Origin of the sequence: Catellatospora methionotrophica, assembly GCF_011297335.1 — a bacterium.
GTDB lineage: Bacteria > Actinomycetota > Actinomycetes > Mycobacteriales > Micromonosporaceae > Catellatospora > Catellatospora methionotrophica.
In genome coordinates this window covers 1-56,533 of sequence record NZ_JAAOTJ010000020.1, presented here as the reverse complement: position 1 = coordinate 56,533, position 56,533 = coordinate 1, and the positions used below count along the sequence as shown (strand labels likewise).

50 protein-coding genes and 2 pseudogenes (1 of these 52 cut by a window edge) are annotated in these 56,533 nt (G+C 71.8%); 18 read left to right on the top strand and 34 right to left on the bottom strand.

The annotated features are described in order from the left end of the window. The 3 genes in view from HAV40_RS31295 to HAV40_RS31285 are tightly spaced (each overlapping or abutting the next) and all read left to right on the top strand, a layout consistent with a single transcriptional unit that may run on beyond the window. Nucleotides 1-130, top strand: the final stretch of a protein-coding gene (locus HAV40_RS31295) for a hypothetical protein (protein ID WP_166387671.1). Its footprint begins 290 nt before the window's first position; only the last 130 of its 420 coding nucleotides appear in the window; its start codon lies beyond the left edge, outside the window; the stop codon is at nt 128-130. After that, on the top strand, nt 127-678 hold the full coding sequence (locus HAV40_RS31290) for a DUF6036 family nucleotidyltransferase (RefSeq protein ID WP_166387669.1): 552 nt from the start codon (nt 127-129) through the stop codon (nt 676-678). Before HAV40_RS31295 ends, HAV40_RS31290 begins: the two co-directional genes overlap by 4 nt. Further along, nucleotides 675-899 carry a helix-turn-helix domain-containing protein gene (locus tag HAV40_RS31285; RefSeq protein WP_166387667.1) on the top strand — a complete coding sequence of 75 codons (225 nt, stop codon included), beginning with the start codon at nt 675-677 and terminating at the stop codon, nt 897-899. The genes HAV40_RS31290 and HAV40_RS31285 overlap by 4 nt, the downstream gene beginning before the upstream one ends. Nucleotides 900-920: 21 nt before the next feature. Here the strand turns inward: HAV40_RS31285 and HAV40_RS31280 are convergent, their stop codons facing one another. Next, nucleotides 921-1,574, bottom strand: a complete 654-nt coding sequence (locus HAV40_RS31280; protein ID WP_166387665.1) for an MBL fold metallo-hydrolase — start codon at nt 1,572-1,574, stop codon at nt 921-923. Nucleotides 1,575-1,601: 27 nt separating this feature from the next. Further along, nucleotides 1,602-2,264: a GntR family transcriptional regulator gene (locus HAV40_RS31275; protein WP_166387663.1), complete on the bottom strand. Its 663-nt coding sequence runs from the start codon at nt 2,262-2,264 to the stop codon at nt 1,602-1,604. Between the two features lie 369 nt (nt 2,265-2,633). On the opposite strand from HAV40_RS31275, the gene HAV40_RS31270 reads away from it, so the two are divergent. From HAV40_RS31270 to HAV40_RS31260, 3 genes are all read left to right on the top strand, one after another. Beyond that, nucleotides 2,634-3,692, top strand: coding sequence for a 3-deoxy-7-phosphoheptulonate synthase (locus HAV40_RS31270; protein WP_166387661.1), 1,059 nt, complete (start codon nt 2,634-2,636; stop codon nt 3,690-3,692). A gap of 164 nt (nt 3,693-3,856) precedes the next feature. Beyond that, nucleotides 3,857-4,711 carry an alpha/beta fold hydrolase gene (locus tag HAV40_RS31265; RefSeq protein ID WP_166387659.1) on the top strand — a complete coding sequence of 285 codons (855 nt, stop codon included), beginning with the start codon at nt 3,857-3,859 and terminating at the stop codon, nt 4,709-4,711. 41 nt (nt 4,712-4,752) lie between these two features. Then, nucleotides 4,753-5,121 (top strand): VOC family protein, encoded by a 369-nt coding sequence (locus tag HAV40_RS31260; RefSeq protein ID WP_166387657.1) that lies wholly within the window; start codon nt 4,753-4,755, stop codon nt 5,119-5,121. Between the two features lie 67 nt (nt 5,122-5,188). Here HAV40_RS31260 and HAV40_RS31255 read toward each other — a convergent pair whose 3' ends face one another. The 4 genes from HAV40_RS31255 to HAV40_RS31240 all read right to left on the bottom strand — a co-directional run bounded on the left by HAV40_RS31255 (nt 5,189) and on the right by HAV40_RS31240 (nt 8,849). Next, the gene (locus tag HAV40_RS31255; RefSeq protein ID WP_166387655.1) at nt 5,189-5,437 is read right to left on the bottom strand and encodes an SCO4848 family membrane protein; all 249 of its coding nucleotides are present in this window, start codon (nt 5,435-5,437) and stop codon (nt 5,189-5,191) included. Beyond that, the gene (locus tag HAV40_RS31250; RefSeq protein ID WP_166387653.1) at nt 5,434-6,057 is read right to left on the bottom strand and encodes a TetR/AcrR family transcriptional regulator; all 624 of its coding nucleotides are present in this window, start codon (nt 6,055-6,057) and stop codon (nt 5,434-5,436) included. The genes HAV40_RS31255 and HAV40_RS31250 overlap by 4 nt, the downstream gene beginning before the upstream one ends. A 99-nt stretch (nt 6,058-6,156) precedes the next feature. Then, on the bottom strand, nt 6,157-8,304 hold the full coding sequence (locus HAV40_RS31245; RefSeq protein WP_166387651.1) for a YhgE/Pip family protein: 2,148 nt from the start codon (nt 8,302-8,304) through the stop codon (nt 6,157-6,159). Next, a complete protein-coding gene (locus HAV40_RS31240; RefSeq protein WP_166387650.1) occupies nt 8,301-8,849 on the bottom strand; it encodes an ATP-binding cassette domain-containing protein in 549 nt (182 codons plus the stop codon). Before HAV40_RS31240 ends, HAV40_RS31245 begins: the two co-directional genes overlap by 4 nt. A 124-nt stretch (nt 8,850-8,973) precedes the next feature. Between HAV40_RS31240 and HAV40_RS31235 the strand changes: the two genes are divergently transcribed. Next, the gene (locus HAV40_RS31235; protein WP_166387825.1) at nt 8,974-9,411 is read left to right on the top strand and encodes a GNAT family N-acetyltransferase; all 438 of its coding nucleotides are present in this window, start codon (nt 8,974-8,976) and stop codon (nt 9,409-9,411) included. A 179-nt stretch (nt 9,412-9,590) separates the two neighbouring features. Here HAV40_RS31235 and HAV40_RS31230 read toward each other — a convergent pair whose 3' ends face one another. The 10 genes from HAV40_RS31230 to hemE all read right to left on the bottom strand — a co-directional run bounded on the left by HAV40_RS31230 (nt 9,591) and on the right by hemE (nt 24,489). Further along, on the bottom strand, nt 9,591-10,589 hold the full coding sequence (locus tag HAV40_RS31230; protein WP_166387648.1) for a LacI family DNA-binding transcriptional regulator: 999 nt from the start codon (nt 10,587-10,589) through the stop codon (nt 9,591-9,593). A gap of 197 nt (nt 10,590-10,786) precedes the next feature. Next, the gene (locus HAV40_RS31225; protein WP_166387646.1) at nt 10,787-14,248 is read right to left on the bottom strand and encodes a galactose-binding domain-containing protein; all 3,462 of its coding nucleotides are present in this window, start codon (nt 14,246-14,248) and stop codon (nt 10,787-10,789) included. A gap of 130 nt (nt 14,249-14,378) precedes the next feature. Next, on the bottom strand, nt 14,379-16,028 hold the full coding sequence (locus HAV40_RS31220; protein WP_166387644.1) for a glycoside hydrolase family 13 protein: 1,650 nt from the start codon (nt 16,026-16,028) through the stop codon (nt 14,379-14,381). Between the two features lie 76 nt (nt 16,029-16,104). Next, nucleotides 16,105-16,992 (bottom strand): carbohydrate ABC transporter permease, encoded by an 888-nt coding sequence (locus tag HAV40_RS31215; RefSeq protein ID WP_166387642.1) that lies wholly within the window; start codon nt 16,990-16,992, stop codon nt 16,105-16,107. 11 nt (nt 16,993-17,003) lie between these two features. Further along, nucleotides 17,004-17,957, bottom strand: coding sequence for a carbohydrate ABC transporter permease (locus HAV40_RS31210; protein ID WP_166387640.1), 954 nt, complete (start codon nt 17,955-17,957; stop codon nt 17,004-17,006). Between the two features lie 83 nt (nt 17,958-18,040). After that, nucleotides 18,041-19,420 (bottom strand): ABC transporter substrate-binding protein, encoded by a 1,380-nt coding sequence (locus HAV40_RS31205; RefSeq protein ID WP_166387638.1) that lies wholly within the window; start codon nt 19,418-19,420, stop codon nt 18,041-18,043. A gap of 714 nt (nt 19,421-20,134) precedes the next feature. Further along, on the bottom strand, nt 20,135-21,154 hold the full coding sequence (locus tag HAV40_RS31200; RefSeq protein ID WP_166387636.1) for a LacI family DNA-binding transcriptional regulator: 1,020 nt from the start codon (nt 21,152-21,154) through the stop codon (nt 20,135-20,137). Nucleotides 21,155-21,264: 110 nt separating this feature from the next. Continuing rightward, on the bottom strand, nt 21,265-21,966 hold the full coding sequence (gene hemQ / locus HAV40_RS31195; protein WP_166387634.1) for a hydrogen peroxide-dependent heme synthase: 702 nt from the start codon (nt 21,964-21,966) through the stop codon (nt 21,265-21,267). 5 nt (nt 21,967-21,971) lie between these two features. Next, the gene (hemG, locus tag HAV40_RS31190) at nt 21,972-23,363 is read right to left on the bottom strand and encodes a protoporphyrinogen oxidase (RefSeq protein ID WP_166387632.1); all 1,392 of its coding nucleotides are present in this window, start codon (nt 23,361-23,363) and stop codon (nt 21,972-21,974) included. 55 nt (nt 23,364-23,418) lie between these two features. Continuing rightward, a complete protein-coding gene (hemE, locus tag HAV40_RS31185; protein ID WP_166387630.1) occupies nt 23,419-24,489 on the bottom strand; it encodes a uroporphyrinogen decarboxylase in 1,071 nt (356 codons plus the stop codon). Nucleotides 24,490-24,593: 104 nt separating this feature from the next. Here hemE and HAV40_RS31180 point away from each other — a divergent pair, with 104 nt between their 5' ends. Beyond that, nucleotides 24,594-25,166, top strand: a complete 573-nt coding sequence (locus tag HAV40_RS31180) for a DUF3000 domain-containing protein (RefSeq protein WP_166387628.1) — start codon at nt 24,594-24,596, stop codon at nt 25,164-25,166. Nucleotides 25,167-25,357: 191 nt separating this feature from the next. Here the strand turns inward: HAV40_RS31180 and HAV40_RS31175 are convergent, their stop codons facing one another. Next, on the bottom strand, nt 25,358-26,299 hold the full coding sequence (locus HAV40_RS31175; protein WP_166387626.1) for a hypothetical protein: 942 nt from the start codon (nt 26,297-26,299) through the stop codon (nt 25,358-25,360). A 48-nt stretch (nt 26,300-26,347) separates the two neighbouring features. Next, a complete protein-coding gene (locus tag HAV40_RS31170; protein WP_166387624.1) occupies nt 26,348-27,607 on the bottom strand; it encodes a S1C family serine protease in 1,260 nt (419 codons plus the stop codon). A 194-nt stretch (nt 27,608-27,801) separates the two neighbouring features. Here HAV40_RS31170 and HAV40_RS31165 point away from each other — a divergent pair. The 3 genes and pseudogenes from HAV40_RS31165 to HAV40_RS31155 all read left to right on the top strand — a co-directional run. Beyond that, nucleotides 27,802-29,088, top strand: a pseudogene (locus tag HAV40_RS31165) (ribonuclease D); the annotation flags it as partial. Between the two features lie 230 nt (nt 29,089-29,318). After that, nucleotides 29,319-30,515: a thiolase family protein gene (locus HAV40_RS31160; RefSeq protein WP_166387620.1), complete on the top strand. Its 1,197-nt coding sequence runs from the start codon at nt 29,319-29,321 to the stop codon at nt 30,513-30,515. Beyond that, nucleotides 30,512-32,539, top strand: a complete 2,028-nt coding sequence (locus tag HAV40_RS31155; RefSeq protein WP_166387618.1) for a 3-hydroxyacyl-CoA dehydrogenase NAD-binding domain-containing protein — start codon at nt 30,512-30,514, stop codon at nt 32,537-32,539. Before HAV40_RS31160 ends, HAV40_RS31155 begins: the two co-directional genes overlap by 4 nt. A 105-nt stretch (nt 32,540-32,644) precedes the next feature. On the opposite strand, the gene HAV40_RS31150 is transcribed toward HAV40_RS31155, so the two are convergent. Genes HAV40_RS31150 through HAV40_RS31140 form a run of 3 tightly spaced genes read right to left on the bottom strand, consistent with a single transcriptional unit; the run spans nt 32,645 to nt 34,868 of the window. Next, the gene (locus HAV40_RS31150) at nt 32,645-33,034 is read right to left on the bottom strand and encodes a VOC family protein (RefSeq protein WP_166387616.1); all 390 of its coding nucleotides are present in this window, start codon (nt 33,032-33,034) and stop codon (nt 32,645-32,647) included. Beyond that, nucleotides 33,031-34,188 carry a sensor histidine kinase gene (locus tag HAV40_RS31145; protein ID WP_166387614.1) on the bottom strand — a complete coding sequence of 386 codons (1,158 nt, stop codon included), beginning with the start codon at nt 34,186-34,188 and terminating at the stop codon, nt 33,031-33,033. Before HAV40_RS31145 ends, HAV40_RS31150 begins: the two co-directional genes overlap by 4 nt. Further along, a complete protein-coding gene (locus HAV40_RS31140; RefSeq protein WP_120318659.1) occupies nt 34,188-34,868 on the bottom strand; it encodes a response regulator transcription factor in 681 nt (226 codons plus the stop codon). Before HAV40_RS31140 ends, HAV40_RS31145 begins: the two co-directional genes overlap by 1 nt. A gap of 152 nt (nt 34,869-35,020) precedes the next feature. On the opposite strand from HAV40_RS31140, the gene HAV40_RS31135 reads away from it, so the two are divergent. Next, on the top strand, nt 35,021-36,277 hold the full coding sequence (locus HAV40_RS31135; protein ID WP_166387612.1) for a C39 family peptidase: 1,257 nt from the start codon (nt 35,021-35,023) through the stop codon (nt 36,275-36,277). Nucleotides 36,278-36,284: 7 nt separating this feature from the next. On the opposite strand, the gene HAV40_RS31130 is transcribed toward HAV40_RS31135, so the two are convergent. The 6 genes from HAV40_RS31130 to HAV40_RS31105 all read right to left on the bottom strand — a co-directional run bounded on the left by HAV40_RS31130 (nt 36,285) and on the right by HAV40_RS31105 (nt 45,834). After that, nucleotides 36,285-37,562 (bottom strand): outer membrane protein assembly factor BamB family protein, encoded by a 1,278-nt coding sequence (locus tag HAV40_RS31130; RefSeq protein WP_166387610.1) that lies wholly within the window; start codon nt 37,560-37,562, stop codon nt 36,285-36,287. A 169-nt stretch (nt 37,563-37,731) separates the two neighbouring features. Beyond that, the gene (locus HAV40_RS31125; protein ID WP_166387608.1) at nt 37,732-39,021 is read right to left on the bottom strand and encodes a hypothetical protein; all 1,290 of its coding nucleotides are present in this window, start codon (nt 39,019-39,021) and stop codon (nt 37,732-37,734) included. Further along, entirely contained in the window at nt 39,018-40,316 is a 1,299-nt protein-coding gene (locus HAV40_RS31120; protein ID WP_166387606.1) for a hypothetical protein, read from the bottom strand. Before HAV40_RS31120 ends, HAV40_RS31125 begins: the two co-directional genes overlap by 4 nt. Nucleotides 40,317-40,460: 144 nt before the next feature. Next, nucleotides 40,461-42,398 carry a 1-deoxy-D-xylulose-5-phosphate synthase gene (dxs, locus tag HAV40_RS31115; RefSeq protein WP_166387604.1) on the bottom strand — a complete coding sequence of 646 codons (1,938 nt, stop codon included), beginning with the start codon at nt 42,396-42,398 and terminating at the stop codon, nt 40,461-40,463. Nucleotides 42,399-42,622: 224 nt separating this feature from the next. Beyond that, nucleotides 42,623-43,828, bottom strand: a complete 1,206-nt coding sequence (locus HAV40_RS31110; protein WP_166387602.1) for a class I SAM-dependent RNA methyltransferase — start codon at nt 43,826-43,828, stop codon at nt 42,623-42,625. Beyond that, the gene (locus tag HAV40_RS31105; protein WP_166387600.1) at nt 43,828-45,834 is read right to left on the bottom strand and encodes an APC family permease; all 2,007 of its coding nucleotides are present in this window, start codon (nt 45,832-45,834) and stop codon (nt 43,828-43,830) included. The genes HAV40_RS31110 and HAV40_RS31105 overlap by 1 nt, the downstream gene beginning before the upstream one ends. A 182-nt stretch (nt 45,835-46,016) precedes the next feature. On the opposite strand from HAV40_RS31105, the gene HAV40_RS31100 reads away from it, so the two are divergent. Both HAV40_RS31100 and HAV40_RS31095 read left to right on the top strand, forming a co-directional pair. Beyond that, nucleotides 46,017-46,679 (top strand): potassium channel family protein, encoded by a 663-nt coding sequence (locus tag HAV40_RS31100; RefSeq protein WP_166387598.1) that lies wholly within the window; start codon nt 46,017-46,019, stop codon nt 46,677-46,679. A gap of 11 nt (nt 46,680-46,690) precedes the next feature. After that, complete coding sequence (locus HAV40_RS31095) at nt 46,691-47,383, top strand: potassium channel family protein (RefSeq protein WP_166387596.1); 693 nt, start codon at nt 46,691-46,693, stop codon at nt 47,381-47,383. A 20-nt stretch (nt 47,384-47,403) separates the two neighbouring features. On the opposite strand, the gene HAV40_RS31090 is transcribed toward HAV40_RS31095, so the two are convergent. The 4 genes and pseudogenes from HAV40_RS31090 to dut form a co-directional block, all read right to left on the bottom strand. Next, the gene (locus HAV40_RS31090) at nt 47,404-48,132 is read right to left on the bottom strand and encodes a DUF3159 domain-containing protein (RefSeq protein ID WP_166387594.1); all 729 of its coding nucleotides are present in this window, start codon (nt 48,130-48,132) and stop codon (nt 47,404-47,406) included. Nucleotides 48,133-48,164: 32 nt separating this feature from the next. Then, nucleotides 48,165-48,554, bottom strand: coding sequence for an OB-fold nucleic acid binding domain-containing protein (locus HAV40_RS31085; protein ID WP_166387592.1), 390 nt, complete (start codon nt 48,552-48,554; stop codon nt 48,165-48,167). A 372-nt stretch (nt 48,555-48,926) separates the two neighbouring features. Continuing rightward, nucleotides 48,927-49,682 (bottom strand): annotated as a pseudogene (locus HAV40_RS31080) (DUF3710 domain-containing protein); the annotation flags it as partial. A gap of 9 nt (nt 49,683-49,691) precedes the next feature. Beyond that, the gene (dut, locus tag HAV40_RS31075; protein WP_166387590.1) at nt 49,692-50,147 is read right to left on the bottom strand and encodes a dUTP diphosphatase; all 456 of its coding nucleotides are present in this window, start codon (nt 50,145-50,147) and stop codon (nt 49,692-49,694) included. Nucleotides 50,148-50,323: 176 nt separating this feature from the next. Between dut and HAV40_RS31070 the strand changes: the two genes are divergently transcribed. Beyond that, complete coding sequence (locus HAV40_RS31070; protein WP_239086597.1) at nt 50,324-50,767, top strand: DUF3093 domain-containing protein; 444 nt, start codon at nt 50,324-50,326, stop codon at nt 50,765-50,767. On the opposite strand, the gene HAV40_RS31065 is transcribed toward HAV40_RS31070, so the two are convergent. Both HAV40_RS31065 and HAV40_RS31060 read right to left on the bottom strand, forming a co-directional pair. Then, nucleotides 50,750-51,571 (bottom strand): hypothetical protein, encoded by an 822-nt coding sequence (locus HAV40_RS31065; RefSeq protein ID WP_166387586.1) that lies wholly within the window; start codon nt 51,569-51,571, stop codon nt 50,750-50,752. The genes HAV40_RS31070 and HAV40_RS31065 overlap by 18 nt on opposite strands. 183 nt (nt 51,572-51,754) lie before the next feature. Beyond that, nucleotides 51,755-52,051 (bottom strand): DUF4193 domain-containing protein, encoded by a 297-nt coding sequence (locus HAV40_RS31060; protein WP_166387584.1) that lies wholly within the window; start codon nt 52,049-52,051, stop codon nt 51,755-51,757. Between the two features lie 343 nt (nt 52,052-52,394). On the opposite strand from HAV40_RS31060, the gene HAV40_RS31055 reads away from it, so the two are divergent. Next, nucleotides 52,395-52,925, top strand: coding sequence for a LytR C-terminal domain-containing protein (locus HAV40_RS31055; protein WP_239086595.1), 531 nt, complete (start codon nt 52,395-52,397; stop codon nt 52,923-52,925). Nucleotides 52,926-53,030: 105 nt separating this feature from the next. Here HAV40_RS31055 and HAV40_RS31050 read toward each other — a convergent pair whose 3' ends face one another. Beyond that, nucleotides 53,031-53,831 carry an inositol monophosphatase family protein gene (locus tag HAV40_RS31050; RefSeq protein ID WP_239086594.1) on the bottom strand — a complete coding sequence of 267 codons (801 nt, stop codon included), beginning with the start codon at nt 53,829-53,831 and terminating at the stop codon, nt 53,031-53,033. Between the two features lie 235 nt (nt 53,832-54,066). On the opposite strand from HAV40_RS31050, the gene HAV40_RS31045 reads away from it, so the two are divergent. Further along, entirely contained in the window at nt 54,067-55,746 is a 1,680-nt protein-coding gene (locus HAV40_RS31045; RefSeq protein WP_166387580.1) for an RNA polymerase sigma factor, read from the top strand. 380 nt (nt 55,747-56,126) lie between these two features. After that, a complete protein-coding gene (locus HAV40_RS31040) occupies nt 56,127-56,360 on the top strand; it encodes a DUF7455 domain-containing protein (RefSeq protein ID WP_120321755.1) in 234 nt (77 codons plus the stop codon). Nucleotides 56,361-56,533: the final 173 nt, after the last annotated feature.

Genomic DNA, 56,533 nt, shown 5'->3' with positions numbered 1-56,533 from the left:
ACGGGAGGCGCTGCCCTGGTGGTTCGTCACCGATCTTCAGGGCCTGCGGCCACGCGCGCTGGTCGAGTCCCCCTCGTCGTTTCGGCGTCGGGGCGTGTTCATCACCCTCGGCGCCCTGGAGCGAGCGTGAGTGTCGGGCTCGGGCGCGCCGACATCCGTGCGCTGCTCGACGATCTCAGCGCTGAACTGGCTTCCCGTGGCGCGCGTGCTGATCTGTTCCTGGTAGGTGGTGCGGCCATCGCCGTCGCCTATGACGAGGCTCGGTCGACAAGGGATCTCGACGCGGTCTTCCTGCCCACCGACGTCGTCCGGGAGGCCGCCGCTGCCGTCGCCGAGCGCAGAGGCCTGGTCGCCGACTGGCTCAACGACGCGGTGAAGGGTTTCCTGCCCGGACCCGACCCTGAGTCCTTACGTTTCTACGCCAGTGCTTCGCTGAACGTGGATGTGGCATCCGCGCGCTATCTGCTCGCGATGAAACTCTTCTCGGCCCGCGTCGAGAACGACGCTGACGACATCATGTTTCTGTACCGTCAGCTGGGATTCACCACGGTCGAAGAAGGACTGGACCTGGTCGAGAGCGTCTATCTGGGACGGCCCGTCGAACCTAAGACGCAGTTCCTGCTCGGCGAGATCGTCGAGGCGCTGCGTGAGGCCGATGCCGGGGAACCCGGCCGATGACCGGCGATCGGGCGACCGATGCGCTGGTCGCCGCGCGGCGGCATGCCGACCTCGCCGAGGAGGCCAGGATTTCGATGCTTGAGCACGCCAGGGCCCGGCGAGGCGCGATCATGGCAGCCCACCAAGCGGGTATGTCGATCCGGCGCATCGCCGAGCAGCTGGGATGCAGCGCCGCCGTGGTGCAGACGGCGCTGCGCCTCGCTCGCGTGGAAACGTCCTGACGCTGGCCCCGGGGCACGACCTCACCAGCCGCGGGCGTGCCACTCCGGCACGGAGGGGCGCTCGCGGCCCAGGGTGCTGTCCTTGCCGTGGCCGGGGTAGAACCACGTCTCGTCCGGCAGCCGGGCGAACAGCTTCGTCTCGACGTCGTGCAGCAGGGACGCGAACGCCTGCGGGTCGCCCCAGGTGTTGCCGACCCCGCCCGGGAACAGCGAGTCCCCGGTGAACAGGTGCGGGTGGCCGTGCGGGTCGCGATACAGCAGCGCGATCGAGCCCGGGGTGTGCCCGACCAGGTGGATTACCTCCAGCTCGGCCTGACCGACCCGGACCGTCTGTCCTTCCGCGACGGTCTGCGCCTTGACCGGCAGTTCCTCGGCGTCGTCGGGGTGCGCGAACGCGACGGCCCCGGTCCGCTCGACGACCTCGGCAAGCGCCTGCCAGTGGTCGCCGTGCCGGTGCGTGGTCACGACGGTGGCCAGGCCCCCGTCGCCGATGAGCGCCAGCAGGGTGTCCGCGTCGTTGGCGGCGTCGATCAGCAGCTGCTCGCCGGTGCTCCGGCAGCGCAGCAGGTAGGCGTTGTTGTCGTGCGGACCGACGGACACCTTGCTGATGACCAGTTCGTCGAGTTCACGGACCTCGGCTGCCGCGCCGCGGCTCACTTCTCCGGTGTAGACCACCCTCGCACCCTAACCCCGGAACGGGGGTCAGAAGAGGCGGGTCAGGATCAGACCGAGCGCTTCCTCGGCGTGACGGCGGGAGAGGTCGGCGGCGCGGTCGGCGTCGCGGGCGCGCAGCGCGGTGACGAGGTCCTGGTGCTCGGACTGGGAGGCGGTGATCTCGTCGGGACGGTACTGGGCGGCGACCTGCTCGTTGAAGGAGTACAGGTGGTTCTGCTCGATGACGCGGGCCAGGCGGGGGTTGTGGGCGGCCTCGACGATCAGGTGGTGGAAGCGGTCGTTGAAGACCACGAACGCGTCCGGCGGCCCACCGGTGGACCAGCTGTCGCAGTGGGCGGCGATCGCGGCGAGTTCGGCGTCGGTGGCGCGCTGGCAGGCGAAGCGGGCGGCGAACGACTCCAGCGCCATGCGTACCTCGTAGATGGCCACGATCTCGTCGCGGTCGTGCTGGCGCACGATCCAGCGGCGGCGGTGCGACACGATCAGGCCGTCGGCGGCCAGCCGCTGCAGGCTCTCCCGGATGGGCGTACGGCTGACCTGGAGCTTCTCCGCGATCACCGCCTCGACCAGCGGCTCGTTGGGGCCGATCTTGCCGAGCACGATCTGGTCGCGCAGCCACCGGTACACGTTGTCGGACAGCGTCCGGGTGGCGTGCATGGGTTCGGCGGGCAGATCCTGCGCTGCGGGCACCGGCCGCCTCCCCTCGTCGTGTCCGTTCCGAGCGCCCACAGTAAACGTATCGACGTGACGGCTGCCATGAGTCCATCACCACAGCCACGCTCCCAGGTGCGGCGCTCTCCGCCCCCGTGTCCGATTTTCGGATACAGCGGTCTGGATCGATACGAGCACATGGGGTAAGCTTCGTGCTGTGGTTCGCATGTATTGGCGCTTTACGCTGGCTCTGGGTGGAGCCGGCGGTTCATTGCGCTGACCGCGAGTCCACCCAGAGCCAGCAGGGCGAAGACGTCTCGTCTTCGCCCTTTGCCATGTCATGGACGGGCTGGCCTGGGACTTTCCGAGGTGCGGGGCCCGTCCCCCCACGGAACGGGAGACGCTCCGATGACCCAGACCAACGACGTCCACGTCCTGTCCTTCGAGCCGCTGCGCCCGCCGCGCGAATTGCTCACCGAACTGCCGCTCGGTGATCATCGCGCCGCGCTGGTGGAACGGTCCCGCCAGGAGGTGCGCGACGTGCTCACCGGTCGCGACGACCGGCTGCTGGTGGTGGTCGGCCCGTGTTCGGTGCACGACACCGAGGCGGCCATGGACTACGCCCGGCGGCTGGCCGAGGCGGCCAAGCAGCACTCCCGTGAGCTGTGCGTGGTGATGCGCGTCTACTTCGAGAAGCCGCGCACCACGATCGGCTGGAAGGGCCTCATCAACGACCCGGGCCTGGACGGGACCTACGACGTGCACCGCGGGCTGCGTACCGCGCGGGCGCTGCTGCTCGACATCCTGGACCTGGGGGTGCCGGTGGGCTGCGAGTTCCTCGACCCGACCAGCCCGCAGTACATCGCCGACGCGGTGACCTGGGGCGCGATCGGCGCGCGGACCATCGAGAGCCAGGTGCACCGCCAGCTGGCGTCGGGCCTGTCCATGCCGGTCGGGTTCAAGAACACCACCGACGGCGGCGTACAGGGTGCGATCGACGCCTGCGAGGTGGGCCGCAACAGCCATGTCTTCTTCGGCGTGGACCACGACGGCCGGGCCGCGATCGTCACCACCACCGGCAACGACGACTGCCACGTGATCCTGCGCGGCGGCCGCAGCGGCCCGAACTACGGCCCCGAGTCGGTGGCCTCGACGCTGGGCATGACGGAGAAGGCGGGACTGAAGCACCGCCTGGTCATCGACGCCAGCCACGGCAACAGCGGCAAGAGCCACGAGCGTCAGGCCGTCGTCTCCGACGAGATCGCGGCGCAGATCGCGGGCGGCCAGTCCGGCATCGCCGGCGTCATGCTGGAGTCCTTCATCGTCGCGGGCCGCCAGGACCTCGACACCGGCCACCCCCTCACCTACGGCCAGTCCGTCACCGACGCCTGCATGAGCTGGGAAACCACCGAGCAGACCCTGGCCACCCTGGCCCGCTCCGTCACCGCCCGCCGCGCCACCGTCTGACGCCCCGCGCCCCGCGCCCCGCGGTGGCGCGCGCCTCGCGGCAAGATCGCCGTTTGTGGTCAGAACCTCGGGTCACACCGCATGTTCTGACCGCAAACGGCGATCTTCACGTCCGGCGTGGCCGTGTCCCGAGCGGCAGGCGGGGAGTTCGGCAGGGTGTGGAGATGCCGAGGGTGGCGCACCGGTCCGTCGACGTCGACGGGGTGCGCGTGTTCTATCGCGAGGCCGGGGAGACCGGTGCGCCGACGGTGTTGCTGCTGCACGGGTTTCCGAGTTCGTCGGCGCAGTTCCGCAGGCTGATCGACGCGCTCGGCGGGCGCTGGCACGTCGTCGCGCCGGACTTTCCCGGGTTCGGGCAGACCGAGGCTCCGGCGGGGTTCGCGTACACGTTCGAGCGGCTGGCCGACGTCGTCGAGGCCTTCGCCGAGCGGCTCGGGCTGGCCCCGTTCACGCTGTACGTCTTCGACTACGGCGGGCCGGTCGGCATGCGGCTGGCCACCCGGCGTCCGGAGTGGATCGCGGGGCTGATCGTGCAGAACGCCAACGCGTACGACGAAGGCCTGTCCGACCTCGCCCGTGGCCTGACCGGGCACCGGCCCGGCCTGCCCGGCGCACGGGAGGCGGCCGCCGAGATCCTGGTGCTGCCGGTGACCCGTGGCCAGTACGAGGGCGGCACCGGCGACCCGGCACTCGTCGCGCCCGACGGCTGGACCCTGGACCAGCACTACCTGGACCTGCCCGGCCGCAAGGACGCCCAGGTCGACCTGATGCTGGACTACCACACCAACGTCGCGCTGTATCCGGCCTGGCAGCGCTGGCTGCGCGAACACCGGCCGCCGGCCCTGGTCCTGTGGGGCACCGGCGACGCGTTCTTCCTGCCCGCAGGCGCGCACGCCTACCTGCGCGACCTGCCGGACGCCGAACTGCACCTCTTCCCGACCGGCCACTTCGCTCTGGAGGAGTGCCTGCCCGAGATCGCCCCGCTGATCGCCGGATTCCTGGACCGGACGCGCCGGTAGGGCGAGGGTCCGCGGCGGCGGCCGCCGCTAGATTGGCAGGCATGCTCGATCACCTGTCGATCCAGGTCGCCGACGTCGCGTCGGCCGCCCAGTTCTACGACACCGCGCTGGCCCCGCTCGGCGGGCGGCGCATCCTGGAGTTCGGCGACGTCGTCGGCTACGGCGTCGACCGGCCGGTGTTCTGGCTCGGCCCGGTCACCACCGACGGGGTCGCGCGTGAGGCGCACATCGCCTTCGTGGCCGCCGACCGGGCCGCGGTCACCGCGTTCTTCGAGGCCGCCGTCGGCTCCGGAGCGGAGGTGCTGCACGAGCCGCGGATCTGGCCGGAGTACCACGAGCACTACTTCGGTGCGTTCGTCCGCGACCGCGACGGCAACAACGTCGAGGCGGTCTGCCACCTGCCCGGCTGACCGGGCGCGGGTGTGCCCGTCCCGCCCGCGAGGTCCTGTCGCCGGTCGCGGCTGCGGAGGGGGCGGCTCAGTCCTGGCGGCGCGAGGCCAGCACGCCCCGGATGCCGAGCACGCCGACGGTGGTCCCGATGGCCAGCGAGGCCCCGATCAGCAGCGCGTGCACCCAGAGGAAGGCGGTCGGCGAGCCGTCGCCGGACACGCCGCTCGCCCAGGCGCGCGGGTCGTCCCAGATCGCCAGGGCGAACCGCGGCCAGATCAGCCAGGTCCACACGCCGACCCCGATCAGGAACAGCGACCAGCCGCGCGACAACCTCATAACCGGCGAGTATGCCAGTCAGCGGGCGCGTTGACGGCGGCGCGGCTGCGCACGATGGCCAGCACCGCCGCCTCGACCTGCGCGATCGGCTGCTCGGGGGTGAACACCAGCCAGTCCAGCGCCACCACCAGGCACACCCCGAACAGCGCCGAGGCGGACAGGCGTACGTCGAGGTCCGGGGCGAAGTCGCCGCTGTCCACGCCGGCCCGCAGCGTCGCGGCGATGACGGCGACCGCCTCCTCGCGCAGCAGGCGCAGCGTCTGCTGCCAGTCACGGTTCGTCCGCCACATCTCCGACAGCAGCAGCTGCGCGAACGACCGGTAGCGCTGGATGAACGCCAGCTCCGCACGGACCAGCGCCTCGACGGCCGCCTTCGGCTCCCGCCCGTCGACCGCGGCCTGGAAGTCGGCCGTGAGCAGGCCGACCCCGTAGCGCAGCAGCTCCTCGAACAGCACGCTCTTGGAGGCGAAGTTGTAGTAGACGGTCCCCTTGGCCACCCCGGCCCGCTCGGCGATCTGGTCCACCGTCGTATCCGAGAACCCCTGCTCCGCGATCAGCGCCATGGTCGCCTCGAACAGCTTCTGCCGCGTCACATCCCGCCTGGCAACCCGCCCGTCCATCCCGCCCCCTCCCCTCACTCGATCATGGCTCACGGCCTGCAGCGTCGGGGAAGCCGCCGCCATCGGCGCACCGATTCAAGCACTTTCCCCGAAACTGCGTCACATGGTCAGGGCGGGGTGGAGTCTGTCGGGGGTGAGGCGGCGGGAGCGGGCGGCGGTGAGGGTGGTGAGGGTCAGGGCGAGAGCCGTGACGCTCAGCAGGACTGTCATGCCGGTGAGGACGGTGGTGGTGGAGCCGCCGAGGATGAGGCGGCGCAGGCCGTCCACGACGTAGGTCATCGGCAGGTACGGGTGGATCGCCTGGAAGAAGGCGGGGCTGGTGGCCACGGGGTAGGTGCCGCCCGAGCCGGTGAGCTGGAGCATCAGCATGATCAGGGCGACCAGGCGGCCCGCCGGGCCCAGGGCGGCGCCGAGCAGTTGCAGCACGGCGGTGAAGGCGAGCGTGGTGGCCAGCAGGTAGCCGTACATACCCCAGGGGTGGGCGGGAGCCAGGCCGAGGGCGAGCAGGAGCACCGCGTACAGCACGGTGGCCTGGGCGAAGCCGACCGCGACGGCGGGCCGCCAGCCGGCCAGCGCCACCCGCCAGGCGGGCGCGCCGGTCATCAGGTGCCGCCGGGTCACCGGCCGCAGCAGCATGTACGTCAGCATCGCGCCCACCCACATCGCCAGCGCCAGGAAGTACGGCGCGAACCCGGCCCCGTAGCTCGCGGCGGCGTGCCACACGTCGCGTTCCAGGGTCACCGGCGCGGCCAGCACCCCGGCCCGCTGCGCCCGGCTGTCCGCGTCGTAGCCGGGCACCCGCGCGGCCCCGTCGGTGAGGCCGTCGGCGAGCTGGTGCGCGCCGTCGTCGAGCCGGGCCAGCCCGGCGGCCAGGTCACCCGCGCCCCCGGAGAGCCGGACCAGGCCGCCGTCGAGCTGCCGCGCCCCGGTGGACAGCCGGTACAGGCCTCCGTGCAGCGACTTCGCGCCCGCGGCGGCGTCGGCGACCCCGCCGTGCAGCCGGTCCGTGCCGGTGGACAGGGTTGCGAGTCCGGCGGCCAGCTCGTCGACGCTGCGCCGGGCCGCGGCGACGTCGTCGGCCAGGTGCGGGGCGGCCTGCGCCACCGCGCGGGCAGCCTTCGCGACCTCGGCGAGTTGTGCCTTGACCTGCGGCAGTCCCGCGTCGTCGAGCCGGTCGGCGAGGTCCCGCGCGGTGTCCGCCGCGACCGTGGCGGCCCGGCGCGCGGCCAGGAACGCCGGGTCGTCGGCGAGTTCCGGATGCTCCCGCGCCAGCGTGTCCAGCGCCGTGACCACCTCGGCGGTACGCCGCACCGCCTGGTCCGCGAGCTGCGGCAGCGCGTCGAGGTGCTTGGCGAGGGCGTCGGCCGCCGCCGCGACGGTGTTCGCGCCCTGCTCGATGGTGCCGGCGTGCTCGCGCAGCACCGGTTCGACCCGGTCGGCGACGCCGTCCACCGTGGACGCCAGCCGCGCCCCGCCCGCCGCCGCCCGTGCCGCGCCGTCGGCGAGCTGCGCGGATCCGGCTTCGAGGGTGGCCAGGCCCCCGGCCAGCTCGCGGGAGCCGGACTCGGCCCGCGCCAGCCCGTCGGCCAGCGTGCCCGCCCCGGCCTGGGCGCTGGTCGTGCCGTCGGCCAGCTTGTCCGCACCGTCGCGGGCGCTGGTCGCGCCACCGGCCAGCTCGCCCGCGCCGTCGGCCGCGTCGCCCAGCGCCGACTTCACGTCGCCGAACCCGATCAGCATGCCGTCGAAGTACTTCGCCGCCGCCGACTCCGCCGCCGCCGCCCGGATCTCGGTGAACGCGCTGCGGGCCAGCATCCCGGAGATGTAGTTGAGCCCGTCGTCGCTGACCACGGTGAGCTGCCCGGCCCGTGCCGTAGCTGCCGGGTCCGGCCCGGTGACCAGCGCGGCCGAGAAGTCCGCCGGGATACGCAGCACCAGCTGGTAGGTGCCGTCGCGCAGCCCGTCGGCCGCCCGCGCCGCGTCCACCCGCTGCCAGCCGAAGACCTGCCGCTGCTCCAGCTCCTCGGCCAGATCCTGCCCCGCGTGCACCCGCCCGCCGTCCGGGTCGCTCGCCGCCCTGTCCTCGACGACCAGCGCCACCGGGATCCGGTGCATGTTGCCGTACGGATCCCAGAACGCCCACAGGTACAGCGCCCCGTACAGCAGCGGCACCAGTGTCAGCACCACCAGCGCGGCGCGGGTCAGCCGGTGACGCCGGAACCGCCGCAGCTCCAGCCTGCCCAGACTCACCGCTCCACCCCCAGCGCACTGTCGCCGCGGCGGACGGCGACGACCGCGCGGCCGGTCGCGGCAAGGTCACTGAGCAGGGTCTGCGTCTCGACGGGGGTCAGGCCCACGTCGATGTCGTCGACGAGCAGCACGTCGGGGTCCTCCAGCAGGGCGAGCTTGATCATCAGGCGGTGGCGGTCGAGTGGCGCGAGGTCGCGGACCAGGTCGCCGGACTCCCCCACGACCAGCGGATGACGGCGCTGCCAAGGGCGGGTCAGGCCGAGCAGGCGCAGCCGCTCTCCGACGTGCTCGGCGACGGTCAGCGCCGGTTCGGGCTCGTTGACGCCCGGGACCAGGCCGAACGCCGTACGCCCGGAGGTCAGTGAGCCGTGGGTGGTTCGGAAGCGGCCGCCGAGCGCCAGCAGCGCACTGGTCCGGCCGCCGCCAGCAGGTCCGGTCAGGGTGACCAGCTCGCCGGGTTGGACCGCCAGGTCGAGATCCCGGAAGACCCACCCCCGGCGGGTACGCAGCCCGAGCCCTTCGGCCCGCAGTACTGCCGCCTCCACGCCCGCCTCCAAAAGTATTTGAACCGACCAGTCAGTTTAAATACTCACTCACAGGCTGTCGCGAGCGGAAGTGAGGGTGAGCCGTCTCACCGACTACGATCCAGAGGTGATCTCGGCCGAGCCAATGATCTTCCGTACCGCGAGCTTCCAGGACCTGGACGCCGCGACCCTGTACGCCCTGCTGAAGCTGCGGGTCGACGTGTTCGTCGTGGAGCAGGCCTGCCCCTACCCCGACCTGGACGGCCGCGACGGCGAGCCCGGCACCCGCCACCTGTGGTACGAGGTGAACCGCAGACCCGTGGCCTACCTGCGCATGCTCGAAGACACCGAACCGGGCGGCACCATCTGCCGCATCGGCCGCGTGGTCACCGCCCCCGAGGCCCGCGGCGAAGGCCTGGCAGGCCAGCTCCTCACCGCCGCCCTGGCCGCAGCCGGCGACCGCCCCGCAGTCCTGGACGCCCAGTCCCACCTCGCGAAGTTCTACGCCAAATACGGCTTCGCCCCCAGCGGCCCCGAGTTCATCGAAGACGGCATCCCCCACCTCCCCATGCGCCGCCCCTAACCCCCACCCACCCAGCGGCGGCGCGAACGCCGTCTCCCCGCGTCGCGCAAGTCTTAAAGAGTCGCGGCCTCACCCATGCGCTCTGGCCGCGAGTCTTTAAGACTTGCGGCGCGAGACGCGCGGGGTGGGCGGCGCGCGGGCGGCGCGAGACGCGCGGGGTGGGTTGGGGGTGGGGTGGGTCAGGTGGTGGTGGGGACTACGGCGGTGGAGCCGCGGACGACCAGTTCGGGGTCGAAGAGGTATTCGTCGGGGGCGACCTCGCCGCCGTCCACCTGGGACACCAGCATGGCCACGGCGGCGGTGCCCATCGCGCCGATGGGCTGGCGCACCGTCGTCAGCGGCGGGTCCGTGCAGGCCATGAACAGCGAGTCGTCGTATCCGACGACGGAGATGTCCTCCGGCACCCGCAGCCCCATCCGGCGCACCGCACGCACCGCGCCGAGCGCGAACACGTCCGAGGCGCAGACCAGCCCGGTCACGCCTTCCTTGATCAGCCGCACCGCCGCGGCCTGCGCCGCCTCCATCGAGTAGATGGTGCGCGCGACCGGCGGGTTCTTCTGCCCGGTGCGCTTGCGGAACGCGGCGAGCTTGCGCGCCGACGGCACGTGGTCGACCGGCCCGAGCAGCAGCCCGATCTTCGTGTGCCCCAGCGACGAGAGGTGCCCGTACGCCTGGTCGACCGCGACCGCGTCGTCGGCGGCCACGACCGGGAAGCCCAGCCCGTCTATGGCCGCGTTCACCAGCACCACGGGCAGGCCGCGCTGGCGCAGCCGGTGGTAGTGCTCGTGCTCGGCGTCGGCCTGGGCGTACAGCCCACCCGCGAAGATCACGCCGGAGACCTGCTGCTCCATCATGATGTCGACGTACGCCGACTCGGCCACGCCCTCCTCGGTGCGGGTGCACAGCACCGGGGTGAAGCCCCGCTGCGCCAGCGCTCCCGCCACGATCTCGGCGAACGCCGGGAAGATCGGGTTCTGCAACTCGGGCAGCACGAGGCCGACCAGGCGGGCGCGTTCGCCGCGCAGCTTGGTGGGCCGCTCGTAGCCGAGCACGTCCAGGGCGGTCAGTACGGCGGTGCGGGTCGCTTCGGAGATGCCGGGCTTGCCGTTGAGCACGCGGCTCACCGTCGCCTCGCTCACCCCCACGTACTTCGCCACTTCGGCGAGTCTGCGCGTCACGCCGGTCACTGTAGCGGTTCGCCCGCGTGACCGTGGCCGGGCGATCCGGTATACCGGATCACGCATCGGCCAGGGCCGACCCTCCTGGCGGTGTTAAGAAGGGCACCTTCTCCATCGCGAAACGATGTGAAGGTGCCCTTCCTTTCACTCGACCGGTGGAGAGGGCCGCTCACCCTCTCCACCGGGGATCGGGTGGACTACGAGGCGTAGACCTCGTACTCCGAGAGCTGGCCGGCGGGCCAGCCCGTGTTGCCGGTGAAGCTCAGCCGCAGGTAGCGCTGGCTCGTGGCGGTGAACGTGATGGTGACGGTGTTGGCCGAGGACGGGTTGAAGACATACCCGGCCGAAGCCTTGACCGTGCTGAAGGAGGAGCCGTTGGTGCTGCCCAGGACCGACAGGGTCTGGGTGCGGGTGGCCCAGGACGAGGCCGGCGGGAGCTTGAGCACGACGCGGGAGACCGAGGTCGTCGCGCCGAGGTCCACCGTGATCGTCTGCGGCCAGGCGTTGTTCAGCGACTCCCAGTAGGAGTTGACGTTGCCGTCGACCGCGTTGCCCGCGCCGTAGACGTCGGCGTGGCCGCTCTCGGTCACCGGGCGGTTCAGCGCCAGGTTCGTGTTCGTGGTGACGCCGTTGCCCGACAGGTTGATCGTGTGCGGGCTGCCGGTGGCGTTGCTGGTGAAGCTGACCGAGCCGGAGCGGGCCCCGGACGCGGTCGGCGTGAACGTCACCGAGATCGTGCAGGACGCGCCCGCCGCCAGCGAGGAACCGCAGGTGGTGGTGCGGGCGTAGTCGCCGCTGACGTTCACCGCGCCCAGCGTCGCCGCCGCCGTGCCGGTGTTGGTCACCGTCACCGACTGCGCGCCGCTGGTGCTGCCGACGGTCTGGTTCGCGAACGACAGGCTCGACGAGGACAGACCGATCGCCGGGGTCTGCGGGGGCGGGGTGCCGTTGCCGTACACCTCGAACTCGCTGAACTGGCCCGCGGGCCAGCCGGTGTTGCCGGTGACCGTCACCCGGACGTAGCGGCGCGATCCGGCGGTGAAGTTGATCGTCGCGCTGTTGCCGGTGGCCGGGTTGAACGTGTAGCCCGCCGCACCGGCGAGGCTGCTGAAGTTCGAGCCGTCCGTCGAGCCGAGCACCTGCACGGTCTCCGTCCGGGTGCCCCACGACGGCGGCAGCTTCAGCACGACCTGGTTGACCGTCGCAGCCGTGCCGAGGTCAACCGTGATCGACTGAGGGAAGGCGTTGTTGACGCTCTCCCAGTACGTGTTCACGTCGCCGTCGACCGCGTTGCCCGAGCCGTACGACTGGGTCTGGCTGGTCTGCGTGGTCGGGCGGCCCGCGGCGAGGTTGCCGTTGGGGTTGAAGCCCGAGCCGGTCAGGTTCACCACGTGCGGGTTGCCCTGCGCGTTGCTGCCCACGGACAGCTGCCCGTTGCGGGTGCCGGTCGCGGTCGGCGTGAACGTCACCGAGGCGGTGCAGCTCGCACCGGCCGCCAGCGTCGTGCCGCAGTTCGTGGTCCGGGCGAAGTCGCCGCTGACGGCGACGCCGCTCAGGTTCGCGGTGACGGTGCCGGTGTTGCTGACGGTGACCGTCTGCGCGGCGCTGGTGGTGCCCACGTTCTGCGTGCCGAACACCAGGTTCGACGTGCTCAGGCTCAGCTGCGCCGTGGCCGGCGGGGGGCTGTTGGACGGCGCCGGGCTGTTGCTCGGCGGGGTCGTCGGGCCACCGGTCCAGACCGGGGTCGGCCAGATGCCGGTGCACGCGGGCGGGTTGGCGAACCAGCCCGAGTTGGTGCCGATCTGGGTGATCTGGAACGACGGGCCCACGCAGTTGTGGATCGGGTTGCTCTGCGCGATGCCGGTGGCGGTCACGTTCTCGAACGTGGCCTGGCCCTGCGACTGCACCTGCAGCGCGTACGTGCCCGCGCCGATGATGCGCACGTTCTTGAAGTGGATGCCGCTGGCCCCGCCCTCGATCCAGTGCAGCGCCGCGTACGAGCTGTCCAGGATGTCGGTGTCGGTGATGTTGATGGTCGCCCCGGCGATGGGCTCGTTGAGGCCGGAGAACCAGATCGCGCCGACGCCGAAGTTCCAGTTGAAGTCGGAGTTGCCGGTGCGGATCAGGGTGTTGCGGGACACCGTGAACGTGCCCGCCACGGCGGTGCCCGCCCCGGAGTTGACGCCCGGGTAGCGGTTGCCGATGTGGATGCCGCCGCCGTTGGTGATGGTGTCCGCGACCACGTTGTCGGTGATCTTGATGTCCCGGCCGCCGTACGACACGATGTTGTTGGCCAGCACGGTCACGCCGACCGTGTTGAACGAGAACGTGTTGTTGACGTTCGGGATGCGGTCCGGCCACATGGCCAGGCCGTCGTCACCGGTGTTGCGCACGAACGTCTGGGTGACCGTCGAGTTGGTGACGCCGGTGTGGAAGTTCACGCCGTCGGCGGTCTGGTCCAGGATCACGCTGTTCTTGATGACGAAGTTGTCCATCGGGCCGTCCATCCAGGCGCCGACCTTCGTGTGCTGCATCCACACGTGGTCGACCACCGAGTTGGTCATGGCCCCGCCCATGGCGTTGACCTGGTCGTCGTCGACGCGCTCGCGGATGTCGCCGATGATGGCGAAGTCCTTGAGGGTGACGTTGCGGCTCGGGCCGTTCGCCTCGTGCGAGCGCACCGGGCCGGTGTAGCCGCCGTTGGGCACGTACTTGCCGTAGACGCCCACGGCGCGGTTGCGCTGGGTGGGGTGGCGGCCGGTGAGCACGCTGTGCCACATACCCGCGCCCTGCAGGGTCACGCCGTCGACCACGATGTGGTCCCAGACGGTGTACGTGCCCGCCGGGATCCAGACGATCCGGCCCTGCGCCTTGCCCGCGTCGACCGCGGCCTGGAACTTGGCCGTGTTGTCGGCGGCACCCGCGTTCGGGTCGGCCCCGAAGTCGGCCACCACGTCGATCGCGTTCGTGGGCTTCGTCTTCGGGCCGCCGACGACCTCGAAGTCGGCCAGGTCGATGGTGAACGTCGGCGACTGCGCCGTCGAGTTCACCTGCAGCCTGATCTTCGTGCCGACCGGGTACGTGCTGCCGAGCAGGCTGCGCTGCTCGTCGTAGAAGTGGTGCGGGTTGGTGTCACCCGGGTTGTTGTTGAACGGGTAGCCGCCGTAGTACCAGCTGTACTTCGAGGTCACCGGGACGGTCTTCAGCAGCGACCCGTTGACCCGCAGGTCGATGGTGGCGTCACGGCCGGTGCCCGCGGCGTTGTCCGGCAGGCTGTAGCGGAAGTTGATCGAGTCAGCGGGCGCGGTGAGGGTGAACTCGACGTACTCGCCGACGGCGTCGAGGACGACGGCCTGGCGGCCGGACGCCTCGGAGGCGAGCTGGCCGTAGTAGCGGGTGTGGGCCAGGATCGTGCCGTTGGTCGGCTGCTCCTCGGCCTCGAACTCCTTGAACGCGACGGTCGCGCCGCGCCCGGCGATCGAGAACGGGGAGATCGACGCGACCTGCTGCAGGTCGGGGCTGGAGGTCCCGTACGCGGCCACGGCGACCAGCGCCACGCCGGCCAGCAGCGAGCTGGCGGCCGCGGCGGCCAGCCCGGTGCGGCGGCGGGGCGCTGACGCGCGGCCCGTCGGTGCGGGTGGGGTGCTGTGCTCGTTCATTGCCTGTGCTGCCTTCCGGTGGGGACGGGGTGACCGGAGCGGAATGAGGCGGCGCGATTCGGGGGAAGACGCGCCGCCACGGCCTTGGCGATGCAGAGCTGCGGGCTCCTTCGACCCGCAAGCGACGGGGTCAGGCGGGGCGGATCCAGACCGCGGTGTCCGCGGGCAGGCGGTTGCCGTCCAGCGGGGCGCTGGAGACGAGGACCTGCGCGTACGCGGGCAGGTCGACGGCGTGGTCGGCGAGGTTGACCACGCAGATCAGGTCGAGGCCGTCCGGGGCGGGACGGCGGAACGACAGGACCTGCGCGGAGCTGTCCAGCCACGCCATCGGGCCGTCGCCGAGTGCGGGCTCGCTGTGGCGCAGGCTCAGGCAGCGGCGGTACAGCTCCAGCATCGAGCCCGGGTCACCGGTCTGCGCCTCGGCGGTGTACGCCTTCCAGGCCGCCGGCTGCGGCAGCCACGGCTTGGCCTGCGCCCCGTCGGGGCTGAACCCGAACGGCGCCTGCGCGCCCGACCAGGGCAGCGGCACCCGGCAGCCGTCACGGCCCGGGTCGGCGCCCGCGGTGCGGTGCCACATCGGGTCCTGCATCAGCTCGGCCGGGATGTCCTCGACCTCCCACAGGCCCAGCTCCTCGCCCTGGTACAGGTAGGCCGAGCCGGGCAGGGCCAGCGCCAGCATGATCGCGGCGCGCGCCCGGCGGGTGCCCAGCTCCAGGTCGACCGGGGTCTCGTGGGTACGCCCCTTGAAGGTGAACGAGCTGTCGGCGCGGCCGTACCGGCTCACGTGGCGGGTCACGTCGTGGTTCGACAGCACCCACGTCGCGGGGGCGTCCACCGGCGCGTGCGACTTCAGGGTGTCGTCGATGACATCACGCAGCAGCGCGGCGTCCCACGGCGAGCACAGGAAGTTCATGTTGAACGCGGTGTGCATCTCGTCCGGGCGCAGGTAGTTCGTGAACCGCTGCACGTCGGGCATCCACACCTCGCCGATCAGCGCGCGGCCGCCGTACTCCTCGGCGATGCGCCGCCAGGCGCGGTACACGTCGTGCACCTCGTCCAGGTCCTCGAACGGGTGCCGCTCGGTGGTGCCGACCTCGGGCAGGGCCGGGTCCTTGATCAGCAGACCGGCCGAGTCGATCCGGATGCCGTCGGCGCCCCGGTCGAACCAGAACCGCAGCACGTTCTCGTGCTCGGTGCGCACCGCCGGGTGGTCCCAGTTCCAGTCGGGCTGCGCGCCGTCGAACAGGTGCAGGTACCACTCGCCGTCGGCGACCCGGGTCCAGGTGCCGCCGCCGAAGTTCGACGTCCACTCGGTCGGCGGCAGCTCGCCGTGCTCGCCGCGGCCCGGCCGGAACCAGAACAGCTCGCGCTCGGGCGAGCCGGGGCCCGCCGCCAGCGCCGCCTGGAACCAGGGGTGCTGGTCGGAGCAGTGGTTGGGGACCACGTCGACGATGACGCGGATGCCCAGCGCGTGCGCCTCCCGGATCATCTCCTCGCACTCGGCCAGGTCGCCGAAGATCGGGTCGATGTTGCGGTAGTCGCTCACGTCGTACCCGCCGTCGGCCTGGGGCGAGACGTAGAAGGGGTTGAACCAGATGGCGTCGATGCCCAGGTCCCTCAGGTACGTCAGGTGCGCCCGGACACCGGCCAGGTCGCCGACGCCGTCGCCGTTGCCGTCGGCGAAGCTGCGGACATACACCTGGTAGATGGCGGCATCGCGCCACCAGGCGTCCGTCGCCGAGCGCACCCCCTGCGGCAAGGGGGCTCCGATGTCAACCACGAGATACCTGCTTCCTGTTACGGAACACGAACTGGACGTGAGCGGAGCGGGCGCGGCGGGCGGGGCCCGCTGGCGGCTACTCCTTGAGACCGCCGGCGGTGAGGCCGGACATGATGCTGCGCTGGAAGATCAGGAAGAACACGATGGTCGGGATCGCGGCGATGACCGCCGCGGCGACGACCACGTTCTGCGGCGTACCGCCGGAGAAGGCGTAGATGCCGACGCTGATGGTGCGGGTCTCCGGCGAGGGCATGACCAGCTTCGGCCAGAGGAAGTCCTTCCACACCGCGGTCACCGCGAAGATCGAGACCACGCCCAGGATCGGCCGGGAGATCGGCAGCACGATCGACCAGAGCGTGCGCATCGAGCCCGCGCCGTCCATCCGCGCCGCCGACATCAGGTCCTCGGGGATGGAGTCGAAGAACCGCTTCAGCAGGAAGATGTTGAACGCGTTGGCGACCGCCGGCAGCCAGATCGAGAACGGCGAGTCGATCAGGCTGATGTGCAGGATCGGCAGGTCGATCACGGTCACGTACTGCGGGATGATCAGCACCATCGCCGGGATCATCAGCGTCGCCAGCATCATGCCGAGGATCAGGTTGCCCAGCTTCGGCCGCAGCTTCGACAGCGCGTACGCCGCCGCCGTGTCCAGCACGAGCTGGAACACCAGCGCGCCGACCGCGTAGTAGAAGGTGTTGAACAGCAGCTTGGCCAGGTCCAGCCGCTCCCACGCGTCGGAGTAGTTCTCCGGCTGCGGGTCGGCCGGCCACAGGGTCGGCGGGGTCTGTGCCAGCTCGGGGCTGGACTTCAGCGCGCCGGTGATCATCCAGTACAGCGGCCCGATGAAGACGAGCGTGAACGCGATGACCACGACGGTGAGCAGGGTCCAGTAGATCACCTTGCCGCGGCCCCGCTGGAGCTGCGCGAAGGAGACCAGTGAGCGTGTCTCGGATTGGTGCGCCATGACTCGTTCCCCTAGTCCTGTTGCGCGTTCAGTCGGGCGTAGACAGCGGAGAAGCCGATCAGCGCCACGAGCATGATCACGCCCAGCGCCGCCGCGCCGTTGAGGTCGTTCTGGAAGAAGCCGTGCTGGTAGATGAGGTACACGACCGAAGTGGCCGAGTCCTCCGAGCCCGCGCCGTTGGCCAGGATCAGCGGCTCGATGAACAGCTGCATGGTCGCCACCACCTGGAGCATCGCCATCAGCGACAGGATCAGCTTCGTCTGCGGGATGGTCACGTTGGTGATCCGCCGCCACAGGCCCGCGCCGTCGAGCTCGGCTGCCTCGTACAGCTCGCCCGGGATGTTCTGCAGCGAGGCGAGGTAGATCAGCACCGCACCGCCCATGTTCATCCAGGTCGAGGCGAGCACCATCGCGGGCATCGTCATGTCCGTCGACTGCATCCACTGCGAGGTCGGCAGGCCGAGCCCCTTGAGGATCGAGTTGAACAGGCCGGCGTCGCTGGGGTCGTACGCGAGGTACTTGAACAGGAACAGCGCGGAGGCCGGGGGAAGCATCACCGGCAGATAGATCAGGATGCGCAGGTAGCCCTTGGCGTGCCGGAACTCGTTGAGCAGCACCGCCAGGAAGAAGGGGATCGCGTAGCCGGCGACCAGGGCGAGCACCGTGAAGTACAGGGTGTTCTGCCAGGCCGTCCAGAAGCTCGGGTCGTTGATGATCCGCTCGTAGTTGTCCCAGCCGACCCAGGTGGTCTCGCCCGCACGGGTGCGCTGGAAGCTCATCACCACGCCGCGGACCATCGGGTACCAGGAGAAGAACGCGAAGCAGATGACCGCGCCGATCAGGAACGCGTAACCGGTGAGGTTGTCCTTGAGGCGGCGGTTGCGCCGGGCGCGTCGCGGATCGACGGGTGCTGGCGCTTGGCTGCCGACGTCGATGCCGGCGCCCGGAACGGTGGCGATCGCCATGTCATCACTCCTGGGGGAAAGTGCGGGGTCAGGTCCGCGCGAGGACGGGGAGCCGGCGTGGTGCCCGGCTCCCCGTCCCTAACTCACTTGGCGGCCTGGGCGAGGAGCTGGTTGACCTTCTCCTCGGCCTTCTTCAGCTCCGCGTCGACGTTCGCGTTCGGGTTCGTCAGGATCGCCGACATCGCACCGTCGAGGATCGCGTAGATGCCCTGCGCGTTGGCCGGCTCGAACTTGATCGTGACCGGGTTGTTCTCGAAGGCGGCGAAGTCGTCCGGCGAGATGTTGCCGTTCGCCTTGCGCTGCTCGAACTCGGCCTTCTGCGACGTGCTGCCCGGGGTGAACAGCTGCGGCTGCGGCAGACCGACCTGCTCGCCCTGAGCCTTGGCCCGGGCGTAGTCGAACTGACCCTTGCCCACGGTCAGCTTCTCGAAGGCGAGCCACTTCAGACCGGCCTTGACCTGGTCGTCGGTCAGGCCCTTCTTGAAGAAGTAGCCCTCACCGCCGCCGAGGGTGCCCTTGGCCGCGCCGTCCTGGCCGGGCATGGCGCCCATCGCCCAGTCCTCGTACTTGCCCTGGAACTGGGTGACGATCGCGGTGGTCGCGTCGGGCGCGCCGACGAACATGCCGACCTTGCCGGCACCCGCGATGGTCAGCAGGTCGCCCCAGCCGAGCAGCTGGCGAGCGCCCATGCTGTTGTCGCCGTAACGCATGTCCTTGAGGTTCTGCAGAACCTTCTTGCCCATGTCGTTGTTGAAGTCGGCCTTCTTGCCGTCGGCCGTCACCAGGGCGCCGCCCTGCGAGTAGATCTCGGCGGTGAAGTGCCAGCCGCCGGTGTTGCCCGAGCTGTACTCGCCGAAGCCGGCGATGCCGTCACCGAGCGCCGAGATCTTCTTGGCGGCCTCGCGAACCTCGGCCCAGGTCTTCGGCGGGCTCTTCGGGTCCAGACCGGCCTTGGTGAACAGGGTCTTGTTGTAGACCAGGCCCATCGAGTAGTTCTTGGTCGGGATGCCCCAGACCTTGCCGTCCTTGGTGAACGTGTTCTTGGCGTCGCCGAGCACGTCGTCCCAGTTCGGGATGTTGTCCTTGTTGGCGTAGGCGGTGATGTCCATCGCCTGGCCGGAGTCGATGACCTGCTGCACGTCGGTCATGTAGCCGTAGAACACGTCGGTCATCGAGCCGCCCTGCAGGCGGGCGGTGAAGTCCGGCGGGTTGGCGCACTGGGTGCCGACCGAAACACTCTTAATCTTGATGGTGGGGTTGGCCGCCTCGAACGCCTTGACGTCGTCGTTCCACGCCTGCAGCAGGTTCTTCTGCGCGCCGACCGGCTGGCAGTCGACCGTGATGATCGTCTTGCCGGCAGCATCCGTGTCATCGTCGCTCTTGGTGGAGCAGGCCGCGAGGCCCAGTCCCAGGCCGGTCGCGAGCGCGATGGCCGCGACCTTCCGGAAGTGCGGTACGGACATCTGTCCATCCCTTCGGGAAACAGTTCTTGATCTACGGAGCCGCGAGGACGGATCGCCGCGGCGGCCTCTTGGTATTGCGCTGACTTCCGTGTGACCTGCCTCGCACTTTCCAAGGTCAGGCTTAGGTGAAGTCACTGTAGCGATGGCGACTCATGTCCGCAAGGTGTCGAGATAGTTACGCAATTTTTCGACCGAACGTTGTCGCGCGTCGGCTGACGTCTGCGCTGGAAGGGACGCGTGTGGCCTGGTTCACATGCCATGTGTCGATACCGTTTCGCAATCTGGCTTCCAGGCGGTCAGGTCTTTGCGGTGTGGTGTGCGCTGTGATCGCCGAGAAGTCATGAAAGTGCAGCTCACGGGCGCAAAGGCGGCAACGGAGGGGGCATCCGGGGGTGAGCTGGGACGCGGCTGGTGCAGCCGGTGCGGGGAGGGGACCGACCGTGGCCGACGGCGGTCACGTTTACGCAACGTTTCAAGCGCCCTCGGGAGCCGCCGTGCGGTGGGCCGGGCCGTGGCAGGGGAGCGTCGCGGCGGCGGGGCGCATGATCGCCGTTTCGGGTCAGAAGGTGTGGTTGGACCGCAGATCATGACCCGAGACAGCGATCATCACGCCTACCTACCTCCTCCGCCCCGACGGCGACGGAAACGGAAACGAGGACGGCTCCGTGCACACCGTTTGCACGGGGTGGACGGAGCCGGTCAGGCGGAGAGGGGTCAGTCGGTGGCGCGGGCCTGGGCGGGGACGAGGCGGGCGCTGGCGGGCACGGCGGCGGTGGAGCCGCGTACCACGAGTTCGGTCTCGAACAGCAGCTCGTCGGCGGGGACCACGTTGCCCGCGATCTCGCTGACCAGCAGGGCCACCGCGGCCTGGCCCATCGCCTCGATCGGCTGGCGCACCGTGGTCAGCGGCGGATCGGTGCAGGTCATCACGGCCGAGTCGTCGTAGCCGACCAGTGACACGTCACCGGGCACGGACAGGCCCAGCCGCCGCGCGCCGCGGACCGCGCCGAGGGCCAGAACGTCGGAGGCGCAGATCAGGCCGGTGACGCCGCGCGAGATTAGCCGCGCCGCGGCGGCGTGGCCGCCCTCCATGGAGAAGATGGTGCGCTCGACCATGTCGTCGGCGCCGGGGAAGGCCTGGCGCTTGCGCGAGGACGGCATGTGGTCGGGCGGGCCCAGGATCAGGCCGATCCGGTCGTGGCCCAGCGACACCAGGTGGTTGTACGCCTGCTCGGTGGCCACCGCGTCGTCGGCCGACACCCGGGGGAAGCCCAGGTCGTCGATGCCGGCGTTGACCAGTATCGCGGGCAGTCCCCGGTCGAGCAGCCGCCGGTAGTGCTCGTGGTCGGCGTCGGCCTGGGCGTAGTTGCCGCCCGCGAAGATCACGCCGGAGACCTGCTGCTCCAGCAGCATGTCCACGTAGTCGGACTCGGCCACGCCGTCGGCGGTGCGGGTGCACAGCACCGGGGTGAACCCGCGCTTGGCCAGTGCTCCGGCCACGACCTCGGCGAACGCCGGGAAGATGGGGTTCTGCAACTCGGGCAGCACGAGGCCGACCAGCCGGGCCCGTTCGCCGCGCAGCTTGGTGGGCCGCTCGTAGCCGAGCACGTCCAGCGCGGTGAGCACGGCCGTTCGGGTGGCCTCGGAGATGCCGGGGCGGCCGTTGAGCACTCTGCTCACGGTTGCCGTGCTCACTCCCACGTACTTCGCCACTTCGGCGAGTCTGCGCGTCATGGTACGCAAGTGTAGGGCACGATCGTGCAAATAAGTTGCATGGGTTGCCCTACAGTTTGCAGAACTTTCTCCGGGCCTGCTGGAGACGACGCCGCGCCGGGAGCGCTCCCCTACGGCAGGGCCGCGACGATGTCCTCCACCGACCGGCGGCGGCCCGTGTAGAACGGAACCTCCTCGCGAACATGGCGCCGCGCGGACGAGGCGCGCAGGTCCCGCATCAGGTCCACGATCCGGTGCAGTTCGTCGGCCTCGAACGCCAGCATCCACTCGTAGTCGCCCAGCGCGAACGAGGCCACGGTGTTGGCCCGCACGTCCGGGTAGCCGCGCGCCATCTTGCCGTGCTCGGCCAGCATCTCCCGCCGCTCCTCGTCGGGCAGCAGGTACCACTCGTACGAGCGCACGAACGGGTACACGCAGATGTACCGGCGGGCCTCCTCACCGGCCAGGAAGGCCGGGATGTGGCTCTTGTTGAACTCGGCGGGCCGGTGCAGCGCGGCCTGCGACCACACCGGGGTCAGGCACTTGCCCAGCGCCGTCCGGCGGAACAGCCCGTACGCGTCCTGCAGCGCGTCCGACGAGCCCGAGTGCCACCAGATCATCACGTCCGCGTCCGCCCGCAGGCCAGCCACGTCGTAGACGCCGCGCACCGTGACGTCCCTGTCGGCGAGCTGGGCGAACAGCCCCTCGACCTCGCCGGACACCTCAGACCGGATCGAGGGCAGCGGGCCCTTGACCCGGAACACCGACCACATCGTGTACCGGATGGTGTCGTTGAGCTCGCGCAGCCGGGCCGCGTTGGTCTGTTCGGTCATGCCGGTCATCCTTCCAGAATCCGGTCGGCGGCCTGCTCCGCGGACGTGACGCAGGCGGGGATGCCCACGCCGTCGAAGGCCGCGCCGGCCAGCGCCAGCGGCAGGTCGGCCAGCAGGGTGCGGGCCTGGGCGACCCGGTCCACATGCCCGGGGGCGTACTGCGGCAGCCCGCCGCCCCAGCGGGTCACCTCCGCCGCGACGGGCGCGGGCAGCGCCGTGCCGAGCACCGTGCCCAGATCGGCGAGCACCGTACGCACCAGCTCCGCATCGGGCCGCTGGAGTGTGGCCTGCTCGCCGTGCCGGCCGACGCTGGCGCGCAGCAGCACCCGGCCGTCCGGGCGGGCGTGGTGGGCCCACTTGGTGCTGAAGAAGGTGGCCGCCTTGATGGTGAGCCCCTGGTCGGCCGGGACCAGGAAGCCGGTCAGCGTCGGCAGGTCGACCCCGGCCAGTTCGAGCGTCACCAGCCCGACGCTGGCGTAGTCGAGCGTGCCGACCAGGCCCGCCGCGTCCGGGAACTCCTCGTGCAGCAGCCGCGACGCCGGGCGGGCGGGCACCGCCAGCACCACCGCGTCGCACTCGACGCGCTGCGCGCGCACGCTCTCGGGGGCGTCGGGCGCGGCCGCACCGACCGCGAGCGCCCAGCCCGCGCCGTGGCGCTCCAGCCGCCGCACCGGCACGCCGGTCAGCACGGTCACCCCGCGTCGGCGCAGCTCGGCTACTGCGGCGTCGACAAGGCTGCCGAGGCCGCCGCGCAGCGTGCCGAACACGGGGCTGCCGGGCTGGTGTGCCCGGCTCGCGGCCGCGGTCAGCGCCACCGCGCCGCGCAGCGTGTGCTCGGTGGCGAGCAGCCGGTGCAGTGCGGGCACCGTGGCGGCCAGCGACAGGCCGTCGGCGCTGCCCGCGTACACGCCGCCGAGCAGCGGATCGACCAGGTGCGTGACGACCTCGCCGCCGAGGCGCTCGCGGACCAGCGCGCCCACGGACCGGTCCTCGCCCACGGGCAGCACCGGGACGCCGCGGTCCGCGTCGTGGTCGTCGATCGCGGCGATGCCGTCGAGTGCCGCCTGCGGGCCGGGCACGCCCATCACGGTGCCGCCGGGCAGCGGGCGCAGCCGCCCGCCCAGCCACAGCCCGGCCCCGGAAACCGCCGGGTGGACCAGCCGCTCCCCCAGCCCCAGCTCGTCGACCAGCCGCTTCGCGCCGCTCGGGCCACCGGCCGGGTCGCGCATCAGGAACTGCTCCGCGCCGGTGTCGACGCCGTCGGGCCGGGTGCTGATCCGGCCGCCCAACCGGGCGGACTGCTCCACCAGGGTCACCCGGCCGCCCGCGCCCGACAGCCGCAGCGCGGCCGCCAGCCCGGCGATCCCGCCCCCGACGACGACGGTGTGCTTGTTCATGCCCGCTCCTCGCCGCGCTCGCCGACGGCGCGGCGAGGGGTCACGGTCTGCTCGCTCATCGGGCGCTGAGCGTGTGCACCAGCTCTACGACGCGGGTGAGCACGGTGGGATCGGTCTCGGGCAGCACGCCGTGGCCGAGGTTGAAGATGTGGCCGGGGGTGTTGCGGCCTTCGGCGAGCACGCGGCGCACCTCGCGCTCGACGACCTCCCACGGCGCGAACAGCACGGCCGGGTCGAGGTTGCCCTGCACCGGGTGCCCCGGCACCAGCTTGGCCGCCTGGTCCAGCGGGGTGCGCCAGTCGACGCCGACCACGTCCGCGCCCGCCTGCGCCATCGCGGGCAGCAGCAGGCCGGTGCCCACGCCGAAGTGGATGCGCGGCAGCCCGGCGTCGGCCAGACCGGACAGCACCTTGCGGGAGTGCGGCTGCACGTACTCGCGGTAGTCCGCTTCGGACAGCGCGCCGACCCACGAGTCGAACAGCTGCACGGCGCTGACGCCCGCGGCGATCTGCACCCGCAGGAAGGTCAGCGTGATGTCGGCCAGCCGGTCCAGCAGCGCGTGCCAGAGCTGCGGGTCGCCGTACATCAGGGCCTTGGTCTGGGTGTGGTTGCGCGACGGGCCGCCCTCGACCAGGTAGCTGGCCAGCGTGAACGGCGCGCCCGCGAAGCCGATCAGCGGGGTCGCGCCGAGTTCGGCGGTCAGCAGCCGGACGGCCTCGTCCACGTAGGACACGGCAGCCGGGTCCAGCGGGCGCACCCGGTCCAGGTCGGCGAGCGTACGCACCGGCTCGGCGACGACCGGCCCGGTCCCCGCGACGATGTCCAGGTCGATCCCGGCGGCGTCCAGCGGCACCATGATGTCGCTGAAGAAGATGGCCGCGTCCACGCCGTGGCGGCGCACCGGCTGCAGGGTTATCTCGGTGACCAGGTCCGGCCGCCGGCAGGACTCCAGCATGCGGACCCCGGCGCGCAGCTCGCGGTACTCCGGCAGGGAACGCCCCGCCTGCCGCATGAACCACACGGGGGTATGCGGGACGGACTCGCCCCGGCACGCGCGGACGAAAGCGGAACCGGCCGTCGGGCGGTCCGCGGGACTGGTCTGCTCTGCGCTGCTCATCCCGGCCATCGTGCCACCGGTCAGATAACGATCTCCGAACGGGTGGCGCTGATGTGAGCCGTATCGGCGCGCCGAACCACGACAACGGTCCCGAAGCGCCCTAGGGTACGGCTATGGCGCTCACGACGGCACTCCCCGAGACGTTCACGCGCGCCGTCACCGCGCTGCGTGCCGCCCACCCCCGGAGCGAGATAGCGCTGGAAGAGGTGCCGGCCCCGAGCCGGCTCGCCCCGTACGCCTTCGCCCTCGGCGCGACCGTGCTGCGCCGCGACGAGGAGGTCACCACCGGGCGCCTCATCCTGCTGCACGACCCGGCAGGCCACGAGGCGTGGGAGGGCGACACGAGGCTCGTCACGTACGTCACCGCGGAACTGGAACCCGAGCTGGCCACCGACCCGCTGCTGCCCCAGGTGGGCTGGAGCTGGCTGGTCGACGCGCTCGACGCGCACAGCTCCGGATACGCCGCGATCGGCGGCACGGTGACACAGACCATCTCCAGCCGCTTCGGCGCACTGGCCGCCGACGGCCCCGCGACCACCGACCTGGAGCTGCGCGCCTCCTGGACGCCGCTGGACCTGAACCTGGAAGGCCACGTCGCGGCCTGGTGCGCGCTGCTCGCCTCGACCGCGGGACTGCCCCCGGTCGGCGTCTCCGCCCTGCCGCTGCGCCGCGTCGAACAGCGCTGACACCTCCGGCCACCAGCCACCGCTTCCGCACCCGCTTTGAATCGACGCTGGCCTATCTGGATGAAGTCGATCACGACTTTGTCATCCAGATAGGCCAGCGTCTGTGTCGAGCCGCAGGGGCGGCGCGGGGCGAGGCGGCCGTCGGGCGGGTGGCGGTGGGTACGTGCCCTCGGGCGAGCGTCAAGCGAGCGTCAGAGGTAGGCCTTGCAGGCCTTGTCGAGGGCCTTGGCCCGCGCCTCGGACGGGGCGCTGAAGAACGCGTCGAGCTTGTCGAGGCAGGCCACCATCGCCTTGTTCTCGTTCTGTACGCCCTCGAGGTCCTGCTTGGACTTCGCCAGCTCGTCCTTGGTGCTCTCCAGCTGCGACTTGCCCGAGGAGATCTCGCCGTCCTTGGACTTGATGCTCTTGTCGCGGTCGGCGACCTGCTGGGTCAGCGTCGTCCTGGTGTCGTTCAGCTCGCCGGACTTGAGCACGAACAGCGTGGTCATCACGCCGGTGGCCAGCACGAGCAGACCGGTCAGGATACCCAGCACCAGCGTGGCCTTGGACTTCTTGACCGGTGCCGGGACGGGAGCCGGGTAACCGTAGCCCGAGGTCGGGTACGCCGACACCGGCACCGCCGACACCGGGTAGCCCTCAGGCTGCGCCGGGATGGCCGGGTAACCCGCCGGGTAACCCGCCTGCGCGGGCGCCGGCGCGGCCGGGTACGCACCCGGCTGCGCAGCCGTGGCCGGGTAAGCGGCCTGCGGGGCAGTGGCCGGGTAAGCGGCCTGCGGGGCAGCGGCGGGGTAACCGGAGACCGGCTGCGCGGCGGGGTAGCCGGCGGCCTGCTGCGGCACGGCCGGGTAGCCCGCGACGGGCTGCGCTGCGGCGGCCGGGTAACCGGCGGCCTGCTGCGGAGCGGTTGCCGGGTAGCCGGAGACCGGCTGCGCGGCGGCGGCGTACGCGTCCGCGGGCAGCGCGGCGGTCGGCTGCGCGACGGTGGCGTCCGCGGCGGCGGGGTAGGCCGGGGCCACCGGGGCGGGGGTGACCGCCACGGGCTGCGTGGCGGGAGCGGTCTCCGGGAGAGCGGGCGTCTGCGCGGGCACTGCCGCGGCGGGAGCCTCGTCGGCCGGGGACGCGGGGTGGGTCATGACTGTTTCCTCCGTGTGGTGGTGCATGCCGAGCCGAAGGGGTTCCGGTCAGCAGATGGTGAAGAGCTTGCAGGCGTCGGCGATCGGGATCGCCAGGCCGAGGCCTTCGGCGTTGAGGTATCCGGCGACGGTGATGCCGACGACCTGCTGCTGCCCGTTGATCACCGGGCCGCCGGAGTTGCCGGGGTTGATGGCGGCGTCGAACTGCACCATCGGGCCCTCTTCGTAGCCGGTCTCCCGGATCGCGCTGATGACGCCGCTGGTGACGGTGTCGGTGAGGCCCAGCGGAGCGCCGACCGCGATGATCTGCTGGCCGGGCTTGGCGGGCGTCTTGGTGACCGTGAGACCGGTGAACTTGGCCGTGGTGTGCAGATGTGCCACATCACGGAGCTTGTTGACCGCGACGATCTTCGCATCGAACCGCTGGCCGTCTCGCGTGATTTTCACGGTGCGGCCGCCGTCCTTGTACAGCGCCTCGACGACGTGGAAGTTCGTGAACAGGTTGGTGCCGCCGTCGCCGGCCTTGGGCCCGACCGCGAACGCCGTGCCCGTGTACGGACCGGCCTCCACGCGGAAGACGCTGGGCAGCACGGCCGCGGCGAGCTTCTCCACGTTGAAGGCCCCGCCGACCTCCTTCTCCAGCGCGCCGAGCCGGGCGTCGGCCTCGTCCAGGCGGCTGGCGTCCTCTTTCTGCAGGTCGGACAGGCGCTGGTCGGCACCCCGCAGCGCGGTGCTCAGCTCGCCGATCCGCACGCTCTGCCAGGCCACCATGCCGATCAGCACGGCCAGCAGCACGACGAGCACCGTGTTGAAGCGCAGCACCCGGCGCAGCAGGCCGCCGGACCTGGGCGGGGCGGGCGGCACCGGCACACCGGAGGCGGGATGCGGGGGCAGCGCGTAGGCGACCGGCGCGGGCTGCGGCTGCCACGGCTGCGGCGGCTGACCCGCGGGCGGGTACGGCCCCGGCTGGTGACCGGGCGGCACCGGCGGAAGGTGACCCCCCGGCAGACCCTGCGCACCGGGCACCGGTCCGGCCGGAACGGGCGGGTAGGGCCCCGCGACCGGCCGCGCCTGGACCGGAACGGGCTGACTCGGGACCGGGTAACCCTGGACGGGCTGCGGCTGGACCGGAACCGTCTGCGGCTGGACCGGAACCGGCTGGGCTGGAACGTGCTGTGCCGGAACCGGCTGGGCCGGAACGTGCTGTGTCGGAACCGGCTGGGCCGGGATGGGGGCACCGGGATGCGGTGCGGGCACGCCCTGCGGGGCAGCGCCCTGCGACGCGCCGGGCTGCGGACCCGTGCTCATGTATTCCTCCCCGTGCGCCGCTCATGTGCGATCGGCTGGCACACCATACTGGGTGCCGTCGACTTCCATCACCCCCGTTCGCAAGCCTCTGCGCACGACGTACACAGGTCCGTCACACCTGTCCCAACCGTCACCGACGCGCCATACCCGGGGTGCTGCCGTCATCGCCGACCGGCTGGCCGTACGGTGTGACCATGACCGACGAGGACGCACCACTGCGCCGTCGGACCCGCCATCGCACGCCGACAGGCGACGGCGCGCCGGACGCGACACCCGACGGCGGTGGGCCGACACTGCTGACCGAGCCTGCCGACGGCACCCCCGAACCGGTGGTCACCCCCGCCGAGTTCGCCGAGGTCGTGGCGAGGTTCGCCGCCGGCACGGGCCCGGTCGCCGTCGACGCCGAACGGGCCTCCGGCTTCCGTTACAGCCAGCGTGCGTACCTGGTCCAGCTGCGCCGCCGCGGGGCCGGCACGGCACTCATCGACCCCGTACCGCTGGGTGATCTGTCCGCCTTGGACGAGGCGCTCGCGGACACCGAGTGGGTGCTTCACGCGGCCAGCCAGGACCTGCCGTGCCTGGCCGAGGTGGGTCTGCGGCCGCGGCGGCTGTTCGACACGGAATTGGCCGCCCGTCTGGCCGACTTCGAGCGGGTCGGCCTGGCCGCGCTGACCGAACAGCTAATGGGACGCACCCTGGAGAAGCATCACTCTGCGGCCGACTGGTCCACCCGTCCGCTCCCCCAGGACTGGCTGACCTACGCCGCGCTGGATGTCGAGCTGCTCGTGGAGCTGCGTGACGCGCTCGCCGAGGAGCTGGACCGCCAGGGCAAGTCCGCCTGGGCCGCCGAGGAGTTCGCGGCCCTGGTCGCGAGCGGCGCCCGCCCGCCCAAGCAGCGGACCGACCCGTGGCGGCGCACCTCCGGCATGCACCGGGTGCGCGGCGCGCGGGCCCAGTCGCGGGTGCGCGCGTTGTGGTACGCCCGGGACACCATCGCGATCCGCCGGGACACCGCTCCGGGACGGGTGCTGCCCGACGCGGCGATCGTCGCGGCGGCGGAGATGAACCCCAAGACCGAGCGCGAGCTGCTGCTGCTGCCGGGTTTCGGTGGCCGGTCGGTACGCCGCCTGGCGACGACGTGGCTGGAGGCGCTCGACGAGGCGCGCGCCCTGCCCGACGACGCGCTGCCCACCACGCCCGTGTTCGAGGGGCCGCCCCCGCCGCACCGGTGGGCCGACAAGGACCCTGAGGCCGCCGCGCGGCTGGCCCGCTGCCGTGAGGTGGTCACCAGGATCGCCGAGCAGCACCACCTGCCACCGGAGAACCTGATCACCCCGGAGTTCGTCCGGCGGCTGGCCTGGGAGCCGCCCGCCGAGCCGGACCCGGCCACGGTCACCAAGCTGCTCAGCGACCTGGGCGCCCGTCCGTGGCAATGCGGCCTGCTGGTCGAGGAGCTGGCACAGGCGCTGATCGCCGTCCCGGCCGAACCCGAACCCGCCGAGACAGCAACCGCTGGGGCCGAACCGGCCGCGGCCGAGCCGGACGGTTCCACCGGGCAGCCGTCCGGGCCGGACCCCGCAACGGACGGCCCCGCCGCCTGACTCGACGGTGGCGGTGGGGTTTGTGAGTCAAGCCACAGCGCTTCACTTCACCGGACTAGTTACTCGCGAGTAGCATCCGGGGCAGCTCCCTATCTGCAAGGAGGCAGACCGTGCCCCGTGAAGTCCGCGACGTCGTCTTCGTCGACGGCGTGCGCACCCCGTTCGGCAAGGCGAACGGAGGCATCTACGCCAACACCCGCGCCGACGATCTCGTCGTGCGCTGCATCCGCGAGCTGCTGCGCCGCAACCCGCAGCTGCCGCCGGAGCGCGTCGACGAGGTGGCCATCGCCGCCACCACCCAGATCGGCGACCAGGGCCTGACCATCGGCCGCACCGCCGCGCTGCTGGCCGGTCTGCCCAAGACGGTCCCCGGGTTCGCGATCGACCGCATGTGCGCGGGCGCGATGACAGCCGTCACCACGGTCGCCTCCGGCATCGCGGTCGGGGCGTACGACGTCGCGATCGCGGGCGGCGTCGAGCACATGGGCCGCCACCCGATGGGCGAGGGCGTCGACCCGAACCCGCGCTTCCTCGCCGAGAAGATCGTCGACCCGTCCGCGCTGGTCATGGGCGCGACGGCGGAGAACCTGCACGACCGGCTGCCGCAGATCACCAAGCAGCGGGCCGACGCGTTCGGCCTGGCCAGCCAGCAGAAGACCGCCGCGGCGTACGCCGCCGGAAAGCTGCAGGGCGACCTGGTCACCGTGGCCACCCGCGACCCGGAGACCGGCTGGGGCCTGGCCACCGCCGACGAGGCACCGCGCGAGACCACGCTGGAGAAGCTGGCCGGGCTGAAGACCCCGTTCCGCCCGCACGGCAAGGTCACCGCGGGCAACGCGGCGGGCCTCAACGACGGTGCGACGAGCTGCCTGCTGGCCGCCGAGGACACCGCTCGCGAGCTGGGCCTGCCCATCGCGATGCGGCTGGTCTCGTACGGCTTCGTGGGCGTCGAGCCCGAGGTCATGGGCGTCGGCCCGATCCCGTCGACCGAGCGCGCGCTGCGCCTGGGCGGCCTGACCATCGGCGACATCGGCCTGTTCGAGCTGAACGAGGCGTTCGCGGTGCAGGTGCTGGCGTTCCTCGACCACTTCGGCATCGCCGACGACGACCCGCGGGTCAACCCGTGGGGCGGCGCGATCGCCGTCGGCCACCCGCTGGCCTCCTCGGGCGTACGGCTGATGACGCAGCTGGCACGCCAGTTCGCCGAGCACCCCGAGGTGCGCTACGGCCTGACCGCCATGTGCATCGGCATCGGCATGGGCGGGACCGTCATCTGGGAGAACCCGAACTGGAAGGGTGCCAAGTGAGCGAGATCGTCACCCACGCGAAGCTGCGGCTGGTCGCCGTACCCGGGCTGGACCGGCCCGCCGCGCTGATCACCCTGGACAACGGGCTGGACCACACCAAACCCAACACGTTCGGACCCAGCGGTCTGACCTCGCTCTCGCAGGCGATCGACGAGGCCCACGCCGCGCAGCCGTCGTTCATCGCGGTCACCGGCAAGCCGTACATCTTCTGTGTCGGCGCGGACCTGACCGGCTTCTCCGCGATGACCTCGCGTGAGCAGGTCGTCGAGATCGGGCGGCTGGGTCACGCGACCTTCGCCAAGCTGCGCGAGAGCAGCGTGCCGACGTTCGCGTTCGTCAACGGCGCGGCGATGGGCGGCGGCCTGGAGGTGGCGCTGCACTGCCACTACCGGACCCTGTCCACGGGTGCCGCCGCGCTGGCGCTGCCCGAGGTCTCGCTGGGTCTCATCCCCGGCTGGGGCGGCTCGCAGGTGCTGCCGAACCTCATCGGCATCGTGCCCGCCGCCCAGGTCGTGGTGCAGAACCCGCTGATGATGAACAAGATGCTCAAGCCGAAGCAGGCGTACGAGATGGGCATCGCCGACGCCCTGCTCGAGCCCGCCGACTTCCTGGAGCGCTCGCTGGAGTGGGCGGCCGGGGTCGTCGGCGGCACCGTCACGGTGAACCGGGCCGAGGTGGACCGCTCGGAGATGTGGGACGCCGTCGTCGGCTTCGCCCGCGGCGAGCTGGACAAGCGCCTGCACGGTGCGGTCCCGGCCGCGTCGAAGGCGCTGGACCTGCTGCTGCTGGCCAAGGACGGCGTCACCGCCGAGGGCATCGAGTCCGAGATCCAGGCGTTGGCCGACCTCGCCGTGACGCCGGAGCTGCGCAGCGGCCTGTACGCCTTCGACCTGGTGCAGCGGCGGGCCAAGCGCCCCGCCGGCGCGCCGGACAAGGCACTGGCTCGCAAGATCACCAAGGTCGGCGTCGTCGGCGCGGGCCTGATGGCCTCCCAGCTCGCACTGCTGTTCGCCAAGCGCCTCGAGGTCCCGGTCGTCATGACCGACCTCGACCAGGCCCGGGTCGACAAGGGCGTGGGCTACGTACACGCCGAGATCGACAAGGCCGTCAGCAAGGGCCGCATGTCCGTGGGCACCGCGGCGAAGCTGCGCGGTCTGGTCAGCGGCTCGGTCGACAAGTCCGTGTTCGCCGACGCCGACCTGGTCATCGAGGCCGTGTTCGAGGAGCTGTCGGTCAAGAAGGCGGTCTGGGCCGAGCTGGAGCAGATCGTCAAGCCGGAGACGGTGCTGGCCACCAACACCTCGTCGCTGTCGGTCACCGCGATGGCCGCCGACCTGGCGCACCCCGAGCGGGTGGTGGGCTTCCACTTCTTCAACCCGGTCGCGATGATGCCGCTGCTGGAGATCGTGCGTGGCGAGGCCACCGACGACGCCACGCTGGCCACCGCGTTCGCCGTCGGCAGGCAGCTCAAGAAGAGTTGCGTGCTGGTCAAGGACGCCCCGGCGTTCGTGGTCAACCGGATCCTCACCCGCTTCCTGGGCGAGATCTGGAACGCCGTCGACGCGGGCACCCCGCTCAAGACCGCCGACCGCGCGCTGGACCCGCTGGGTCTGCCGATGCGGCCGATGGCCCTGCTGTCCCTGGTCGGTCCGGCCGTGGCCGCGCACGTGGGCGGCACCCTGCACGAGGCGTTCCCGGACCGCTTCTCGGCCAGCCCCAACCTGGTCGCGATCGCGAAGTCGGGCCTGCCGCTGCTGGTCGACGAGCGGCTCAACCCGGAGGTCGAGGCGCTGCTGGTGCAGGGCGACGCCCCGCTGACCGGTGAGCAGGTCCGCGAGAAGGCCCTGGCCGCGCTGGCCCAGGAGATCCGGCTGATGCTGGACGAGGGCGTGGTGGCCGAGGCCGCCGACATCGACCTGTGCATGATCCTCGGCGCGGGCTGGCCCTTCCACCTCGGCGGCATCACCCCGTACCTGGACCGCGCTGGCGTCTCGGAGTCCGTGACGGGCCGCCGCTTCGCCTGACGCGCCCGCAGGCCGTTCGATGATCGCTGTCTCAGGTCGAGAGCTGGGGTATCACCCCACTTCCTGACCCGAGACAGCGATCATCGCCGTTTCCGGGGTCCGCGCTCAGACGGCGGCCGTGGCGCGTTCGGCGGCGGAGCGTTCGACGCAGAACTCGTTGCCCTCCGGGTCGGCCATGACCGCCCAGCCGGTGCCGTCCGGGTTGCGCAGGTCGGCGACCAGGCTCGCGCCGAGGGCGAGCAGCCGCTCGACCTCGGCGTCCCGGGTGCAGCCGCTCGGCTGCAGGTCCAGGTGCAGCCGGTTCTTGGCGGTCTTGCCCTCGGGCACGGCGATGAACAGCAGGCTCGGCCCGTCGTCGGGCGACATCACCAGCGCCGCCGTGTCGTCGGGCTTGTCGTCGGGGTGGCGCGGGTTGCCGGTGACCTCACTCCAGAAGCCCGCCAGCGCGTACGGGTCGGTGCAGTCCACGGTGATGTGCCGGATGAGGGAGGTCATTTCACCGATGCTAGAGGCAACGCGATGGTGACCTCCATACCTCCACCGGGCAGCGCCACCGCGCCGACCGTGCCGCCGTGGGCCACGCAGACCGCGCGCACGATGGACAGGCCCAGGCCGGAGCCCCGCGCTCCGGTGCGCTCGCGCCCGCCGCGGCGGAACGGCTCGAACAGGCCTGGCACGTCGGCCTGGTCCACCTTGAACCCGGTGTTGCCGACCATGAGGCGGGCGTACTCGCCGTCGTGGCGGCTCTCCACCCAGATCTGCCCGCCCAGGTGGTTGTAGCGGACCGCGTTCTCGATGAGGTTGCCCGCGAGCCGGTCCAGCAGGCTCGGGTCGCCGATGACGGGAGCGGGGTGCAGTTGCGTGTCGACCGCGATCTTGATGCGGTGCACCTCGCGCTCCATCGCCGACAGCGCGCCGAGCACGCCCGCGCCGAGATCGACCGGCTCGTTGCGCAACCCGGTGCGTCCCTCGCTGCGGGCCAGCATCAGCAGCGCGTCGACCAGCGCGTTGGCCCGCTCGGAGGCGTCGCGCACCACGGTGGCCATGCGCCGCAGTTCGGCGATGTCCACGGCCGGATCGGACAGCGTCACGTCGATCTCGGTGCGCATGACCGCCAGCGGGGTGCGCAGCTCGTGCGAGGCGTTGGCGACGAAGCGCTGCTGGGCGGTGAAGGCCGCGCCGAGCCGGTCCAGCATCGCGTCGAACGTGTCGGCCAGCTCGGCGACCTCGTCGTCCGCGCCGGTGTAGCGGATGCGCTGGTCGAGGGTCTCTCCGCCGAGCTTGCGGGCGGTCGCGGTGACCTGGTGCAGCGGTCGCAGGGCGCGGCCGACGACGGCGTACGCCCCGAGAACGCCCACCACGCTGATCGCCAGCACCGCGACCAGTCCCTTGACGGTCAGCTCGGTCTGCGCCGCGGCGCGCACCGCCTCCTGCCAGTGGCGGGCGTCGAGCTGCTGGCCGTCGGCGAGCCGGACCACGGTGCCCGCGGCCAGCTCGTCGGCCGGGTGCAGCACGGCGCTGACGACCAGCCACGCGACCAGCATCAGCAGGACGCCCGCGCCGACCAGCAGCACCCCGTTGAGCAGGGTGAGCCGCAGGCGCAGGGTGGGCCGCAGGCCGCGGCGGGGCACGCGCACCGGCCGGGTCATCACGCGGCACCGTCCTGAGCCGCCGACGGGATGCGGTAGCCCGCGCCGACCAGCGTCTCGATGAGCGCGGGCTGGCCGATCTTCATGCGCAGCGTACGCATGGTGACCCGCACTATGGTCGTGAACGGGTCGGTGTTGGCGTCCCAGACCCGCTCCAGCAGTTCCTCGGTGGAGACCACGCCGCCCCGGGCCCGCAGCAGCTCCTCCAGTACGCCGAACTCCTTGTTGGTCAGGTCGATCAGCACGCCGCCCCGGGTCACCGAGCGCTTGGCCGGGTCGAGTTCGAGATCCCCGGCGCGCAGCACGGGCGGGGTGACCGGGGTGGCCCGGCGGCCCAGCGCCTGCACCCGCGCCACCAGCTCGTCGAAGGCGAACGGCTTGGGCAGGTAGTCGTCCGCGCCCAGCCGCAGCCCCTCGACGCGCTCGGCGACGCTGCCACTGGCGGTCAGCATCAGCACGCGGGTCAGCGCGCCGGAGCCGACCAGCGCGGCGCACAGCTGGTCGCCGTGCATGCCGGGCAGGTCCCGGTCCAGCACGACCACGTCGTACCGGGTGACGAAGGCCATCTCGTGCCCCACGCTGCCGTCGTAGGCGACGTCCACGGCCAGCCCGTGCCGGCGCAGCCCGCGGGCGATCGCATCGGCCAAGTGCCGCTCGTCCTCCACCACCAGCACCCGCACGTCTGTTCCCCTCTCGCGACCGCTTACCATCGCCAACCGGCGAGCGTGTCTGCCACGAAGATAGAGCCCCCGGGCCATTGCAAAAAATCTTCGCGTATAGAAGCCTCATCGCAGAGAAATGCCATGGGTCGGGCGACGCACGGGAGGCACCGATGAACCGGCGCGAGGCGCTGCCCACGACCATCGACCAGGACGCGCCGCCCGCCGGTCAGCCGGCCGCCGAGCCGGGCTCCGCGGGCCGCGACATCGTGTTCCGCCGGTGGGACAGCCCACAGCGCTGGGCCGAGGGCACCGGCAGCGGCGTCTTCGCCGGCACCGGCGGGCTCACCCTGGCCACCGCGACCGCGACCGCGTCGCACACCGATCCGGTGACCGGGCTGACCGCGGACTACGAGACCGCGACGTGGACCGGCCCGGCCACCGCCGCCGGCTTCGCCGCGACCGAGGTGATCCCGTCCTGGACGGCCGACACCCCGGGCGGCAGCTTCGTCCGCGTCGAGCTGAGCGGCACCACCGCAGCGGGCACCACCACGACGTGGTTCCGGCTCGGCGACTGGGCCGCCGACGACACGGCCTTCCGGCGCACCTCCGTACGCGGCCAGGCCGACGAGGACGGCACCGTGCATGCCGACACCTACACCGCCGCCGACGGGCGCGCCCTGACCTCCTGGCGGCTGCGGGCGACCCTGCTGCGCCCGGTCGGCAGCACGGACACCCCGGTGCTGCGCACGCTGGGCGCGGTCGCCTCCGCGCTGCCCGCGCCCGGCAGCCTCGCCCCGAGCGTCCCGCTCGCCGCGCAGGGCCTGGTGCTGGACGTGCCGCCCTACTCCCAGCAACTGCACCGGGGCGAGCACCCGCAGTGGGACAACGGCGGGGAGGCCTGGTGCAGCCCGGCCTCCACCTCGATGGTGCTGGCCTACTGGGGCGCGGGCCCCGCCCCGGCCGACTACGCCTGGGTCGCGCCCGGCCACGCCGACCCGTGGGTCGACTTCGCCGCCCGGCACACCTACGACCTCGCCTTCTCCGGCTGCGGCAACTGGCCCTTCAACACCGCGTACGCGGGCCGGTTCGGGCTGCGCGCCTTCGTCACCCGGCTGCGCTCGCTGAACGAGGCTGAGCGCTTCATCGCCGCGGGCATCCCGCTGATCGCGTCGGCCTCCTACCGCAAGGGCCAGATCCCCGGGCTGGACTACGACACCAGGGGCCACCTGGTGGCGCTGGTCGGCTTCACCGCCGACGGGGATCCGGTGCTCAACGACCCGAACTCGCCGGACAACGCCGCGGTGCGCAAGACGGTCGGCCGCGCCGCGTGGGAGGCCGCCTGGCTCGACAGCAGCCGGGGCGTGGTCTACGTGATCCACCCCGCGTCGGTGCCGCTGCCTGCCCCGCCCGGACAGGCCAACTGGTGACCGCCGGTCAGTCCGCGACGCGGTAGACGTCCAGGCCGACCAGCGACTGGCAGACCAGCGACGAGCCGCCCAGCCAGCAGCGGTCCAGCGTGATCCCGCCGATGCCGATCAGCCTGATCCGGTCCGGCCGGGCCAGCTCGACCACCCCGAACCAGGTCCGCTGCCCATCCGTACGGGTCAGCACCAGCCTGCGGCCGTCGGTCCCGGCCGGCGTCCACTCGTCCATACGCAGCAACTCCGCGCCGGTCGTGGTGTCGCGAAGCACCCCGGCCTGGGGGCGCTCGTCGGTGCCGGTCAGCACCCGGTCCGGCCCGAGCGGCGTGAACCCGCCGACCCGGCCCTGCCAGCGCACCGTGCCGCCGACCGGGTCGAGCAGCCAGACCTCGTCGGCCGCGCTGGCGCATACCAGCGGCGCGCACGCGGTCAGGTAGACGTGGCGGCTGCCGAACGCGGGCGCGACGTCCCACGCGGTGGCCAGCGTGGGCAGCCGCAGCGCGGTGACCCGGCGGCGGCCGTCTCGCTCGTATGCCGCCACCACCAGGCTGCCGACCACCTGCACGGCGGTGGTCGGAGCGGGCAGCGGGTGCACGTCGCCCAGCTGCCCGTCGAGGCCCACCAGCCGCACCCGGTCGCCGTCGGCGTCCTCGACCAGCACCAGCCCTGCCAGCTCCCCGTCCGCCAGGTACGGCGACAGCCGGTAGGACGCGTCCAGGGTGTGCCGCCACAGCCGCCGCCCGGTCGCCACGTCCCAGCCGCCGTACCAGTCGGCCGCCGCGGACATGCCGGTCAGCACGACGGTGCCCGACGCGACGCCCAGCTGGTAGGCGCGTTCCTGCCACAGCCGCCGCCCGGTCGCCGGATCCAGCGCGTACGTGGTCCACGGCTCGTCGGCCGCCGCCGTGTCCAGCACGGTGACCAGCAGCGTCGCGCCGACCTGCCGGGCCTCGTGCACCTCGGTGGACCGCCCGGCCAGCGGCACCCGCCAGCGCACCGCGCCGTCGGCGTCCCCGACGGCGACCAGCTCCCGGGCTGCCTCGGCCCGGTGCACCACCAGCACCAGGCCGCCCGCGAACACGACGGGCGCGGACAGCGGCGGCGCGAGCTGGGCGATCCGGCGCAGCGGCCAGGGCGTCGCGGGCGCCGAACCGGCGCAGGACAGCAACCCGGCGAGCACGACGGCCAGCAGCGCCGCCGCCCGCCGCCCGGTGCGGGACAGCCGCGGGCCGTCACCGGGCTCGTCGTCGTCGACGCCGCGCGGGTCGCCGAGGTCGATGAGGACGGTCACCCTGCCTCCTGCGGCACCTGATCCAGTCGCGCGGCCGCCCCGGGGGGTCACCCGGTCGCCGGCGTGCGTGCGGAGCAGGGTCCACTGCCCGAAGGCACACCGTCGCACATCCGCGGGCGGCTGCGCCAGGACTGCCTGGCCGCGCCGCCCGCCGTCCCCGTGGCGGGCCTCAGGCCCGTTCCCGCCCGACCCGCCAGATGACGACGTCGCCGCCCGTGGTCGTGCAGAGCAGGGCGTGCGGCACCGACACGCACTGCATCAGCACGTACGGCTGCCGTCCGAGCGGGCGCATCCCGTCCGCCGTCAGCTCTGCCAGGTGGGTGGCGGTCCGGGCCTGGTCCACCCGGCCGAGGACGTGCGCCACCTGTTCCGTGACGGACAGGACCTGCCAGCCCGCCACGTCGGTGCGCTCCTGGTGGCGCATCGGCTCCACGCGTGCCCGGATCTTGCTCCCGACCTCGTCACCGGCCTCGAACAGCAGCAACCCCGCCGGACTGCCGACGTGCCGGGTGTCCTCCAGTGGCCGGATCGGGGTGCCCGTCGCGGTGTCGATCAGCTGGGGCTTTCCCCGGTCGAGCGGGTAGGCGCAGGACGTCCCCGCGCCGCAGTCGACGACCCAGGGCCAACGGTTCTCCCCGCCGACGGGGGCCAGATCGGCGCGGGCGTACCACAGCGTGTCCGTGGTCCGCTCGAAACCGTCCGCGTCGAACCGGCGTCCGGCGATGCCGACCGCGTCGCGGCTGACCACGACGGACACCTTGTCCCCCGGCGGCAGCGGCACCCGCGCGCTGCGGCGCACCGCGCCGCTGGCCAGGTCGTGCTCGACGAGTTTGCCGTCGGCCGCCAGCTCCCACAGCCCGGTGCCCCAGCGGTCCAGGGCGAACGACCGCGCCCCCGGCACCCGCCAGCGCAGCCCGAACGTCGCCGGGTCGCGCACCTCGACCGCCGGCCGATCGGGATCGCCGGCATAGCTGACCAGCAGGCCCGCGACCTGCTCCAGGTAGGCCTGCGTCCGCCAGAGCACCCGCCCGGTCCGCCGGTCGACGGCCACCGCGTCCGCGAGCGGCAGCCGGGGCTGCGACGACGTGCTCTCCGGCTGGGCGAACCCGAGCACGACGACGTCGCCGGTGTCCTGCACCCAGTCGATGAGACCGCCCGCGATCCGCCACCGGAGGCGGCCGTCGGTCGCGCCGTAGGCCGCGACCCCGTCCATGGCGTTGACCAGGAAGGTGTCCGAACCCACCGCCGATATCGCGGCTACCGGCTGGAACCAGCGGGCCAGCTCGGTGAGCCGGCGCGGCGGCGCGGGGGCGGCGGCGGTCACGGTCAGCGCGCAGAGGACCGCGCACGCCAGCATGGCGGCCCGCCGCAGCGGCCCGCGTCGTCCCGCGGGCGGCTCGGGCTCCGGGGCCCGGCCGGTCCCCCAGTCGTCGCCGAGGTCGATGAGCACGGCCGTCACGGGCGGTCCTGTTCGATCCGCAGCACCACGATGTCACCGGCCATGGTGGCGCAGACCAGGGCCCGCCCGGCGGTCGTGCACTCCCGCAGCAGGTGCGGCACCGGGCCGAGCCGCACCGCCTCCCGGTCGGTCAGCTCGGCCAGGTAGGTCAGCTTGTGCGGCACGTCGTAGTGGGCGAGCACGCGCACTATGCTGTCGTCCATCCCGAGCACCCGCCAGCCCTTCAGGTCGGCTCGCTGCACGGCCGTGCTCGGGTCCAGCACCGCGCCGACGGTCGGCAGGCTGAAGGAGGTGCCGCTGTCCTGCGGCCCGACCACCAGCAGGCCCAGCGGGCTGCCGAAGGCCCGGCCGTCGGCCACGGACCGGATCACCGCACCGGTGGCCGGGTCGACCAGGTAGACCCGCTCACCGTCCAGCGAGTACGCGCAGTGCAGGCCACGGCCACAGTCGTGCTCCCAGCTCCACTGGCCGACGCCGCTGATCCCGGCCAGGCTCGTGGTGTCGTACCAGAGCGTCGGCTCGCTGTAGCCGCGCTCGCCGAACGACGCGATGCCCAGTGCGCCGCGGGCGACCCGCAGGTTCAGGTTCTCGCCCTTGTCGGGAAGGCGTACGCGCTCGGTGCGGCGCACCGCACCCGTCAGCAGATCGTGCTCGACCAGCGCGCCGTCGGGCGCGATGCGCCACAGCGCCGAACGCCGCTGGTCACTCACCCAGGTGAGCGAGGACGGCAGCCGCCAGCGCAGCTCGTTCGTGCGGGGATCGTGGAACTCGACCCGCTGCTCCAGGTCGGCGACCACGTACACCGTCATGACGTCGCCCTGCAGTTCCACCTGCCGATCGCTGCTCCAGCGCAGCAGCCCGGTCGCCCGGTCCACGGCACGGGCCCACTCGGGGCGCTGCGCGGCGGGCTCGTTCATCGCGTCACCGCGGAACAGCAGCACCAGATCCTGGTACGCGACCGCGTGGACGAACGCGCTGCCCTGCACGGACCACAGCGCCCGCCAGCCGTCCGGGTCGTACGCGACCGCGCGCTGGTTCTCGAACACCATCACCAGCCCGGCGTCGACCACCCGCGCGACCCCGGCCGACGACGGCAGCACGGCCAGCGTGGACAGCCGGTGCCGTGGCAGCGGGGCGGCCGCGGTGACCCCGGCCAGCACGGCGGCGACGGTGAACACCGCGGCCAGCCGGCGTCCCCACAGCAGCAGGTCGATCCGCGCCGGAGGCTCGCCCGGCTCCTCGCTCGGCAGCACACCGAGGTCGATGACCGTGACAGCGCCAGACTCACGCACCACGCCCGTACCACCTCACGCGTTCCGCCCACGGTCCGTCCGCACGGTCGGCGGCGGCCGTCCAGCGTGGCCCGTGGGGCTTCGCGTGCTCAGACGCGCCGAAGCCGCCGACGGGTTGTCGTCGGCGGCTCCGGATCCAGCGGTCGGTCAGCCGCGCACCGAGGTCACCAGTGGCGACGGGGCGGCGGAGGTCACCGCCGAGGCCCACTTGGTGACCCGCTCGGTGATCTCGGGAACGGTGAGCCCGATCTCGGCGAGGATCTCGGCGCGGGTGCCGTGGTCGATCCACGTCGACGGCACGCCCAGGTCACGCAGCGGCACGTCCACCTCGTTGTCGCGCAGCAGCTTGGACACGGCGTCGCCGACGCCACCGGCGCGTACGCCGTCCTCCAGCGTCACCACCAGCTTGTGCTCGCGGGCCAGGGGCACCAGGTCGACCGGGGCCGGGCGCACCCAGCGGGGGTCGACCACGGTGACGCCGAAGCCGCGCTCGGCCAGCTTCGCGGCGACCTGCACCGACAGGTGCGCGAACGCGCCCACCGAGACCAGCAGCACGTCCTTGCGGTCGGTCTCGGCCAGCACGTCCAGGCCGCCGAGCCCGTCCGAGCCGCCGACCCGGCGCAGCGCGGGCAGCGCCGCGGGCACCGCGCCGGTCGGGAAGCGCACGATGGTCGGGCCGTCGTCGACGCCGATCGCCTCGCGCAGCTCCTCGCGCAGCGTCTCGGCGTCGCGCGGGGCCGCGATGCGCAGGCCGGGCACCACGCCGAACACCGACATGTCCCAGATGCCGTAGTGACTCGGGCCGTCCGGGCCGGTGATGCCCGCCCGGTCCAGCACGAACGTGACCGGCAGCCGGTGCAGCGCCACGTCCAGCAGGACCTGGTCGAAGGCGCGGTTGAGGAACGTCGCGTAGATCGCCACCACCGGGTGCAGCCCGGCCAGCGCCAGGCCCGCCGCCGAGGTGGTCGCGTGCTGCTCGGCGATGCCCACGTCGTACGCCCGGCCGGGGAACGCCGCGGCGAGCTTGTCGATGCCGGTGGACTCGGGCATCGCGGCGGTGATGCCGACGACGTCGGGCCGCTCGCCCGCGATCTCGACCAGCTCCTCGGCGAACACCTTGGTCCACTTGAGGCTGGGCGCGGCCAGCAGGCGGCCGGTCTCCGGGTCGAACGCGCTCGGCGCGTGGAAGCGGTCGGCCTCGTCGTTGAGGGCCGGCTGGTAGCCGTAGCCCTTGGCGGTGACCGCGTGCACGATCACCGGTCCGCCGAAGCGGCGCGCCCGGCCCAGCGCGGACTCCAGCGCGGCCTGGTCGTGCCCGTCGACCGGCCCGATGTACTTCAGGCCCAGGTCCTCGAACATCGCCTGCGGCGCGACCGCGTCCTTGATGCCCTTCTTGACCGCGTGCAGGGCGTCGAACAGCGGCTTGCCGACCAGCGGGGTCTTCTCCAACGCGTCCTTGACCAGGTCCAGGACCTTCTCGTACCCCGGGTTCAGGCGCAGCGTGGCGAGGTGGTCGGCCAGGCCGCCGATCGTCGGCGCGTACGAGCGGCCGTTGTCGTTGACGATGATCACCAACGGGTTGTCCGTGGCGGCGATGTTGTTCAGCGCCTCCCAGCACATGCCGCCGGTCAGCGCGCCGTCCCCGACGACCGCGACGACGTGGCGCTTCTCCCCGCGCTGGGCGTATCCCTTGGCCATGCCGTCGGCGTAGGAGAGGGCGGTCGAGGCGTGGCAGTTCTCGACCAGGTCGTGCTCGCTCTCGGCCTGGCTCGGGTAGCCGGTGAGGCCACCGCGCTGGCGCAGCTGGTCGAAGCCGTCCATCCGGCCGGTGACCATCTTGTGCACGTATGCCTGGTGGCCGGTGTCGAAGATGAAGCGGTCGGCCGGGGAGTCGAACACCCGGTGCATCGCGAGAGTGAGCTCCACCACACCGAGGTTCGGGCCGATGTGCCCGCCGGTGCGCGCGACCTTCGCGATCAGGAAGTCGCGGATCTCGGCCGCCAGGCCGGTCAGCTGCTCCGGGGACAGGGTCTTGAGATCCTGCGGTCCCTTGACGGAACTCAGCAGGGTCGCGCCCTCATTCATGCCTTCTCCTCGCTGCGCTCGTCGGCGGCCTGAAGCACACCAGCCCCGCCCAATGCCCTCGCCGCGCTCTCACCGCCGGTCCGTGCGGCACTCCGGTGGGAGTGCTCTGCGTACCGCTTACCCATGTCCGGGAAGTCTATCGGCAGCACGCACGGCCGCTCACCGGCTCGCCACCCCTTCACACGACCTTCACTCACCCCTGCTCCCCGTGCGGTGCTGGGAATTCACCCCCGCGGGGTCAGCAGGGCCACGCACTCGACGTGATGGGTCTGCGGGAAGCAGTCGAAGGCCCGCAGTTCCCGCAGTTCCCAGCCTTGTTCACGGAAGGTGCGCACGTCACGGCCCAGTGCGGCCGGATCGCAGGCCACGTATGCCACCGCGCGTGGGCGGGCCGCTGTGATGGCGCGCACCACGGCCGCCCCGGCCCCGGTGCGCGGCGGGTCCAGCACCACCACGTCGGGGTGCGGCAGCCGCTCCTTGGGCCGCCGGTCGCGGTGCAGCGCCCGCTCGACCGTCGCCTCGATGACGCGCACCGGCAGCGCGGCCAGGTTGTTCCGGGCCGCGACAACCCCGTCGCGGGCCGACTCGACCAGGGTCACCGCGCCGGTCACCCCGACCCGGTCGGCCAGCGCGGCGCCGAACAGCCCCGCGCCGCCGTACAGGTCCCAGGCGTGCTCGCCGGGCTGCGGGTCCAGCATCGCCAGCACCGCCTGCACCAGCGTCTCCGCCGAGGCGGGGTGGACCTGCCAGAACCCGCCCGCGGAGATCGTGAACCCGTGCCCGGCGGCCCGCTCCACGATCTGCTGCGGCGGGTCCTGGACCAGCTGCGCGGGCCCGGCCGACGGCTTGACCACGTCGATCAGGTCGGTGTCCGGCCAGCGCCTCCCCAGCACGTCGAGCTGCTGGATCTCCGGGTGCGCGATACGGCAGCGGTCGATCGCCACCACCTCGTTCGACCGGTGCTTGAGCAGACCGGGCCGCCCGAGCGCGTCCGCGCGGTAGCGGACGCGGGTGCGCCACCCCTCGTCGCCGCCGGGCAGCGCCTCGACCGTGACGCCCAGCGCCGCGACCTCGGCCGCGTCGAGCTTGCCCAGGCGCTCCAGCTGCTCGCGCACCACGGCCGCCTTCCACTCCCGCTGCGCGGGGGACGCGACATGCTGCAGGTCGCAGCCTCCGCAGCCGTCGGCATGGGCGTACGGGCAGCGCGGGGTGATCCGGTCGGCCGCCGCCTCGATCACCTCGACGCAGTCGCCGCGCAGGTAGGCCTTGTGCAGCTCGGTGATCTCCACGACCACCCGCTCACCGGGCAGCGCGTGCCGTACGAAGATCACCTGGCCCTCGTGCCGGGCCACGCAGTGCCCGCCGTGCGCGATCGGCCCGACGGTCACCTCGACCTTGTCGCCCTCGTAGAGCTCTGTCACGGCTGCCATCAGGCGTCCTCCCCCGCGCGCGGGCCACGGGCCGGGCTGCGTACCAGGTCGCGGTCCAGCCGGTCCAGGTCGGTGCTGTTGGTCGAGGCCAGCTGCCAGGGCACGCTGGTGACCATGACGCCCGGCTCGTACAGCAGCCGGCCCTTGATCCGCAGCGCCGACTGGTTGTGCAGGATGTGCTCCCACCAGCGGCCCACCACGTACTCCGGGATGTAGACCGTCACCACGTCGCGCGGCGAGGCCCGGCGCAGCGACTTCACGTAGTCGATGATGGGGCGGCTGATCTCCCGGTAGGGGGAGTCGACCACGGTCAGCGGCGTGTTGATGCCGCGCCGCTCCCATTCGGCCTGGATGGCGCGGGTGTCGGCGACGTCCACGTTGACCGTCAGCGCGGTCAGCGTGTCCGGCCGGGTCGCCTTCGCGTAGGCCAGCGCTCGCATGGTCGGCAGGTGCAGCTTGCTGACCAGCACGATCGCGTGGTTGCGGGCGGGCAGCACCGGCCGTTCCTCCGACGGGACCAGTTCGCGGGCGACCGTGTCGTAGTGCTTGCGGATGCCGACCATCACCGCGTAGATCACCGCCATCGCGGCGATCGAGATCCACGCGCCGTGGGTGAACTTGGTCAGCAGCACCAGGATCAGCACGAAGCCGGTCAGCACCGCGCCGAAGCCGTTGATCACCCGGGACCGCTTCATGCGCCGCCGGGTCGCCTGGTCGCGCTCGGTGCGCAGCAGCCGGTTCCAGTGCCGCAGCATGCCGATCTGCGACAGGGTGAACGACACGAACACCCCGACGATGTACAGCTGGATCAGCCGCGTGGTCTCCGCCTGGAACGCGACGACCAGGATCGCCGCGAAGACGGCCAGCAGCAGGATGCCGTTGGAGAACGCCAGCCGGTCGCCGCGGGTGTGCAACTGGCGCGGCAGGTACCGGTCCTGCGCCAGGATCGAGCCCAGCACCGGGAAGCCGTTGAACGCGGTGTTGGCGGCCAGCACCAGGATGAGCGCGGTCACCGCGATCACCAGGTAGAAGCCGACCGGGAAGTGGTCGAAGATCGTCGACGCGAGCTGTGCGATCACGGTCGGCTGCACGTAGTTCGGCGCGACGTCCACGATCTGCTCCGCCGGGTTCTCGACGTACTGCAGCCCGGTCTTGAGGCTCAGCGCGATGATCGAGACCAGCATGATGATCGACAGCAGGCCGAGCATCAGCAGTGTGGTGGCCGCGTTCCTGCTCTTGGGCGGCTTGAACGCGGGCACCCCGTTGGAGATCGCCTCGACACCGGTGAGTGCCGCGCAGCCCGACGAGAACGCGCGCACCAGCAGGAAGGCGAAGGCGAAGCTCGCACCGACCTGCAGGCCGTGCTCGGGCAGGATGGTCAGGTCCGCGCTCGGGGCCTTCAGGTCCTCGCCCAGCACGAAGATCCGGACCACACCCCAGCCGATCAGGCCGAGCATCGCCAGCATGAACAGGTAGGTCGGGATGGCGAACATGAAACCCGACTCGCGCAGGCCGCGCAGGTTCACGGCGGCCAGCAGCGCGATCAGCACCACCGCGGTGACCACCTCGTGCCGGCCGATCAGCGGGATCGCCGCGCCGAGGTTCTCCACGCCCGACGAGATCGACACCGCCACCGTGAGCACGTAGTCGACCAGCAGCGCGCTGCCGACGGCCAGACCGGACTTGGAACCCAGGTTGACGGTCGCGACCTCGTAGTCGCCACCACCGGACGGGTAGGCATGCACATTCTGCCGGTAGCTGGCGACGACGGTCAGCATGACCACCACGACCGCCAGCGCCACCCACGGGGAGTACACGTAGGCGGCCGCGCCCGCGATCGACAGGGTCAGCAGGATCTCGTTCGGCGCGTAGGCGACGCTGGACAGCGCGTCGGAGGCGAAGATCGGTAGTGCGATGCGCTTGGGCAGCAGGGTGTGCTGCAGTCGGTCGGAACGGAACGGCCTGCCGAGCAGGAGGCGCTTCAGCAGGGAGGTAGGTCTCGCCACATGTGGGAGCCTACGACGCCCGGGCGCGAAGCCACGTGGCACTCTGATGTCGCGCGCCGTTAGCGCGCATGGCAGGCTGGGCGACGTGGGAAGTCCCCGCGACGCGCGCCGCCCACCGGCGGCCCGCCCGGGACGAGCCGCTGACGCGGGGCCGGACGACGGCATTGCCGGAAGGACGTGACGTGCACGTTGTGATCATGGGGTGCGGCCGGGTCGGCTCGACGCTCGCGCACAGCCTGGAGGCGCGCGGCCACTCCGTCTCGATCATCGATCAGGACGCCGACGCGTTCCGCCGCCTGTCCCCCGACTTCGCGGGCACCACGGTCACCGGGGTCGGCTTCGACCGCGAAGTCCTCGTGCAGGCCGGCATCGAACGCGCCGACGCGTTCGCCGCGGTCTCCAGCGGCGACAACTCCAACATCATCTCCGCGCGGCTGGCCCGCGAGACGTTCGGCGTGCAGCGCGTCGTGGCCCGCATCTACGACCAGCGCCGCGCCGAGGTGTACGAGCGGCTGGGCATCCCCACCGTCGCGACCGTGCGCTGGACCGCCGACCGCATCGTGCGGCACCTGGTGCCCGAGGGCGCCACCGAGCTCTACCGCGACCCCACCAGCACCGTCGCCATCATCGAAACCCCGGTGAACCCCGCCTGGATCGGCCACCCGCTGCAGGCGCTGGAGGACGCGACCGGCACCCGGACTGCCTTCCTGATGCGCTTCGGCCTCGGCGCGCTGACCACCTCATCGACCGTGCTGCAGGACGGCGACCAGGTGTTCATGCTGGTCACCGACGACATCGCGGAAACCGTCACCAAGATCGCCGCCGCGCCGCCGGCCGCGGCCTAGGAGGAGTCACCATGCGGGTCGCCATCGCCGGTGCGGGCAACGTCGGGCGCTCCATCGCCCAGGAGCTGATCGAGAACGGCCACCAGGTCATGCTGCTGGAGCGCCAGCCGCGCATGCTGCGCCCCGAGCGGGTGCCCGCCGCCGACTGGGTGCTCGCCGACGCCTGCGAGCTGTCCAGCCTCCAGGAGATCAACCTCGCCGCCTGCGACGTCGTCGTCGCCGCCACCGGTGACGACAAGGTCAACCTGGTGGTGTCGCTGCTGGCCAAGACCGAGTTCGCGGTCCCGCGCGTGGTCGCCCGGGTCAACCGGGCCGAGAACGAGTGGCTGTTCACCGAGCAGTGGGGCGTGGACGTCTCCGTCTCCAAGCCGCGCGTGATGGCGGCGCTGGTCGAGGAGGCCGTCACCGTCGGCGACCTGGTCCGGCTGATGACCTTCCGGCACGGCGAGGCCAACCTCGTCGAGATCACCCTGCCCGAGGACGCGCCGCACGTCGGCCTGCCGGTCCGCTCCATCCCGCTGCCGCCCGACAGCGCGCTGGTCGCCATCGTGCGCGGCCGCCGCGTGCTCGCCCCGACCCCCGACGACCCGGTGGAGGTCGGCGACGAGCTGGTCTTCGTCTGCACCGTCGAGGTCGAGGAGCAGGTCCGCTCGGTCATGCTCGGCGCCGACAGCGTCGAGAAGACCCGCTCCCGTCGCCGCTGACCCCGTGAAAATCAGCCGCGTCAGGCGGGGCGGGGTTCCTCGCGGCGTACGCGGCGGACGACCCCGAAGCTGATCACGACGAGCAGGGCGAACAGTGGCGTGCCCATCGCGATGCGGGCGATGCCGAGCGCGGTGCCCTGCTCGGCCATCCACAGCCAGCCCTGGACCACCACCTTGATCGCGAACACGGCCGCCCACAGCGCGGTCAGCAGCGAGAAGGCGCGCACCAGGCGGTCGTCGCCGCGCCAGTCGTTGCGGCCGCCGTTGGCGATCACCGACCAGAACCAGCCCACCATCGGGTGGCGCAGCGCGATCGAGCCCAGCAGCACCACGATCTGCCCCATCGTGATCCAGATACCCGGCAGGTAGAAGTCGACCTCCTTGCCGGAGTCCCAGGCCATCCACGCCCCCAGGGCGATGCCGAACAGCCCGTTCAACGCGAACCGGACCGGCCGCTTCTGGGCCAGCCGGACCACGGCGACCACGATCGCCACCGCCGCGGACGCGCCGATCGCGGACTGCAGCGCGATGCGCGACTCCTCGGCCGGGAACCAGAAGCCCAGCACGATGTTGGTCAGCACGAACACGATGACGGGAATGGCCGCCTCGGTCATCCCCCGCCAGCCGCCCAGCTGCTGGGCGACCTGTTCGGCGAACGGCGGGAGCTCCTCGGGATCGTCCTTGGTCAGGGCACGGTCACGGTCGCTCTTGGTCAGGGCACGGTCACGGTCGCTGACAGGCTCGCTCATGATCTGCTCCTCGCTGCGCGCGGATCGCTCGCTCACGCGGCCGCTTCCAGCTCGTAGTAAGGGTTGTAGATGACCTTGCGGCCGTCCCGTACGGCGACGCGCCCCCGCACGTGCACCCCGCGACCCGGTTCGATGCCGTTGATGTGGCGGCGGCCGAGGAAGACCAGGGTGATCAGGTCGGTGCCGTCGTAGAGGTCGGCTTCCAGCGTCGGCAGGTTGGTGCGCGGCGTATAGACCACGGTGCGCAGGCGGCCGCTGACGTTGACGAGATCGCCACGGTGCACGGTGTCCGCGCAGACGCAGCCCGCCAGCTGGGTGTCCCGGCGCAGTTCCTCGGACTCCAGCTCGGAGTCGGAGGCCGTGAGCCGGTGGAGCATGCCACGCAGCCCCTTGTGCCGTGATCGGGCTTCGTCGGTCGACATGACCTGCTTCATCCTTCCCCGCCGGGGCGAGGTCCCCGAACGGCGCGTATCAAGCCAGCCTACTGCGGGCCGCCCCGGGTGGGGACACCCCGGGCCGAACAACACGGGCGGGCGGCGCGCGCCGCGCGAACGGGGCGCGCGCCGGGGCGCACAGTGCGGCCGAGGTCAGTCGCGGCGCGGGCGCGGTGAGGGCTTGCGGCGCGGCACGTCACCGGCGGCCGGGGCCGCAGTGCCGTTGACGCCCGCCGGCGCGATCGAGCCGAACGGGGTCGGCGCGGGCGGCGGCGGCACCCGGCCGGGCACCAGCTGGTTGCCGGAGCCGCCGTACGGGTCGCCGTAGGCGTTCTCGCCGTACTGCTGCTGGCGGGGCTGCTCGACGGGCGGCTCGGCCGGAGCCTCGGCGGCGGCCTTGCGGGCCGCGGCCTCCTCGGCCATGTTCGCGGGCAGGCGCAACGGCAGCGCCTCGCGGACCGGGCGGGCCGTGTCGTCGCGGCGCACCGCGAGGCCGGTCAGCACCAGGGTCAGCGGTCCGGCCTCGGTCACGTCGACCGCGGCCGGGCCCTGGAACACCGCACGGACCATCCAGCGCGGCCCGTCGACGCCGATGAAGCGCAGGTCGTTGAAGCCCTCGGGGGTACGGATCCGGGCCCGCAGCTCGATGCCCCAGCGCCCGGTCACCTCCTCGGCCCCGACGCCGTCGGCGAACAGGGACTTGCGGATCTCCTCGCGCACCTCGTCCCAGATGCCCTCGGTCCGCGGCGCGGCGAAGACGCCCAGCTGGAGCGCGTTGGGGCCGTGCACGAGCGCGATCTGCTGGATCACGCCCTGCTCACCGGCCTGCACCCGGATCTCGACCCCGTCGACCGCGGGCAGCAGCAGGCTGCCCAGGTCCAGCCGGGGGGCGTCGGGCGCGTCGTACTCGTCGTACGGGCCGTCGTCGCCGAAGATCGAGGGCTCGGGGGAAAGGGCGCCGTTGGCGGCCGGAGCGGTGGGACGGTCAGCCTCCTCGGGCTGCCAGTCCTCGCCGAGCAGCGCGGCGCGCCGGGCGGCGCGGGCGTCCACGAACTTCGGCTCCTCCGCCTTGGCGTGCCGGCCACCCGTGGCCGCACGTCGTCGCGAGAAGATCACTGTTCCTCCTCATTTCCCCGTCGAGCCGTGCCCGCCGGTGCCCCGTACGGATTCCGGCAGTTCGGCGACGTCGTGGAAGTGTGCCCGCTCCACCCGCTGCACGACAAGTTGCGCGATGCGGTCGCCGCGAGAGATCTTGGCGGTGTTCGCCCGGTCATGGTTGATCAGCTGGACCAGGATCTCGCCCCGGTAGCCCGCGTCCACGGTGCCGGGCGCGTTGAGCACGGTCACCCCCATCTTGGCGGCCAGACCGGACCGGGGGTGGACCAATCCCACGAACCCGTCCGGCAGGGCTATCGCCACCCCCGTCGGCACGAGCCGGCGCTCGCCCGGCGCGAGCACCGCATCCTCGGCGGCGTACAGGTCGGCGCCGGCGTCGCCCGGATGGGCGTACGACGGCGGGGGCAGGTCCGGGTCGAGCCGCCGGATCGGCACCACGACGGGCGGGGTCGCAGGGGGATACAACGGTCAAACCTCCGGGGGGAAGTGCCTGACGCGCGCCCGCGACGGGAGCTGCGTCTCTTGCCTCTATCCTGCCGCGCCTGATCGACCCGGCGGGCCCTACCCTCGATGCTGTGACACATCCCGGCGGCACGGCATCCTCAGGCACAACGGCGACAGGGGCCGGTGCGGCACGGCCTGTGTCCGGTCACACCGAGCGCCTGTCCGTGCCATGGTGGCTGTGGCTGCCGTCCTTGCTGGTGGGAGCCGTGTTGGCGGCGCAGGTCGGTTTGGGCGCGGCCGGTCCCCGTGGCTGGGTGGCGTACCCGGTAGTGCTGACCCTGGTGGTGGTCGGCCTGTGGCGGCTCGGCCGGATCAGGATCAGTGTGACCGGCGACGAGTTCCTGGTCGACGACGCCCGGCTGCCGCTGCGCCACATCGCGCAGGTCATCCCGCTGGACGCCGAGACCAAGCGCGAGCTGCTCGGGCCCAGCGCCGATCCGATGGCGTTCGTCGTGCAGCGGCCGTGGGTCCCCGGCGCGGTGCAGGTGGTGCTCGACGACCCCGACGACGTCACGCCGTACTGGGTGATCAGCAGCCGCCGGCCCGAGGACCTCGCCCGCGCGCTACGCCGCGTCGGCTGATCCCGGCGGCAGCACCGGACGGGGAAGCTTGAGCCGCAGGTCGTTGCGGATGTCGTTGCCCAGCCGGCGGGTGGCCTTGCGGTTGAGGTAGCTGGCGATGGCCGCGCCGGTCAGCAGCGGGCCCAGCGTGGTCAGGTTGCGCCCGAACCGCTTGAGCACCATGTCGCGCAACTGCTTGCGGGTGGCCGTGCCGAGCACCGTGGCCGCGGCCGCGCCGGGCAGCATCGGGCTGATGCCGCGGTGGCTGGCCCAGGCCTGCATGAGGCTGACGGCCCGCTGTGACGGCGTGCCGATAACCGGCTGGCCGTACACCTCGTGCAGCTCGCCGATGAGCTTGAGCTCGATGCCGACGACCCCGACCGTCTCCGTCGCCAGCAGCACCGGCGTGGACAGCAGGGTGGGCGGCACCGCCCATTCGATGGAGGCCATGCCGCCGCCGACCGCGCCGACACCCGCGGCGGCGCGGGCCGCGTTGCGGATCAGCCGCTCGGCCAGGGCGTCGTCGCTGAGGCCCGGGTAGTGCCGCCGCAGCGTCTCCAGGTTGCGGACCGGCACGTGCGGGGCCAGGTCGGAGACCGCCTCGGTGATCCAGTTGATCGCCTTGCGGGGCATGAAGACTTCCTTGACCCCGCGCTCGCGCAGGCCCACCAGCATGCGCCCGAGCAGTTTGCGCCGTCCGGCCTTGTCCAGGTCCTCGTCGGCCAGCGCCCCCACCGCGAGCGCCAGTTCGTCCGGCCGTCCGGCGCCGGGCGCGGCAGGGCCCGACGAGGTCTCGTCGGGCACCTGGTCGGGGCTGGGGGTCATGGCAGGCTCCTGTCAGCTGAGATGGCGCCCGGTGTTCGCGACGGTCGTCACGGCCACCCGGTATCAGGCCCGTGCGGCACGCCGCGTCCGATGGCGGCGTGCCTACGATCGGTGTACCCAGATGTTCTGCGCCATCTCACCCCATCGCGTCAAGCCCCGGAATCGTCCGGAAGGCACCCGCGGTCAGGCGCACTCGCGGCAGATCGGCTCGCCGTTGCGCTCGCCTGCCAGCTGGCTGCGGTGGTGCACCAGGAAACAGCGCGAGCAGCGGAACTCGTCGGCCTGCATCGGCACGACCTTCACCGTCAGCTCCTCGTCGGCGAGGTCGCCGCCGGGCAGTTCGAAGTTCTCGCCGAGGTCGGTGTCGTCCACGTCCACGCTGCCCGACTGTGTGTCGACACGCCTGGCCTTCAGCTCCTCGAGGCTGTCCTCACCGAGGTCGGCCTCGTCACGGCGCGGCGCGTCGTAGTCGGTGGCCATCGATTGTCACACTCCCAATTTGTGTCTTGTCCGTCATGCGTACGCGGCGTCGTCACTCTCGACGAGCGCGGTACTTTAGCGCGCCCGTGTGGGAGTTGTACGCTCCCGCACGCGAAGTTGTTCCCGATGTGACTGAGCCGACAGCGTTATGGGGCCGCCGGGTCAGGCGAGACCAAGGTAGGGGCAGCCGCCCGCCGATCACGGTCGGCGCGCCGGGAACGTCCGGCCAATTCCGGCCGTCTGTCGGGTCGCGGCCCCCGGCGGGCCGGTCAACCGATAATCTCTGGCCCTATGCCGTCAAGTGGCGGCAGCGGACCTCTGGCTCACGGGGAGCGGCACCGAGATGCAACTAGCACGAATTCGGGCGATCGCCATCATCAGCACCCTGGCGATCATCGGTATCACCCTGGCCGTGATCACGCTCAATCGTGACACGCAGAGTGACGCTCCGGTGGTCCAGAGCTGTCCGGCGGGCTACGTGCCCGTCGACAACACGCTGCCCGATTCCGAGAGCGACGTGAAGATCAACGTCTACAACGCCACGACCACGGTCGACCTCGCCCGTAACGTGGCCGCGGACTTCACCAACCGCAAGTTCAAGGTGGAGAAGACCGGCAACGAGAAGAAGGCCCAGCCCGAGATCGTCGCCGAGCTGCGCTACGGCCCCAAGACGGTCGGCGCGGCCCAGCTGCTCAAGGCGTACTTCCTCAACGACGTCGAGCCGGTGTTCGACATCAAGCGTGACAACGACACCATCGACGTGATCATCGGCGGGCAGTTCAAGCAGCTCGCCACGCCCACCGAGATGCGCCAGGCGGTCGCCGCGCTGGGCCGTCCCGTGCTGCCCGAGGGCACCTGCGCGGAGAAGCCCTGACCTATCGCACCCCGGGTCGCCCCACCCTGAGCGAGGAAGGCTCCGTCCGGCCGCTGTACGCGGCCGGACGGAGCCTTCGGTCGTTCCTGGTCACCCCGCTGAGGCCTACGGGCCGCCGTCCGCCAGCAGCCCGCTGAGCAGGGAGTCCAGTGAGGCGTGCAGGGCAGGCGGCGCGGCCAGCACCATCGCGGTGCCTGCCGGGCGGCCGGACAGGCCGGTGACCAGCAACCCGGCCTCGTGCGCGATCAGGCCGCCGGCGGCCAGGTCCCACTCCGCCAGGCCCTTCTCGTAGTACGCGTCGAGCATCCCCTCGGCCGCCGCGCACAGGTCCAGCGCGGCCGCCCCCATCCGCCGGATGTCGCGTACCAGTGGCAGCACCTGGGCCACCACGCCCGCCTGATGGGCGCGCCGCTCCCGGGCGTAGCCGAAGCCCGTGCCGACCAGCGACAGGGCCAGCTCGGTGGCCGTCGAGCCGGTCAGCCGCCGCCCGTCGCGCCACGCTCCGTGGCCCCGCGCCGCGGTCCAGGTGTCCCCGGTCGCCGCGTTGCGCACCACCCCGGCCACGACCTGCCCGTCCACCTCCGCCGCGATCGACACGGCGTACTGGGCCAGCCCGTAGAGGTAGTTGACCGTCCCGTCGATCGGATCCACGATCCAGCGGACGCCGCCCGCACCGGCAATTCCCGCGCCGCCGAACTCCTCGCCGAGTACCGTGTCACCCGGACGCCGCGCCGCCAGCGCGGCGATCACCTGTTGCTCGACCGCGCGGTCCGCGGCCGTCACGACGTCCGTCGCGGTGGATTTCGTGCCGACATCGTTGATCGCCTCGTTACGCATACGGCGAGCGGTGTCGGCCGCGTCAGCGGCCACCTGCACCGCGATATCCAGCAATTCCAGCTCGTTCACGACCGTCCTCCTCGTCACCTGGTGCCATCCTGCCAAGGCCCCGGAGCCCGCTCGCGGACCTCCTGCGGCGTGCGCGCCGAGATGATCGCCGGGTACGGCGCTACAATTCACGCCTGCCACGTGCCGAAGGCGCGAGGGCATCCACACATCACACTGGCTGACCTACCGCGACGCGCCATGCGACGCGGCCGATGCCGCAGATTCTTGTTTGATACTCGCCTCCGGAAGGTCGTCCGTGACTGAAGCCCGCCAGATCAGCGCCGACGTTCGCACGCTCACCGACATGCTGCTCGCCCAAGCCGCAGGCGCCGGCGGCCGGCTCACGCCTGCGGATGTCGCGCGCACCGTCGAGGCTGCCGACGTCACGCCCGCCCAGGCCAAGAAGATGCTTCGGGCTCTGCTCGAGGCGGGCGTGACGGTCGAGGTCGACGACTCCGCCAACGGCCGCCGCAAGGTGGCCGCCGCGCGGGCCGCGACTCCCGCCTCGAAGGCCACCACCGCGAAGGCGGCCCCGCCCGCCGCGTCGAAGACCGTCAAGCCCGCCGCACCCAAGCAGGCCGCACCGACCGAGGGCGGCGCCGAGGCGTCCGCTCCGGTCAAGCTGGCCCCGAAGGCCGCTCCGGCCAAGGCCGCCCCCGCCAAGGCGGTGAAGGCGGCCGCCAAGGCCGCCCCCGCGAAGGCGGAGGACGGCGCCGAGGGCACCAAGGCTCCCGCGAAGAAGGCAGCCGCCAAGAAGGCTGTCGAGAAGAAGACAGGCGACAAGGCCGTCCCCGCCAAGGCCGCCAAGAAGGGCGAGCCCGGCGAGGGCGACGAGCCCGACGGCGCCGACCTCTCCATCGAGGAGCTGGCCGCCGATCTTGAGGACGTCGTGGTCGACGAGCCGGTCGAGGTGGCCCAGGCCGCCGAGGCCGACGCCGCCGCCTCCGACGACTTCGAGTGGGACGCCGAGGAGTCCGAGGCGCTCAAGCAGGCCCGCAAGGACGCCGAGCTGACCGCGTCGGCCGACTCGGTCCGCGCCTACCTCAAGCAGATCGGCAAGGTTCCGCTGCTCAACGCGGAGCAGGAGGTCGAGCTCGCCAAGCGCATCGAGGCCGGGCTGTACGCCGCCGAGCGGCTGCGCCAGGCCGAGGAGGAGGGCCTGTCGCTGACCCGCGACATGCAGCGCGACCTGCTGTGGGTCTCCCGTGACGGCGAGCGGGCCAAGAACCACCTGCTGGAGGCCAACCTCCGCCTGGTGGTCTCGCTGGCCAAGCGCTACACCGGTCGCGGCATGGCGTTCCTGGACCTGATCCAGGAGGGCAACCTCGGCCTCATCCGCGCCGTCGAGAAGTTCGACTACACCAAGGGCTACAAGTTCTCCACGTACGCCACCTGGTGGATCCGCCAGGCCATCACCCGCGCCATGGCCGACCAGGCCCGCACCATCCGCATCCCGGTGCACATGGTCGAAGTGATCAACAAGCTCGGCCGCATACAGCGTGAGCTGCTCCAGGACCTGGGCCGTGAGCCCACCCCGGAAGAGCTGGCCAAGGAGATGGACATCACCCCGGAGAAGGTGCTGGAGATCCAGCAGTACGCCCGGGAGCCCATCTCGCTGGACCAGACCATCGGCGACGAGGGCGACAGCCAGCTCGGCGACTTCATCGAGGACTCAGAGGCGGTCGTGGCCGTCGACGCGGTCTCCTTCTCGCTGCTGCAGGACCAGCTCCAGCAGGTGCTGCAGACGCTGTCCGAGCGGGAGGCGGGCGTGGTGCGCCTGCGGTTCGGCCTCACCGACGGCCAGCCGCGGACTTTAGACGAGATCGGGCAGGTGTACGGGGTCACCCGTGAGCGCATCCGGCAGATCGAGTCCAAGACCATGTCCAAGCTGCGGCACCCGTCGCGCTCGCAGGTCCTGCGCGACTACCTCGACTAACACCAGCTAGTCAAGTCGACATTCATCGCGTATCGGACATTTACCATCCACCGAACGTACAGAGTTGGTCACCGTGCGTACATACACGGGTAGGCGCTCTGTTTCTGTTCGACGCGCGATCGTTGACGTGGCACTCTGGTGGAACGGCACACTGTGCAGGACGGGTCATCTCCCCGATAGCCCGTCTGACCAGGTAGGCTCGAACGCTCACCGGCTGTGACCCCGGTCCCCCCGAGGCCCCAACCGGGAAGCCCTCCGGCGCGGCCGGTGTTGGAGGCTTCATGGGCAACGAGCTGAATGACAATGGCGGGTTCGGCGCTGCTGGACTCGGCGGATCGACGATGGATATCAGCATCGGTGACGACCAGAGGAGGAAGGCGATGACCCAGACCCTCACGCCGCCGCCGGAAACGGTGGCTGCCCCAGCCGCCGATGAACGGTGCGACCGCTGTAACGCGGCGGGCAAATTGCGTGTGAAGCTGGCCGGTGGGGGCGAGCTGGTGTTCTGCGGACACCACGCCAACAAGTACGCCGACGACCTTGTCAAGATTGCCGTGGAAGTGGCGGCGGACCCCGAGTTCACCTGGCGGGGCGCCGACATGATGGCCAAGTAACCAACAAGCCTGACCCGAAGGGGGCCCGCAACCAGCGGGCCCCCTTCGGCGTACCCACCCACCCCCGCCACCCCGATCGAGCCGCAACTCTTAAAGACTTGGGCCCTCCCGCGTGTGCGGTGGGCCCAAGTCTTTAAGAGTTGCGCAGGTGGGGGGCGGGTGGGGGCGGGTGC

What these genes read in the sequence shown, in the direction of transcription:
- HAV40_RS31285 (WP_166387667.1), top strand. Translation starts at nt 675, where the DNA reads ATGACCGGCGATCGGGCGACCGATGCGCTGGTCGCCGCGCGGCGGCAT.
- HAV40_RS31270 (WP_166387661.1), top strand. Translation starts at nt 2,634, where the DNA reads ATGACCCAGACCAACGACGTCCACGTCCTGTCCTTCGAGCCGCTGCGC.
- HAV40_RS31265 (WP_166387659.1), top strand. Translation starts at nt 3,857, where the DNA reads ATGCCGAGGGTGGCGCACCGGTCCGTCGACGTCGACGGGGTGCGCGTG.
- HAV40_RS31260 (WP_166387657.1), top strand. Translation starts at nt 4,753, where the DNA reads ATGCTCGATCACCTGTCGATCCAGGTCGCCGACGTCGCGTCGGCCGCC.
- HAV40_RS31255 (WP_166387655.1), bottom strand. Translation starts at nt 5,437, where the DNA reads ATGAGGTTGTCGCGCGGCTGGTCGCTGTTCCTGATCGGGGTCGGCGTG.
- HAV40_RS31250 (WP_166387653.1), bottom strand. Translation starts at nt 6,057, where the DNA reads ATGGACGGGCGGGTTGCCAGGCGGGATGTGACGCGGCAGAAGCTGTTC.
- HAV40_RS31235 (WP_166387825.1), top strand. Translation starts at nt 8,974, where the DNA reads ATGATCTTCCGTACCGCGAGCTTCCAGGACCTGGACGCCGCGACCCTG.
- HAV40_RS31225 (WP_166387646.1), bottom strand. Translation starts at nt 14,248, where the DNA reads ATGAACGAGCACAGCACCCCACCCGCACCGACGGGCCGCGCGTCAGCG.
- HAV40_RS31215 (WP_166387642.1), bottom strand. Translation starts at nt 16,992, where the DNA reads ATGGCGCACCAATCCGAGACACGCTCACTGGTCTCCTTCGCGCAGCTC.
- HAV40_RS31210 (WP_166387640.1), bottom strand. Translation starts at nt 17,957, where the DNA reads ATGGCGATCGCCACCGTTCCGGGCGCCGGCATCGACGTCGGCAGCCAA.
- HAV40_RS31205 (WP_166387638.1), bottom strand. Translation starts at nt 19,420, where the DNA reads ATGTCCGTACCGCACTTCCGGAAGGTCGCGGCCATCGCGCTCGCGACC.
- HAV40_RS31200 (WP_166387636.1), bottom strand. Translation starts at nt 21,154, where the DNA reads ATGACGCGCAGACTCGCCGAAGTGGCGAAGTACGTGGGAGTGAGCACG.
- hemQ (WP_166387634.1), bottom strand. Translation starts at nt 21,966, where the DNA reads ATGACCGAACAGACCAACGCGGCCCGGCTGCGCGAGCTCAACGACACC.
- hemG (WP_166387632.1), bottom strand. Translation starts at nt 23,363, where the DNA reads ATGAACAAGCACACCGTCGTCGTCGGGGGCGGGATCGCCGGGCTGGCG.
- hemE (WP_166387630.1), bottom strand. Translation starts at nt 24,489, where the DNA reads ATGGCCGGGATGAGCAGCGCAGAGCAGACCAGTCCCGCGGACCGCCCG.
- HAV40_RS31180 (WP_166387628.1), top strand. Translation starts at nt 24,594, where the DNA reads ATGGCGCTCACGACGGCACTCCCCGAGACGTTCACGCGCGCCGTCACC.
- HAV40_RS31175 (WP_166387626.1), bottom strand. Translation starts at nt 26,299, where the DNA reads ATGACCCACCCCGCGTCCCCGGCCGACGAGGCTCCCGCCGCGGCAGTG.
- HAV40_RS31170 (WP_166387624.1), bottom strand. Translation starts at nt 27,607, where the DNA reads ATGAGCACGGGTCCGCAGCCCGGCGCGTCGCAGGGCGCTGCCCCGCAG.
- HAV40_RS31150 (WP_166387616.1), bottom strand. Translation starts at nt 33,034, where the DNA reads ATGACCTCCCTCATCCGGCACATCACCGTGGACTGCACCGACCCGTAC.
- HAV40_RS31145 (WP_166387614.1), bottom strand. Translation starts at nt 34,188, where the DNA reads ATGACCCGGCCGGTGCGCGTGCCCCGCCGCGGCCTGCGGCCCACCCTG.
- HAV40_RS31135 (WP_166387612.1), top strand. Translation starts at nt 35,021, where the DNA reads ATGAACCGGCGCGAGGCGCTGCCCACGACCATCGACCAGGACGCGCCG.
- dxs (WP_166387604.1), bottom strand. Translation starts at nt 42,398, where the DNA reads ATGAATGAGGGCGCGACCCTGCTGAGTTCCGTCAAGGGACCGCAGGAT.
- HAV40_RS31110 (WP_166387602.1), bottom strand. Translation starts at nt 43,828, where the DNA reads ATGGCAGCCGTGACAGAGCTCTACGAGGGCGACAAGGTCGAGGTGACC.
- HAV40_RS31095 (WP_166387596.1), top strand. Translation starts at nt 46,691, where the DNA reads ATGCGGGTCGCCATCGCCGGTGCGGGCAACGTCGGGCGCTCCATCGCC.
- HAV40_RS31090 (WP_166387594.1), bottom strand. Translation starts at nt 48,132, where the DNA reads ATGAGCGAGCCTGTCAGCGACCGTGACCGTGCCCTGACCAAGAGCGAC.
- HAV40_RS31085 (WP_166387592.1), bottom strand. Translation starts at nt 48,554, where the DNA reads ATGTCGACCGACGAAGCCCGATCACGGCACAAGGGGCTGCGTGGCATG.
- HAV40_RS31065 (WP_166387586.1), bottom strand. Translation starts at nt 51,571, where the DNA reads ATGACCCCCAGCCCCGACCAGGTGCCCGACGAGACCTCGTCGGGCCCT.
- HAV40_RS31060 (WP_166387584.1), bottom strand. Translation starts at nt 52,051, where the DNA reads ATGGCCACCGACTACGACGCGCCGCGCCGTGACGAGGCCGACCTCGGT.
- HAV40_RS31055 (WP_239086595.1), top strand. Translation starts at nt 52,395, where the DNA reads ATGCAACTAGCACGAATTCGGGCGATCGCCATCATCAGCACCCTGGCG.
- HAV40_RS31040 (WP_120321755.1), top strand. Translation starts at nt 56,127, where the DNA reads ATGACCCAGACCCTCACGCCGCCGCCGGAAACGGTGGCTGCCCCAGCC.